Annotated in this window: 48 protein-coding genes and 2 tRNA genes (2 of these 50 cut by a window edge); 17 read left to right on the top strand and 33 right to left on the bottom strand. The window is 69.1% G+C overall.

The window, feature by feature from the left end; genetic code table 11:
• The 3 genes from BKH20_RS04645 to BKH20_RS04635 form a co-directional block, all read right to left on the bottom strand.
• Positions 1–41 carry the 5' end (the start) of an aldo/keto reductase gene (locus BKH20_RS04645; protein ID WP_075390124.1) on the bottom strand. It extends 907 nt beyond the left edge of the window, so 41 of the gene's 948 nt are visible here — the first part of the coding sequence; its start codon is at positions 39–41; its stop codon lies beyond the left edge, outside the window.
• 159 nt (positions 42–200) lie between these two features.
• The gene (locus BKH20_RS04640; RefSeq protein WP_075390123.1) at positions 201–1,043 is read right to left on the bottom strand and encodes a hypothetical protein; all 843 of its coding nucleotides are present in this window, start codon (positions 1,041–1,043) and stop codon (positions 201–203) included.
• A gap of 118 nt (positions 1,044–1,161) precedes the next feature.
• Entirely contained in the window at positions 1,162–1,944 is a 783-nt protein-coding gene (locus tag BKH20_RS04635) for an SDR family NAD(P)-dependent oxidoreductase (protein ID WP_075390122.1), read from the bottom strand.
• A 115-nt stretch (positions 1,945–2,059) separates the two neighbouring features.
• On the opposite strand from BKH20_RS04635, the gene BKH20_RS04630 reads away from it, so the two are divergent.
• The 9 genes from BKH20_RS04630 (at position 2,060) to BKH20_RS04590 (ending at position 12,239) form a co-directional block, all read left to right on the top strand.
• Entirely contained in the window at positions 2,060–3,427 is a 1,368-nt protein-coding gene (locus tag BKH20_RS04630) for a Na+/H+ antiporter family protein (RefSeq protein ID WP_075390121.1), read from the top strand.
• Positions 3,428–3,515: 88 nt separating this feature from the next.
• The gene (proC, locus tag BKH20_RS04625; RefSeq protein ID WP_075390120.1) at positions 3,516–4,340 is read left to right on the top strand and encodes a pyrroline-5-carboxylate reductase; all 825 of its coding nucleotides are present in this window, start codon (positions 3,516–3,518) and stop codon (positions 4,338–4,340) included.
• A gap of 466 nt (positions 4,341–4,806) precedes the next feature.
• Positions 4,807–6,510 (top strand): nitrite/sulfite reductase, encoded by a 1,704-nt coding sequence (locus BKH20_RS04620; RefSeq protein ID WP_075390119.1) that lies wholly within the window; start codon positions 4,807–4,809, stop codon positions 6,508–6,510.
• Positions 6,507–7,298: a phosphoadenylyl-sulfate reductase gene (locus tag BKH20_RS04615; protein ID WP_075390118.1), complete on the top strand. Its 792-nt coding sequence runs from the start codon at positions 6,507–6,509 to the stop codon at positions 7,296–7,298. The genes BKH20_RS04620 and BKH20_RS04615 overlap by 4 nt, the downstream gene beginning before the upstream one ends.
• A complete protein-coding gene (gene cysD / locus BKH20_RS04610; protein ID WP_075390117.1) occupies positions 7,295–8,299 on the top strand; it encodes a sulfate adenylyltransferase subunit CysD in 1,005 nt (334 codons plus the stop codon). The genes BKH20_RS04615 and cysD overlap by 4 nt, the downstream gene beginning before the upstream one ends.
• Positions 8,299–9,657 (top strand): sulfate adenylyltransferase subunit 1, encoded by a 1,359-nt coding sequence (locus BKH20_RS04605; protein WP_075390116.1) that lies wholly within the window; start codon positions 8,299–8,301, stop codon positions 9,655–9,657. Before cysD ends, BKH20_RS04605 begins: the two co-directional genes overlap by 1 nt.
• A gap of 3 nt (positions 9,658–9,660) precedes the next feature.
• Entirely contained in the window at positions 9,661–10,470 is an 810-nt protein-coding gene (gene cobA, locus BKH20_RS04600) for a uroporphyrinogen-III C-methyltransferase (protein WP_075390115.1), read from the top strand.
• Between the two features lie 42 nt (positions 10,471–10,512).
• Entirely contained in the window at positions 10,513–11,556 is a 1,044-nt protein-coding gene (locus tag BKH20_RS04595) for a sulfite exporter TauE/SafE family protein (protein WP_075390114.1), read from the top strand.
• Entirely contained in the window at positions 11,553–12,239 is a 687-nt protein-coding gene (locus BKH20_RS04590) for a sirohydrochlorin chelatase (protein ID WP_075390113.1), read from the top strand. Before BKH20_RS04595 ends, BKH20_RS04590 begins: the two co-directional genes overlap by 4 nt.
• A gap of 104 nt (positions 12,240–12,343) precedes the next feature.
• Here the strand turns inward: BKH20_RS04590 and BKH20_RS04585 are convergent, their stop codons facing one another.
• From BKH20_RS04585 to arc, 14 genes are all read right to left on the bottom strand, one after another.
• Positions 12,344–13,147, bottom strand: coding sequence for a TetR/AcrR family transcriptional regulator (locus BKH20_RS04585; RefSeq protein ID WP_075390112.1), 804 nt, complete (start codon positions 13,145–13,147; stop codon positions 12,344–12,346).
• A gap of 95 nt (positions 13,148–13,242) precedes the next feature.
• Positions 13,243–14,052 (bottom strand): ABC transporter permease, encoded by an 810-nt coding sequence (locus BKH20_RS04580; RefSeq protein ID WP_075390111.1) that lies wholly within the window; start codon positions 14,050–14,052, stop codon positions 13,243–13,245.
• Between the two features lie 117 nt (positions 14,053–14,169).
• Positions 14,170–15,123 carry an ABC transporter ATP-binding protein gene (locus BKH20_RS04575; protein ID WP_075390110.1) on the bottom strand — a complete coding sequence of 318 codons (954 nt, stop codon included), beginning with the start codon at positions 15,121–15,123 and terminating at the stop codon, positions 14,170–14,172.
• Between the two features lie 218 nt (positions 15,124–15,341).
• The gene (locus BKH20_RS04570) at positions 15,342–17,081 is read right to left on the bottom strand and encodes an ABC transporter ATP-binding protein (protein WP_075390109.1); all 1,740 of its coding nucleotides are present in this window, start codon (positions 17,079–17,081) and stop codon (positions 15,342–15,344) included.
• 2 nt (positions 17,082–17,083) lie between these two features.
• Positions 17,084–18,979: an ABC transporter ATP-binding protein gene (locus BKH20_RS04565; RefSeq protein ID WP_075390108.1), complete on the bottom strand. Its 1,896-nt coding sequence runs from the start codon at positions 18,977–18,979 to the stop codon at positions 17,084–17,086.
• A gap of 10 nt (positions 18,980–18,989) precedes the next feature.
• Entirely contained in the window at positions 18,990–21,398 is a 2,409-nt protein-coding gene (locus tag BKH20_RS04560) for an ATP-binding cassette domain-containing protein (protein ID WP_075390136.1), read from the bottom strand.
• A gap of 70 nt (positions 21,399–21,468) precedes the next feature.
• Positions 21,469–22,104 carry an ECF transporter S component gene (locus BKH20_RS04555; protein ID WP_075390107.1) on the bottom strand — a complete coding sequence of 212 codons (636 nt, stop codon included), beginning with the start codon at positions 22,102–22,104 and terminating at the stop codon, positions 21,469–21,471.
• 161 nt (positions 22,105–22,265) lie between these two features.
• Complete coding sequence (locus tag BKH20_RS04550) at positions 22,266–23,741, bottom strand: ABC transporter ATP-binding protein (RefSeq protein WP_075390106.1); 1,476 nt, start codon at positions 23,739–23,741, stop codon at positions 22,266–22,268.
• A gap of 2 nt (positions 23,742–23,743) precedes the next feature.
• Positions 23,744–24,541 carry an energy-coupling factor transporter transmembrane component T gene (locus BKH20_RS04545; protein ID WP_075390105.1) on the bottom strand — a complete coding sequence of 266 codons (798 nt, stop codon included), beginning with the start codon at positions 24,539–24,541 and terminating at the stop codon, positions 23,744–23,746.
• A 41-nt stretch (positions 24,542–24,582) separates the two neighbouring features.
• Complete coding sequence (locus BKH20_RS04540) at positions 24,583–25,233, bottom strand: MptD family putative ECF transporter S component (RefSeq protein ID WP_075390104.1); 651 nt, start codon at positions 25,231–25,233, stop codon at positions 24,583–24,585.
• Between the two features lie 200 nt (positions 25,234–25,433).
• Positions 25,434–26,978 (bottom strand): proteasome accessory factor PafA2 family protein, encoded by a 1,545-nt coding sequence (locus BKH20_RS04535; protein ID WP_075390103.1) that lies wholly within the window; start codon positions 26,976–26,978, stop codon positions 25,434–25,436.
• Positions 26,975–27,163, bottom strand: a complete 189-nt coding sequence (locus tag BKH20_RS04530) for a ubiquitin-like protein Pup (RefSeq protein WP_003786115.1) — start codon at positions 27,161–27,163, stop codon at positions 26,975–26,977. The genes BKH20_RS04535 and BKH20_RS04530 overlap by 4 nt, the downstream gene beginning before the upstream one ends.
• Entirely contained in the window at positions 27,160–28,935 is a 1,776-nt protein-coding gene (locus BKH20_RS04525; protein ID WP_256693033.1) for a proteasome accessory factor PafA2 family protein, read from the bottom strand. The genes BKH20_RS04530 and BKH20_RS04525 overlap by 4 nt, the downstream gene beginning before the upstream one ends.
• Positions 28,936–28,940: 5 nt before the next feature.
• Entirely contained in the window at positions 28,941–30,590 is a 1,650-nt protein-coding gene (gene arc, locus BKH20_RS04520; RefSeq protein ID WP_075390102.1) for a proteasome ATPase, read from the bottom strand.
• Between the two features lie 192 nt (positions 30,591–30,782).
• Between arc and valS the strand changes: the two genes are divergently transcribed.
• Positions 30,783–33,599, top strand: coding sequence for a valine--tRNA ligase (gene valS / locus BKH20_RS04515; protein ID WP_075390101.1), 2,817 nt, complete (start codon positions 30,783–30,785; stop codon positions 33,597–33,599).
• 98 nt (positions 33,600–33,697) lie between these two features.
• On the opposite strand, the gene BKH20_RS04510 is transcribed toward valS, so the two are convergent.
• The 6 genes from BKH20_RS04510 to BKH20_RS04485 all read right to left on the bottom strand — a co-directional run bounded on the left by BKH20_RS04510 (position 33,698) and on the right by BKH20_RS04485 (position 40,966).
• Entirely contained in the window at positions 33,698–34,618 is a 921-nt protein-coding gene (locus BKH20_RS04510; RefSeq protein WP_075390100.1) for a hypothetical protein, read from the bottom strand.
• 79 nt (positions 34,619–34,697) lie between these two features.
• Complete coding sequence (locus BKH20_RS04505; RefSeq protein ID WP_075390099.1) at positions 34,698–35,711, bottom strand: LacI family DNA-binding transcriptional regulator; 1,014 nt, start codon at positions 35,709–35,711, stop codon at positions 34,698–34,700.
• Positions 35,692–37,476: a glycoside hydrolase family 13 protein gene (locus BKH20_RS04500; protein WP_075390098.1), complete on the bottom strand. Its 1,785-nt coding sequence runs from the start codon at positions 37,474–37,476 to the stop codon at positions 35,692–35,694. Before BKH20_RS04500 ends, BKH20_RS04505 begins: the two co-directional genes overlap by 20 nt.
• Before the next feature lie 191 nt (positions 37,477–37,667).
• Entirely contained in the window at positions 37,668–38,534 is an 867-nt protein-coding gene (locus BKH20_RS04495) for a carbohydrate ABC transporter permease (RefSeq protein WP_075390097.1), read from the bottom strand.
• Positions 38,531–39,568 carry a carbohydrate ABC transporter permease gene (locus tag BKH20_RS04490; protein ID WP_075372509.1) on the bottom strand — a complete coding sequence of 346 codons (1,038 nt, stop codon included), beginning with the start codon at positions 39,566–39,568 and terminating at the stop codon, positions 38,531–38,533. Before BKH20_RS04490 ends, BKH20_RS04495 begins: the two co-directional genes overlap by 4 nt.
• 105 nt (positions 39,569–39,673) lie before the next feature.
• Positions 39,674–40,966 (bottom strand): ABC transporter substrate-binding protein, encoded by a 1,293-nt coding sequence (locus BKH20_RS04485; RefSeq protein WP_075390096.1) that lies wholly within the window; start codon positions 40,964–40,966, stop codon positions 39,674–39,676.
• Between the two features lie 372 nt (positions 40,967–41,338).
• Between BKH20_RS04485 and BKH20_RS04480 the strand changes: the two genes are divergently transcribed.
• Together BKH20_RS04480 and BKH20_RS04475 are read left to right on the top strand one after the other, a co-directional pair.
• Positions 41,339–43,168, top strand: coding sequence for an AMP-dependent synthetase/ligase (locus tag BKH20_RS04480; RefSeq protein WP_256693036.1), 1,830 nt, complete (start codon positions 41,339–41,341; stop codon positions 43,166–43,168).
• Between the two features lie 47 nt (positions 43,169–43,215).
• Positions 43,216–45,117 carry an AMP-dependent synthetase/ligase gene (locus tag BKH20_RS04475; protein WP_075390094.1) on the top strand — a complete coding sequence of 634 codons (1,902 nt, stop codon included), beginning with the start codon at positions 43,216–43,218 and terminating at the stop codon, positions 45,115–45,117.
• A gap of 128 nt (positions 45,118–45,245) precedes the next feature.
• Here BKH20_RS04475 and BKH20_RS04470 read toward each other — a convergent pair whose 3' ends face one another.
• The 4 genes from BKH20_RS04470 to BKH20_RS04455 all read right to left on the bottom strand — a co-directional run bounded on the left by BKH20_RS04470 (position 45,246) and on the right by BKH20_RS04455 (position 48,445).
• Positions 45,246–45,578, bottom strand: a complete 333-nt coding sequence (locus BKH20_RS04470; protein ID WP_075390093.1) for a chorismate mutase — start codon at positions 45,576–45,578, stop codon at positions 45,246–45,248.
• Complete coding sequence (clpX, locus tag BKH20_RS04465) at positions 45,575–46,876, bottom strand: ATP-dependent Clp protease ATP-binding subunit ClpX (RefSeq protein ID WP_070659092.1); 1,302 nt, start codon at positions 46,874–46,876, stop codon at positions 45,575–45,577. Before clpX ends, BKH20_RS04470 begins: the two co-directional genes overlap by 4 nt.
• Positions 46,877–47,130: 254 nt before the next feature.
• Entirely contained in the window at positions 47,131–47,805 is a 675-nt protein-coding gene (locus tag BKH20_RS04460; protein ID WP_075390092.1) for an ATP-dependent Clp protease proteolytic subunit, read from the bottom strand.
• Position 47,806: 1 nt separating this feature from the next.
• Positions 47,807–48,445 (bottom strand): ATP-dependent Clp protease proteolytic subunit, encoded by a 639-nt coding sequence (locus tag BKH20_RS04455; protein ID WP_003786603.1) that lies wholly within the window; start codon positions 48,443–48,445, stop codon positions 47,807–47,809.
• A gap of 327 nt (positions 48,446–48,772) precedes the next feature.
• Here BKH20_RS04455 and BKH20_RS04445 point away from each other — a divergent pair, with 327 nt between their 5' ends.
• Positions 48,773–49,141, top strand: a complete 369-nt coding sequence (locus BKH20_RS04445) for a cupin domain-containing protein (protein WP_070659050.1) — start codon at positions 48,773–48,775, stop codon at positions 49,139–49,141.
• 577 nt (positions 49,142–49,718) lie between these two features.
• The gene (locus tag BKH20_RS04440; protein WP_075390090.1) at positions 49,719–50,852 is read left to right on the top strand and encodes a glycosyltransferase family 2 protein; all 1,134 of its coding nucleotides are present in this window, start codon (positions 49,719–49,721) and stop codon (positions 50,850–50,852) included.
• A 175-nt stretch (positions 50,853–51,027) separates the two neighbouring features.
• On the opposite strand, the gene tig is transcribed toward BKH20_RS04440, so the two are convergent.
• The 4 genes from tig to rpmF form a co-directional block, all read right to left on the bottom strand.
• Complete coding sequence (gene tig, locus BKH20_RS04435) at positions 51,028–52,392, bottom strand: trigger factor (protein WP_075390089.1); 1,365 nt, start codon at positions 52,390–52,392, stop codon at positions 51,028–51,030.
• A gap of 280 nt (positions 52,393–52,672) precedes the next feature.
• Positions 52,673–52,746: transfer RNA gene (locus BKH20_RS04430), tRNA-Pro, on the bottom strand.
• Between the two features lie 48 nt (positions 52,747–52,794).
• Positions 52,795–52,865, bottom strand: a tRNA-Gly gene (locus BKH20_RS04425).
• 34 nt (positions 52,866–52,899) lie between these two features.
• On the bottom strand, positions 52,900–53,064 hold the full coding sequence (gene rpmF, locus BKH20_RS04420) for a 50S ribosomal protein L32 (protein ID WP_065362189.1): 165 nt from the start codon (positions 53,062–53,064) through the stop codon (positions 52,900–52,902).
• Positions 53,065–53,219: 155 nt separating this feature from the next.
• Here rpmF and BKH20_RS04415 point away from each other — a divergent pair, with 155 nt between their 5' ends.
• From BKH20_RS04415 to epsC, 3 genes are all read left to right on the top strand, one after another.
• The gene (locus BKH20_RS04415) at positions 53,220–54,008 is read left to right on the top strand and encodes an IMPACT family protein (protein WP_075390088.1); all 789 of its coding nucleotides are present in this window, start codon (positions 53,220–53,222) and stop codon (positions 54,006–54,008) included.
• Between the two features lie 561 nt (positions 54,009–54,569).
• Positions 54,570–55,499, top strand: coding sequence for a cysteine synthase A (cysK, locus tag BKH20_RS04410; RefSeq protein ID WP_075390087.1), 930 nt, complete (start codon positions 54,570–54,572; stop codon positions 55,497–55,499).
• 126 nt (positions 55,500–55,625) lie between these two features.
• Positions 55,626–56,201, top strand: a complete 576-nt coding sequence (epsC, locus tag BKH20_RS04405) for a serine O-acetyltransferase EpsC (protein WP_070659045.1) — start codon at positions 55,626–55,628, stop codon at positions 56,199–56,201.
• A 74-nt stretch (positions 56,202–56,275) separates the two neighbouring features.
• On the opposite strand, the gene BKH20_RS04400 is transcribed toward epsC, so the two are convergent.
• On the bottom strand, positions 56,276–57,574 hold the full coding sequence (locus BKH20_RS04400; protein ID WP_075390086.1) for an alpha/beta fold hydrolase: 1,299 nt from the start codon (positions 57,572–57,574) through the stop codon (positions 56,276–56,278).
• Positions 57,575–57,614: 40 nt separating this feature from the next.
• Positions 57,615–57,671, bottom strand: the 3' end of a protein-coding gene (locus tag BKH20_RS04395) for an Fpg/Nei family DNA glycosylase (protein WP_075390085.1). Its footprint extends 945 nt past the window's final position; the window shows 57 of its 1,002 coding nt (coding positions 946–1,002); the start codon falls outside the window, past its right edge; it ends in the stop codon at positions 57,615–57,617.

Genomic DNA, 57,671 nt, shown 5'->3' with positions numbered 1-57,671 from the left:
TGCATGGTGCCCAGCGCCATGCGGGGACGTGTGTCAGTCATCGGGTTCCTCTCCTCCGTGTCATCAGGGTGCGAAATGCGAGGTGTGCCAGCGACCGTAACCCAAACTGCACACACCGACAAGAACTTCAAAGGCGACACGAATACGCGTCGCCTTTGAAGAAAATGTTGTTCTGTGGGCGGCGGCCGGTGCCGGCGGCCTCAGCTCTGCGTGCTCGGAGAGGCGTCCTGCTGCTGAAGGACGCCCGAGGAGCCAGAGCCGCCCTTCTGGTTGCTATCACCCGAGCCGGAGCCCGACTGCTGGTCGCCGCTCGAGCCGGAGCCGCTGGAGGCGTCGCCGTTGGGGGTGGTTCGGCCGGCTCCACCGGAGCCCCCTCCCGGACCGCCCTGGCCGCCTTGACCGTTCTGGCCACCGGGGCCTCCGCCGGGCATCTGCCCACCGGGCCCGCCCTGACCACCAGGTCCTCCCTGGCCCCCTCCGGGCATGCCCTGACCGTTGCCGGCTCCCTGCTGCTGGGCCTGACCGTGCTGGGAGCCGGAGCTGAGGAGCTCGTTGGCCCCCCACCCGGCCCCGAAGGAGCCCGCCAGCAGCGCCACCCCGGCAGCGCCCACGACGACGCGACGTCGGTACCAGGGCCCACGCGCCTTGGTCCGGGCCTTCTTGGCCGCCGCGGATGTGGAGGGCACTGCGCCAATGGTCGCAGCGTTCTGAGCATCCGGGGACGCCCACGCCCCGCCCAGCCTGGTGTCGGCGGTGCTGCTGGCAGCCGAGCGAGCCGCCCCGGAACCCTTGGCGGAGTCCTGGGTGACGTCCTTGGCAAGAACCTCGGTCCTCGCCGAGCCTGAGTCAGTGGTTCCCGCAGTGTCCTTAAGGTCCTTGACGTCCTTGGTGCCGTCACTGCCAGGGTCGCCCGCGGCGCCCTGCGGCAGGTGCTGCGCTGCGGCGTCGGCGGCATCGGTGGCGTCCCTGGTGGGGAGGCTCTCCGTGGCCGCGTCGCGCGGGGAGGAAGTGGCGTCACCACCGGAGGAGACATGCTTGGTCATGGGTGTCCTTTCAGTCTGTTTCCCGGCCCGGCCGGGGCTGGAAGAGACGTTAGGAACCCGCGCTGTGCCCGGGGCAGGTCACGCCTGTGGACCACCTATGTCTGACAACGCCGCGCCCCTACTGCTCCCGGGCCACCAGCGTGTTGGAGGCCTGGGCCCGCGGCCGCACCACCATGGAGTCGATGTTGACGTGGGCGGGCAGCTCCAACGTCCAGACGATGCAGGCGGCGACGTCGTCGGCGCTGAGCGGCTCGGCGACACCGGCATAGACCTTCGCTGCGGCCTCGGCGTCCCCGTGAAGGCGGTTGAGGGAGAACTCCTCGGTGGCCACCATGCCGGGGGCGATCTCAATGACGCGCACCGGCTCGCCCACCAGCTCCAGGCGCAAGGTGTTGGCAATGATCCGCTCGGCGTGCTTGGCCGCCACGTAACCGCCCCCACCGGGGTAGGTGTCGTGGGCCGCCGTGGAGGTGAGGAAGACCAGGTCCCCGCCCCGCTCCCGCAGCCCCGGCAGGAAGGCCTGGCTCACGCGCAGGGCCGCGAGCACGTTGCGCTCATACATGGTGGCCCACTCCTGGGCGCTGCCCTCGGCGACCGGGTCGACTCCCAGCGCGCCACCGGCATTGTTGACGACGGCGTCAACGACTCCCTCGGCCAGCACCTCGCTGGCCAGGCGCTCGACGTCGCCGGGCTCCTGGAGGTCTGCGGCCACCCACGTACATCCGGTCTCAGCGGCCAGTGCCTCGAGGCGCTCCACCCGCCGCGCGGTGGCGACGACCTCCCACCCGTGGGAGCGCAGGAGCCGAACGGTGGCGGCGCCGATGCCGGTGGAGGCGCCGGTGACCAGGGCGCGGCGGACCGGCGCGGAGTCGACGGTGACGTTCTTCAAGTTCTCGCTCATCGGTCCACGATACGTCCCCGTCACGCTCGCCTGGCACAATCGGGCCCGATTCGCACGGGTCCTCCCAGGCCCGCTTGCGAAGCCCAGCACAGTTCGGCCCCACCGGAAGGCCCCTATGAACGCCATCATCCTCGCCGTCCTGGTCATGCTTATCCTGGCGATGCTGCGCGTCCATGTGGTCCTGTCCCTGTTCGTCGGCGCGCTCGCAGGCGGGTTGAGCGCCGGCATGGGCGTCAGCCGCACCATGGTCGCCTTCCAGGACGGGCTGGCCGACGGCGCCCAGATAGCCCTGTCCTACGCGCTGCTGGGGGCCTTCGCCATGGCGGTGGCGCACTCAGGGCTGCCCCAGCTGCTGGCGAACTGGCTTATCGGCCGCATCGAGAACGACGACGAGTCCGCTTCTCGGAAAGCCGTGCGCACCACCACCATGCTGGTGCTGGGAGGCCTGACCACCATGGCGATCATGAGCGAGAGCCTCATCCCGGTTCACATCGCCTTCATCCCTCTCGTGGTCCCACCGCTGCTCATCGTCATGAGCCGCCTGCAGCTGGACCGCCGCGCCGTGGCCTGCGCCATCACCTTCGGGCTGGTCACGACCTACATGTTTCTACCTCTGGGCTTCGGGCGGGTCTTCCTTTACAACACCCTCTACCGCAACATCAAGGAAGCGGGTCTGGACGTCTCACAGGTCTCTGCCACCCAGGCCATGGGAATCCCGGCGCTGGGCATGGTCGCGGGGCTGCTCATCGCCGTGTTCGTCACTTACCGCAAGCCCCGCGTCTACCAGGTCGACGCCGGCAACGGCGTGGGCTCGGGCGAGGAGGTCTCCGGCCCGGTCGAGGTGGACCGCCACAAGATCCGGGTCGCGCTGGTCGCCGTCGTCGCCTGCTTCGCCGTCCAGACCTTCCTGACCTGGACGAAGTCCGAGGCCGACCCGCTCCTGGTCGGGGCGCTCACGGGTCTGCTGCTGTTCATGGCCACCAGGGTCGTCACCATCGCCGAGGCCGACGACGTCTTCACCGGAGGCATGCGGATGATGGCCCTCATCGGGCTCATCATGATCACGGCGCAGGGCTTCGCCAAGGTCCTCAAGGAGACCAAGCAGATCGAGCCGCTGGTGAAGTCGGCGACCTCCTTGTTCGCGGGCTCCAAGCCCGCCGCCGCCTTCGTCATGCTGCTCGTGGGCCTCATCGTGACAATGGGCATCGGCTCGTCCTTCTCCACCCTGCCGATCATCTCGGCGATCTATGTGCCGCTGTGCGTGTCCCTGGGCTTCTCGCCAGTCGCCACGGTCTGCCTCATCGGGACCGCTGGGGCGCTGGGGGATGCCGGCTCACCGGCGTCGGACTCCACGCTGGGGCCCACGGCGGGGCTCAACGCCGACGGGCAGCACGACCACATGCGCGACTCGGTCATCCCGACCTTCCTGCACTTCAACATCCCCCTGCTCATCGCCGGGTGGATCGCCGCACTGGTGCTCTGAAGGCCACCGGCGCCCCGGAAGTCGCACCGCCTGGCGCGCCGCCGCGGTACGGTGATGGCCTCATGTCGCTCACGAGCAGGAGGCCTTCATGCGTATCGGGTTCATCGGCGCCGGCAACATGGTCAGCGCCATTGTGCGGGGTGCCGTGGCGGCGGGAACACCGGCCGGGCACCTGCTGCTGACCAGCAAGCACGGTTCCGCCGAGCGCCTGGCCGGACAGGTCGGGGCCGTCCACGTGCCCGACGCCGCCGAGCTGGTCTCACGCAGCGACGTCCTCATCCTGGGCCTCAAGCCCTACGTCATCCCCGATGTCCTGCCTCGGTTGTCGGAGGCCATCGCCGCCAGCCGGCCCCTGGTGGTCTCCATCGCGGCCGGAGTGGCCCTGGAGCGCCTGGAGTCGATGCTGCCGGACGGTACCCGGGTGGTGCGCACCATGCCGAACATGGCCGCCTCCGTGGGCGAGTCGATGACGGCGCTGGCACCCGGAAGCAGTGCGAGCCCCCAGGACCTGGAGACGGTACGCACCCTCATGGAGACCATCGGTCGCACCGTGATCCTGGAGGAAAGGGACTTCTCCTCCTTCATCGGTCTGGCGGGCTCCTCCCCCGCCCTGGTGTGCGCCTTTATCGACGCCCTGGCGCGCGCCGGCGTCATGGGTGGTATCCCCAAGGCACAGGCCGTCCAGATCGTGGCTCAGGCGGTGCTGGGGACCGCCCGCACCGTGCAGACCGAGGCTCAGCGCACCGCCGAGGGAGGCCATGGCCGCACCCCGGCCGACCTCATCGACGTGGTCTGCTCCCCCGGCGGCACGACGGTAGCGGGCATGGTGGCCCTGGAGCGGGCCGGTTTCTCCGACGCCGTCGTGCGCGCCTTCGAGGCCATCGCCGAGAGGGACCGCGAGCTGGGCGCCTGAGCGCAGACCTAGGTCCGAGGTCCCATATCCCGTCTATCTGCTGCCGCACGCCACCACCGGTGCAGTGCGCGGCAGTGCGATCTTTTTCCGCGTCCTGACGGGATAAAGCCACCCTCAACAACCCCACCGTGACTCGAAGCACAGATCATTCCTGCTTGTCGCCAGGGTAAAAGCATGGTTAATGTTTCGGCCATGACCTTCCCTCACGCAGCACTCTTCAGCGGTACCTATCCCGCTGATCTTCTGCGTGCCCATGCGGTCATGTGTTGTCGGGCCTGACCAGCGCCTGACACCACGGGGACTTCACCCCGCAACGAGGTATCCGGCGCAATGAAGCGTCCGGAAGGCCCCGTTGAGACGGCTGACGCCAACTGAACGGCACTGCAGGCTCTGCACGCAGCAGCGCACCAGGCCGACCCCGGACGCTCCTCATACGCCAATGACACGCCACCGTCATGGAGGAGCAATGACCACCACCGTCACGCCACCCGCCCGCACCCTGCGCCCACCGCGCAAGGCCCGCTCCAACGGCCAGTGGGCCCTCGACGGGCGCAAGCCGCTCAATGACAACGAGGCCTTCAAGCAGGACGGGGACCCGCTGGCGGTGCGCGACCGGATCATGCGCATCTACGGTCCCGGCGGCTACGAGAGCATCGCACCCGACGATCTCAACGGCCGTTTCCGCTGGTGGGGCCTGTACACCCAGCGCAAGCAGGGGATCGACGGCGGCCGCACCGCCCAGCTGGACGTCTCCGAGCTGTCCGACCGCTACTTCATGCAGCGGGTGCGCCTGGACGGTAGGAGCCTGAGCCGCCAGCAGCTGCGGGTGCTCGGCTCGGTCTCCAACGACTTCGCTCGCGGCACCGCCGACATCACCGACCGGCAGAACATCCAGCTGCACTGGGTGGAGATCGACAATGTCCCAGAGCTGTGGCGGCGCCTGGAGTCGGTGGGGCTGACCACGGTCGAGGGCTGCGGGGACACGCCCCGGGGGTTCCTGGTCTCCCCGGTGGCCGGCGTCGCCAAGGACGAGGTCATCGATCCGACTCCGCTGGCCCGTGCCATCAAGGACACCTACCTGGGTGACCCCGAGCTGGCCAATCTGCCCCGCAAGTTCAAGACGGCCATCACCGGCTCCCCCAGCCTCGACATCCTCCACGAGATCAACGATGTCTCCTTCGTCGGCGTCAACCACCCCGAGCTCGGTCCCGGCTACGACCTGTGGGTGGCCGGAGCCCTGTCCACCGCCCCGCGTCTGGGCCAGCGGCTGGGGGCCTTCGTCACCCCTGAGGACGCCCTGGACGTCTGGTACGGCGTCATCCGCATCTTCCGCGACTACGGCTACCGCCGCCTGCGCAACAAGGCCCGGCTGAAGTTCCTCATGGCCGAGTGGGGGCCGGAAAGGTTCCGGCGAGTCCTCCAGGACGACTACCTGGGACGCGCCCTGCCCGATGGCCCGGCCCCTGAGGAGCCGAGCGGGGACTCCGACCACATCGGCGTCCACGAGCAGAAGGACGGCCGCTTCTGGGTGGGGGCCAAGCCGCCCGTCGGCCGGTTGAGCGGGGACGTCCTGCTGGGCCTGGCAGACCTGGCCGAGCGGGTCGGCTCGGACCGGGTGCGCACCACCCCGCTGCAGAACCTGCTGCTCCTGGACGTACCTGCCGAGAAGGTCGACGACGCCGTCGCGGGTCTGCGCGAGCTGGGGCTCGATCCCGACCCGGGCGCCTTCACCCGCTCGACCCTGGCCTGCACCGGGCTGGAGTTCTGCAAGTTCGCGATCGTGGAGACCAAGAAGCTGGCGGCGCGCGTGTCGGCCGAGCTCGACGCGCGCCTGGCCGACACCGACCTGGATCGGCGCATCACCTTGACCGTCAACGGCTGCCCGAACTCCTGCGCCCGCATCCAGATCGCGGACATCGGCCTCAAGGGCCAGATCATCACGGTCGACGGCGAGCAGATGCCCGGCTTCCAGGTGCACCTGGGCGGTGGCCTGGCCGCCGACGGCCGCGCCGAGGCCGGCCTGGGCCGCACGGTGAGGGGTCTGAAGGTTCCCGCCTCCGGCCTGGTCGACTACGTCGAGCGTTTGGTGCGCCGCTACCTGGACCAGCGCCTCCCTGAGGAGACCTTCGCCCAGTGGGCGCACCGAGCCGATGAGGAGGCCCTGCAGTGAGCGCCGCAACCACTGACAGCGCCCAGGCGTCCCTGAATGTGGCGCACCGTGCTCCTGCCGCCTCGAGGTCGCGCGGCGCAGGCTCGGCCCCGCTGCGGTCCACGGAGGAGCTGCGCGCCCTGGCCGAGGCCGGTGCACGCGAGCTCGGTGACGATGCCGAGGCCCTCGACGTCGCCCAGTGGGCGGCCCAGAACTTCCCCAGCACGCTGGCCGTGGCCTGCTCCATGGCCGACGCCGTTCTGCCGCACGTGGTCTCCCGGGCCCTGCCCGGAGTCGATGTCCTCTTCCTGGACACCGGGTACCACTTCGCCGAGACCGTGGGCACCCGCGACGCGGTGGCCGCCACCATGGACGTCACCGTCGTCGACGTGATGCCCGAGCTGAGCGTGGCCGAGCAGGACGAGCGCTACGGGCCGGATCTGTGGTCGCGGGACCCGGCCGCCTGCTGCCGCCTGCGCAAGGTCGAGCCGCTGGCGAGGGCCCTGAGCGGCTACGAGGCCTGGGCCACCGGGGTGCGCCGTGAGGACGCCCCCACCCGCACCCACACGCCGCTGATCGGCTGGGACGCCACCCACGAGATCGTCAAGATCAATCCCCTGGCCGCCTGGAGCATGGAGGAGCTGACCGGCTACGCCGACCAGCACGGCGTGCTCATCAACCCCCTCCTGTACGACGGCTACCCCTCGATCGGCTGTGCCCCGTGCACGGCGCGAGTCAAGCCCGGAGACGACCCCCGTTCCGGCCGCTGGGCCGGATTCACCAAGACAGAATGCGGAATCCACCTATGAGCATCACCCTGACCCACACCCCTCCGGCCCCCGTCCCCTCCCCCGCGCATGCGCCGGAGCTCGAACCGGCCGGTCTGGCCGACCTCTCCCGGGCCCCCGCCACCTCTGAGGCCCTGGACATCCTTGACGTCCTGGAGGCCGAGGCCATCCTCGTCATCCGGGAGATCGCCGCAGAGTGCCGCCGCCCCGTGCTGCTGTTCTCCGGGGGCAAGGACTCCGTGGTCATGCTGCACCTGGCGCGCAAGGCCTTCTGGCCCGCTCCGATCCCCTTCCCCGTCCTGCACGTGGACACCGGCCACAACTTCCCCGAGGTGCTGGCCTACCGTGACCGGACGGTCGAGGAGCTCGGTCTGCGGCTCGTGGTGGCCCGCGTCCAGGACTACATCGACGACGGCCGTCTGCGCGAGCGCACCGACGGCACCCGCAACCCGCTCCAGACGATCCCGCTCCTCGACGCCATCGAGGAGGGTGGCTTCGACGGCGTCTTCGGCGGCGGGCGCCGCGACGAGGAGAAGGCCCGGGCCAAGGAGCGCATCGTCTCCCTGCGCGACGAGTTCGGCCAGTGGGACCCGCGCAACCAGCGCCCCGAGCTGTGGAACCTGCTCAACCCCCGCCACCGCCCCGGTGAGCACGTGCGGGTCTTCCCGTTGAGCAACTGGACCGAGCTGGACGTGTGGCGCTACATCGAGCGCGAGGACATCGCCCTGCCCGGCCTCTACTACGCCCACGAGCGTGAGGTGTTCCTGCGTGACGGGATGTGGCTGGCGGCCGGAGGCGTCAACCGGTTGCGCGACGGCGAGCAGGTCGTCACCCGCACCGTGCGCTACCGCACCGTGGGCGACATGTCCTGCACGGGCGCCGTCGAGTCCGAGGCCGCCACCAACCACGACATCGTCCTGGAGGTCGCCGCCTCCACCCTGACCGAGCGGGGAGCCACCCGCGCCGATGACCGCCTGAGCGAGGCGGCCATGGAGGACCGCAAGAAGGAGGGCTACTTCTGATGAGCACCCCCACCCTCACCGACATCCCCGCCGAGGCCGAGGCTCGCGCCGCCGCCACCGGCTCACTGCTGCGGCTGGCCACAGCCGGCAGCGTCGACGACGGCAAGTCCACGCTCGTGGGCCGCCTGCTGTTCGACTCCAAGTCCGTGCTGCGCGACCAGCTGGCCGCCGTCGAGCGGGTCAGCCTGGATCGGGGCCTGACCAGTGCCGACCTCGCGCTGCTGACCGACGGGCTGCGGGCCGAGCGCGAGCAGGGCATCACGATCGACGTCGCCTACCGCTACTTCGCCACCCCGCAACGCTCCTTCATCCTGGCGGACTGCCCCGGGCACGTGCAGTACACCCGCAACACGGTCACCGGCTGCTCCACGGCCGACGTCGTCGTGCTGCTGGTGGACGCCCGCAACGGGGTCCTGGAGCAGACGCGCCGCCACCTGGCGGTCGCCGCCCTCCTGCGCGTCCCGCACGTTATCGTCGCGGTCAACAAGATCGACCTGGTGAACTTCTCCGCCGAGGTCTACGCAGCCATCGAGACCGATATCCGCGCCGTGGCCGCCGAGCTGGGCGTGGCCGAGATCCATGTCCTGCCGACCTCCGCGCTCCTGGGGGACAACATCGTCCAGGCCTCGACCAGCACGCCCTTCTACGAGGGGCCGACCCTGCTGGGGCTTCTGGAGTCCCTGCCCACCGCCCGCGACGAGGGCGCCTTCCGCCTGCCGGTCCAGCTGGTCATCCGCCCCCAGGGGGCGGCGCCGGCGCCCGAGCTGCGCGACTACCGGGGCTACGCCGGGCGGATCGCCTCGGGCACGGTACGCGTCGGTGACCCCGTGGTGGTGCTGCCCTCGGGCAGGCACTCACGCGTGGCCGGCATCGACCTGGGCGAGCGCAGCCTGGAGGAGGCCGTTGAGGGCCAGTCGGTGACGGTTCGCCTCACCGACGATATCGACGTGGCCCGCGGTGACACCCTGGCCGCGGCGGGCGACGCGCCCCAGGTGCTCACCGAGGTCGACGCCCGCGTGTCCTGGCTGAGCGAGGAGCCCCTGCGCCCCCGGACGCGAGTGCTGCTCAAGCACGGCGCCCAGACGGTCCAGGCGATCGTGCGCGCCATTGAGGGGCGCCTCGACCTGGACGACCTGACCACGGTGCCGGCTGATGCCCTGGAGCTCAACGACATCGGCCTGGTTCGGCTGCGTCTGGCCTCACCGGTGCCCCTGGCCGACTACTCGGTCTCCCGGTCCGACGGCGCCTTCCTCCTCATCGACGCCCACGAGGGCGGCACGCTCGGGGCGGGCATGGTGCAGCTGGCAGGCGCAGGGCGCGGAGAACCGGCTGCGGCCGCCTCCTCAGGCAGGGGCTGAGGCATGACCCACGACGTCTCTCCCCATGTACCCGACGGCTCCGCTGGCTCTGCGGGTTCCGCGGGCGGCTGGGTGGCACTGGTGGGCGGCGGCCCGGGCAGCAGCGGCCTCATCACCGCCCGCGGCCTGGAGCTGTTGGGCCAGGCGGACGTGGTCGTCGTCGACGCACTGGCGCCCCGGGACCTCCTGGAGGACCTTGACCCCACAACCGAGGTCATCGACGCCTCCAAGCGGCGCGGCCGGCACGTCATGAGCCAGGAGCAGATCGACGCGCTCCTGGTCGACCTGGCCCACCGCGGCAAGGGGGTGGTCCGTCTCAAGGGCGGTGACCCCTACGTGCTCGGGCGCGGCGGGGAGGAGGCGGCCGCCTGCCGCCGGGCCGGTGTCGCCGTCGAGGTCGTCCCGGGGATCACCAGCGCCATCGCCGTGCCCGCGGCGGCGGGGATCCCCGTGACCCACCGGGGGCTGTCGCGTGGCTTCTCGGTCATCACGGCTCATGCGGATCTGGGGGTGCTCCCCCAGCGCCGCGACCACACCCTCATCCTGCTCATGGGGGTCTCCCGGCTGCGGGACTCGGTCGCCTCCCTGCTGGAGGCCGGCAGCGATCCGGCCACTCCGGCGGCGATCATCGAGCGCGGCTACCACCCCGACCAGCGCGTGACCACCACCGAGCTGCGATGTCTGGCCGACGTCGCCGCCCGCTGCGGCGTGACCGCCCCCGCGGTCATCGTCATCGGCGACGTCGTCACCCTGAGCCCGTACTGGGCTGACCGAGTCGTCGAGGAGGCCCGGCCGGCGAGCCCCGCCGCGTGAGTCCTCCTCGGCGCATGCAGACCGAATGTCCTGGAGTCACTGATGCGCAAACTTGTTCTTCTCGCCCTCGTCGGCCTGGCCGCCCAGCTGGTCGACGGCTCCCTCGGGATGGGGTACGGCATGACCTCCTCCTCCCTGCTGCTTCTGGCCGGGCTGAGCCCGGCGCTCGCCTCGGCCTCGGTGCACCTGGCTGAGATCGGCACGACCCTGGCCTCGGGGGCCTCCCACTGGAGGCTGGGCAACACCGATCCTCGCCTGGTGGTCCGGCTGGGGCTGCCCGGCGCGGTGGGGGCCTTCGGCGGCGCCACGGTCCTGTCGCACCTGTCGACCCGCGCGGCGACCCCGGTGACGGCGAGCCTGCTGATCCTGCTGGGGGCCTATGTCCTGGGGCGCTTCTCCCTGCGCCCGCCTAAGGGATCCGGTAGCCGGCGCTCCCCACACGGCAGGCGGCTCCTGGTCCCCCTGGGAGTGGTGGGCGGTTTCGTTGACGCCACCGGCGGTGGCGGCTGGGGACCGGTGGTGACGACGACGCTGCTCACGGGTGGTCGTACGGCACCGCGCACCGTGGTCGGCTCGGTGGGGGCCTCGGAGTTCCTGGTGACGGTGGCGGCCTCGGCCGGCTTCCTCACCGGACTGGGCACCGCGGGCATCAGCCTCGGCATTGTCCTGACCCTGCTGGCCGGCGGGCTGGTGGCCGCACCGATCGCCGCCTGGCTGGTCTCCCGTCTGCCTGGAGCGGTGCTGGGCACCGCCGTCGGCGGGCTGATCCTGGCCACGAACCTGCGGGTGCTCCTGTCCTGGGCCGAGGCCTCGGCCCGAACCGGAGTCGTGTTGTACGGCGCGCTCGGGGTGATCTGGGCGGCCTTCCTGACCCTGGCGGTCCGCAAGGCACGCGCCACCGCCACAGACATTCGGGAGGAGACCGAGCAGGTGCTTGAGGAGGTCCGCACCGATCCTCGGTACGGCCACGCACCTGAGGCTGCTGTGCCGGACGAGACTCTCACTTCGAGTGGTCCGCTCGGGTCGAGGCCGGTCGAGCCGGCTCGTCCTCACGCGCACGCGGTTCTGGTGGTGGAGCCGGTATGAGCACTCGTCCCCTGGTGCTGCTGGCCCACGGCTCGCGACGGCCCGGGCCGTCCTCAGTCCTGTCGCGCACCGCTGAGCGCGTCGGCACGATCCTGCCCGAGGTGGAGGTGCGCACCGGTTACGTCGAGCTCCAGCCCCCGGACCCGGCCACGGCGCTGGAGGGGCTGGTGGATCCGGTGGTGCTGCCCTTCTTCCTGGCCCGCGGCTATCACGTCGTCCATGACGTACCGGCCGCAGTGGAACGACACGGGTCGGGGACGGTCACCGGGCACCTGGGGGTCGAGGCGCACCTGGTGGAGGCCGTGGCGCAGCGGCTTCACGAGGCCTCCGCGCCCCTGGGCGGGCTTGCAGGGCTCGACCATATTGTTCTGGGCGCGGCCGGGTCGCGTCAGGCGGTGGCACTGGAGGAGGTTGAGGCCATCACTCGCCTGCTCGAGGCGCGTCTGGGGCGCGAGGTGACGCCCGCCTACCTGTCGGCTGCGCGCCCCAGTGTCCGTGACGCGGTGAGCACGGCCCGGGCCCGAGGCGCCGGGCGGGTAGGTGTGGCCACCTACCTGCTGGCGGAGGGACGTTTTCACCGGGCCCTGCACTCCACGGGCGCCGACGTCGTAGCCGCGCCCATCGGCGACCACCCGGCGCTCGCCGAGCTGGTGGCCCTCCGCTACCGGGAACAGGTCGCCTGACCGCGAGGCCCTCTCCCTCAACCGAGAAGAACACTGTTCGCGCACGGCAGCCGTGTTTGCCTTACCCCTATGCGAAACAGGTTGCTCTCGGCGGAGGAGGAGCGTCAGTTGCCACCGTCCTCAAGGAGTCGCTCGGACAGGCGCTGGATGATGGGTTCGACCTCCTGCGAGGTGGTGGCTGCGGCGCTCACGCGGCCGAAGATGCCCACCGCCAGGAGTCCGAAGGCCGTCTCCTCATCCTGCTGGCTCGGCTCACGGCGTCCGTGGGAACGGGCCACCATGACAGAGGTCTCTCTCAGCCAGCGTCGCCAGCTGCCTGCTAGCCGGTCCCGGGAGTCCTCGTGACGAATGGCGTAGAGCCAGGTCTCCAGGTGCAGGACAACATCCTCCATGGGAAGCTCCTGGAGCTGCTCTCCCCACTGGTCGGGGCTCGCCATCTGGCGAGCGGCCTCATCCGAACTCTCCTCACCACAGGTGACGACCTCCAGGAACAGGGCCTCCTTGGAGGGGAAGGAGGAGTAGAAGGCGCCCTTGGTGAATCCGGCCGCCGAGGCGATGTCGCTGACCGACGCCCCCTCGTAGCCCTTGGCGGCGAAGACCTCCCTGGCAGCAGCAAGGATCCGCGCCCTGGTCTCCTCGTTCCGACGCCGTCCACCGCCCCGCCTCGGGGCGGCGCCGCTGACTGCGGTGGAGGCGGAGGCCAGCTTCCGGGAGGCGAGGTCCAGGGAGGTCGCCACCGCGATCTCACTACTCCGGCGCGCTTCCTGACCGGCCGCGCCCGCCGCACGGGAGAAGGCGATGATCGCCTCATTGAGGGCGCGAGTCGCCTCCCTGAGGTCATGAGAGGCGGACGCCCCGAAGTCATCACTGTCACTGTTCGGCCCACGGTCGGAGCTCCTGGCGGTCATGCCCCCACTGTAGAGGAGGCCCCTCAGAAAGGGTTTCACGGTCCTTCCCCCACATTCGTCACGTCCTCCACCGGGCTCCGACTATGCGGGCCGGTTCAGGGCCGCTTTCCCAGGGCCCATGACGCTCCGGCGATGGACACCAGGCACCATCCAACCAGCAGGACCCAGGACCGGGTGGGCATGGTGGCGTCGTGGGAGAACAGGCCGGCGCGCACCACCTGCGCCATGGGCTCGAAGGGCAGCCAGCGGTGGAGCTCCTGGGCCCAGTCGGGGAGTCTGTCGGAAGGAAAGCTCATGGGAGAGAACAGCAAGATGCCGAAGGCGAGCACCTGGGAGAGGATCTGAGCCAGGGCCGGAGCCAGGAGCGTGGCGATGGCGTAGCCGATGCAGGCCGCTGTCAGGGCGACCAGCACGGCGCCGGGTACCAGCCACCACTGCGGGGCGAGGTCGACGTCGAAGCGGGCGTTGGCGACGATGACGCCCACGACCAAGCCGGGTAGTGCCAGGGCGGTCCAGATCGCGAGGTCTGCCAGGAGGAAGGCGATCCTGGGGACGGGCAGGGTGCGCATCCAGTCCAGACTGCCCTCGGTGCGGGACTGGGAGACCCACTGGGGTGTCATGATGAGTCCCAGTGAGATGAGCGCGATCGCCGGGCCACCGCCGGCCAGGTAGAGACTCGCCTCGCGGTCTGGGTGTCCCGCGATGAGCCCGTATCCCAGGACCATGGAGACGGACAGCAGCGTCTGGACGATGATGAACAGCGGCAGCATGGGCAGGCTGCGTCGGAACTGCCACTGGATGAGCAGGCCGAGCTGACGCCAGAGCGATGTCGTCTGGGACGTGACCTCGAGGGCAGTGACAGCGGCTGGAGCCGTTTCAGTAGCGGCGCTGGTTGAAGCAGGCATCGGCTTGTCCTTCACTTCCTGTTTCTCTGGGGGCTGGAGTCGTTCCGCGCTGACATGGCGGCACGGGGGCAACGTGGATCCTTGGAACGGGCCGGGCCTCCCGTTGCCTCACTCGGTTCAGGCGGCATGACGATGCGCCTCTTGTCCTGTACTCGCGGTGAGGTGGACGTAGACGTCCTCCAGTGAGATCGGTGCCAGCTCGTAGCGCTCGATCGCGGAGTCCTTGAGGGCGTGAGCAGCCCAGTCCACGGCCTGCGCTGTACGGTCGGAGGACACTGCCACGGATGCGTGCACGGCGTCGTGCTGCGTCAGGCTCATTCCCGCGGGCGGTTCGATCCGTCGGCCGGGAGTCCGACTGATCTCCAGGACGAAGGAGGATCCGTGGCCGGCAACGAGCGCTGCGGGAGTTCCCTCGGCGATGACGTGGCCGTGGTCCAGGACGGCGAGCCGGTCGACAGCCCGTTCAGCCTCCCGCACGTTGTGGGTCACGAGGAGGACTGCGGATCCGGCATCGGCCAGGAGTCGGATCTGGTCCCACAGCAGGCGCCGGCGCACCGGGTCGACGTCGTTGGTGGGCTCATCGAGGATGACCAGGCGCCCGGGAACGACGGCGCACATGGCGAAGGCTGTCAGGCGGGCGATACCGCCGGAGATCTTCTGCGCGGGAGTCCTCGCCCACTCCCCCAGGTCAAGAGCCTCGATGAGCTCCTCGGCGCGTCTGCGTGTCTGACGCGGGCGCCCTCCTCGCATGCGCCCCACGAGGTCGATCGCGGTCAGGGGCGTGAGCCCCGTGATGGGGACGTTGGCCTGTGCCTGGACGTTGGTGAGGCGGCGGGCGAGAGCGGGGTTGGCGACGGCGTCGACACCGTCGAGCCTGATGCTTCCAGAGGTCGGGCGCAAGAGCCCCACCACCTGGTTGACCAGCGTGGTCTTGCCCGCACCGTTGTGGCCGAGGAGCCCGACCACCTCGCCGGCACCCACCCGCATGGTGACGCCGGCGTTGGCTCTCACCGTGTGCGCCCCGCTTCCGAAGTGCTTGTGAAGGTCCTCAATGGCTAGTACGTCGGCCATGAAGCCTCCTCCTTTCGTTCATCTACCTGGATCCGGGAACCCGACCGACCACCAGATCGATCCGTACCGGCCGGTATTGACGATACCACTCAGTATTTCAAGGAGGTTTCATGGAGCCTCACGAGCTCTCATAACAACGGTGACGCTGCCCCATACCGTTCGGTATGAGACAGCGTCAGTCCGTGAATCTGTCGTATCCGAGATGACCTGCCTACGCATCACTCCTGGCGGATGTGCCAGCGCGAGGAGGCCGTGGAGGCCTCGATGAACTCGCGGAAGGGGCCGGGGACGGCAGCCAGCTCCTGGGGCGTACCGCACTGGACCACGCGGGCGCCGGCCTGACTTGGCTCGAGGAAGACGACCTCGTCGGCCTGGCGGACGGTGGACAGGCGGTGGGCCACCACGATGACGGTTCGGCCCTCGGAGAGCTCGCGCACCACCTCGGTGATGGCGGACTCATTCTCCCCGTCCAAGGCCGAGGTGATCTCGTCAAGCAGGAGGATCGGGGCGTCCTTGACGAAGGCGCGGGCGATGGCGACGCGCTGACGCTCCCCACCGGACAGGCTCAGCCCGCCGGGACCGACCTGTGTGTCCCACCCGTGCGGCAGCGCCTCGATGACGCGGTCCAGGCGGGCGCGTCTGGCGGCCTCGGCCAGCTCGGCGTCGGTGGCCTCGAACCGGGCGATGCGCAGGTTCTCCCGGATGGTGGTGTCGAACAGGTAGACGTCCTGGAAGACCATGGAGGTCATGCCCATGATCGTCGAGGCGCGCATGGAGCGCACCGGTGCGCCACCAATGGTGACGGTCCCGCCGTCGACGTCCCAGAACCGGGCGGCCAGGCGCAGGATCGTGGACTTGCCTGCCCCTGAGGGCCCCACCAGGGCGGTCACTCGTCCCTGCGGTGCGCTCAGGCAGACGCCCGCCAGGACGGGACGGCCGGCGTCGTAGGAGAAGGAGACGTCGTTCAGGGCGATCGTGGTCCCCCGGGGCTCGATCTCCTGGCCAGGCTCGGGGTCGGGCAGGGGACGGGCGTTAAGAATGTCCCCCACGACTCGCAGGGCGACCTTCGCGTTGTCGGCCTCGGCGCCGTACATGGCGGCCTTGGTCAGTGGCAGGAGCGTGCGCGCGGTGACAGCCATGATCGCCAGGTATGCGACGACGTCGAGCCGGTGCCCGCTCACACGTGACAGTCCCACCGCCATGACCAGGGCAAAGGCGATGTTGACGATGAGGTTGAAGTACTGCCCGGGCCTGCCCTTGACCCGTAAGCCGTCCAGGGTGGCGGTGGAGTCGACCTCCAGGGCGGTTCGCACCGGCGCCCAGCCCGTCTTGGTGACGCCGGTGGCGCGCAGCACGGGCTGGAGCCGGGCGAACTCCACGAGGCGTCCGGCCGCGGCGCTCGAGGTGCGGTCCTCCATCTCGTTGGCGCGGGTGGTTGCGGCTCCCATGAGCCGCCACGTCAGGACCAGCGGGACGATGGCGGCGGCCATGATGAGCGCCAGGGGCCACTCGACGACGGCGGTGGCCACGACCATGACCAGCGGGACGATGAAGGCGTTGCACAGGTTGGGGATCACCATGGAGGCCAGGTGGGAGAGGGTGTTGACCTCCTTGGAGGTGGCGTTGACGACGGCGGCCTCACGCTCGGCGCTGAACCAACCCAGGGGCAGGGTCAGGACGTGATCGGCGACGCGGTCGATCATCGTGTCGCAGACCTCGAAGACACTGACCCGGTAGGAGCGGTGCATGGCGATGGTGTCGACGACGACGCTCACCACCCCCAGGGCCACGACTGCGATCAGCCAACCGGTCAGGGACTCCGAGCGCGAGTAGAGGGCGCGCAGGAAGGGGATCATGAGGGCCAGGGTGAGGCCCTGAAGGACTGCGGAGGCTACGAACCAGGCGGTGATGGTCCGCATCTCGGCGGCGTTGACGACTCGCGTCAGCAGCTTCCACATGGCTACTCCTCTTCCTGCCCTGCGGTCTCGGCTCCGGGCTGATCGACCTGGGCGGTCAGCGCCGCGGCGTCGGTCTCCTCGCTCAGGTCCTGGCTGCTCCACATGGCGGCGTAGCGGCCGCCTGCGGCCAGCAGCTCCTCATGCGTGCCGCGCTCGGTGATGCGTCCGGCGTCGACGACGAGGATCTGGTCGGCGTCGCGGATCGTGGACAGACGGTGGGCGATGATGATGACGGTCCTTCCGGCCGCCAGCCGGGACAGGGCCTGGTGGATGTCGCGCTCGGAGGCCGGATCGGCCTGGGCTGTGGCCTCGTCCAGGACGAGGACGGGGGCGTCCTGGAGGTAGGCGCGCGCCAGGGTGACGCGCTGGCGCTCCCCTCCGGAGAGGAATCCTCCCGTATCGCCCAGGATCGTGTCGTAGCCATGGGGCAGACGTGTGATGCGCTCGTGGATGCAGGCCACGCGGGCGGCCGCCTCAACCTGTTCCCGGGTCGCGTCGGGGCGTCCCAGGGCGATGTTGTCGTGGACGGACTCGTGGGCCAGGGCCACGTCCTGCAGCACGACCGCCACCCGAGAGAGCAACCAGATGAATGTCACCTCGCGCACGTCGACGCCGCTGATGCGCACGGCACCGGCGTCGACGTCGTAGAAGCGGGCGATGAGGCGGGCCAGGGTCGACTTGCCGCCACCGGAGGGGCCGACGAGCGCCGTCACGCTTCCCGGTTCGGCGGTGAAGGACAGGCCCTGCAGGACCGGGGAGCCGGCCTCGTAGGAGAAAGTGACGTCCTCGACGTCGACGCGCCCGGGGGCGGGTCCCTCGCCGTCGTCATGGGCCCCCTCGGGCATCGGCGGCAAGGAGAGCAGGTCGGCGGTGGCCTGGGCAGCCATCCTGGACTCGTACATGTGCTGCATGAGACCGACGAGGATCATAAGCCCCTCCGGCAGCCCGAGGGCCACCAGGAAGAACGGCAGGGTGGCTGACAGCGGTGTCCACCCCTGGGAGGTGAACAGGACGGCCAGGAGCGCGACCGTGGCGAAGACCGTGGAGGGCCGCAGGACGGCGGTCATGGCGCTGATGGCCTTCCCGGATCTGCTCACCCACTCGTATGACAGCTCGGAGAACTCGGTGCGCGCCCGGCTGAAGCGGGTGCGGGAGGCGTCGGTGGCCTGGAAGCCCTTGATCTCCTTGATGCCCTCGAGCATCTCGACGGTTGCGGCGGCCAGCGCGGTCTGCGCGACGCCGAAGCGCTCGGTGATATCTGACATGCCGGCCAGGGCCAGGGATATGACCCCCAGGGTGAGTACCCACAGCCCCAGCAGCGCGCAGGCCAGGCGCCAGTCGGTCCACAGCAGGTAGGCCGCCCCGGCCGTAGCCATGACGACGGCGTTGGTGGCGTCACCGGGGACGTGGGCGACGAGGGTGTGGATGGAGGTGGTGTCGTCGCAGACCATCTTGCGGATGGTGCCGTGCGGGATCTGCGCCACTCGCCCCAGGGGCAGGCTGCTGATGGCCTCGACGACTTGTCTGCGTAGGTGGTGTCGCAGTCGGGCCTCGGCCAGGTGCGTGATCCCCAGGCCCGCCAGGTAGAGGGCCTGGGAGGCGAACAGGGCGACGGCTGCGATCGCCGCCCAGATCCACAGGCTGCTGCGCCAGCCCTCCGGCGAGGTCTCACCCAGCCAGATGGCCGCCATGTTGCGCAGGGCCTCGAAGGGGAGGATGGACATCAGCGCTCCGAGCGCGGTCAGCAGCCCGGTGACGATCATGGCCGGGCGCGCCGGCCGGATGAGCTCGCCGACGGTGACGCCGGAGCGCCCGGAGTGATCGGGGTGTTCGGCCGGATGCTCGGTGAGGTCTTTGGCTGCCTGGTGAATCGGCTGGTGATTCGGCTGCTTCGGCATAGCTGTCTCCTCAGTGGAGGGTTTTCCAGGTAATGGCGACCAGCACCCAGGTGAGCACGACGACGCTCCAATCGCGCGCCCTCCAGGGGGCATCGGTCATCTCGGTGCGCCGCTTGTGGGCGCCGAAGGCGCGCGAGTCCATGGACAGAGCGACGCGCTCAGCGTGCTGGATGGCCAGGATCATCAGCGGCAGGATCGATCCGGTCCAGCGGACCACGGGGGCGAGCAGCCCCCAACGCCCTCCGACTCCACGCAGTGCCCTGGCGGTGCGCAGGAGGACGAAGTCGTCATGAAAGCGGGTGATGAAGGCGATGGCCGCGGTGCCCGCCGCCCCGAGACGGTAGGGCATGCGGAAGGTGGTGGTCAGGGTGCGGATGAGGGCACCGGGGTCGGTGGAGACGCCCGAGACGAGGACCAGTGCGATGAGCGCGCCGATACCGGTGCCTCCGGTCACCGCGTCGCCCAGGTCGTAGAGGCGCACCGCCGTCTCCTGGTGGTGGACCCCGCTGCTGAAGATCCAGGTCATGAGTGCGGTGACCACCCAGGGGGCGACCACCGAGGCCACGGTGCGTCTCAGGGAGGCTCGCGCGGCGACGATGAGGACCGAGGCGGCCAGCAGGATGCCCAGGTTGAGGTGATGGTTGCGCAGGGCGAAGACCATCACCATGACCGGCAGGACCGAGGCGAAGAGGGTGAAGGGGTTGAGCGAGGTGAACAGGCCTCGCCGTGGCTGGGGCCGGGGCGGTACCGGCATGAGGTCCAAGTCGCCGGCTCGAGGGGTGGCCACCCCAGTCGCGGGCACCCCTGAGGGCTCGTCGGCATCGTCGCCCACCCCGGCCTCCTGCTCTGGGAGCGGAACCGTTCCACCTCGCGGCGCCCCCGGCAGGGCGACGATATGGGTGCAGTGCTCCAGGGCGAGCTCGAGGTCGTGGGTGGCCATGATGACCGTGCGCCCCTGGTCGCGCAGCTGGTCGATGAAGTCCATGAGCTCGCAGGTGTTATCCCAGTCCTGCCCGTAGGTGGGCTCGTCCAGGACGATCACGTCGCGCTCCTCGCTGACCATGGTGGCCACCGAGAGCCTGCGGGCCTGACCGCCCGAGAGGGTCAGGGGATGGTGGCCGCGGTGGGCGGTCAGGTGGAACTGCTCAAGGAGCTCATCGACCCGCTCCAGCGAGGTCCCTCCGACGGCGAGCTCGGCTCCGACGGTGGTGGCCACGAACTGGTGCTCGGGGTTCTGAAAGACGTATCCGACCAGGTGCCTGCCCTTGCCGACGTCCCGGCCACAGACCGTTGCCTTGTCGGCCCTTGAGCGGACGAGTCCGGCCAGGGCGGACAGGATCGAGGACTTGCCCGCGCCGTTGGGCCCGACCAGCGCCACGAACTCGCCACCACCCAGACGCAGGGACACCCGGGGTGCGCGTCCCGGGACCTCGAGGTCGACCAGCTCGACACTGGTTCGAGCCTCGGGCCGAGGGCGGCCGGCGACTACCTCGCGGGTGTCGATGGCCTCAACCCGCTGCCAGCTCTCAGCGGAGTCCCGCACCTGTTTCTCCAGGTAGCGCACCTCGTTGTGGGCGCACAGGTCGGCGAGCCGCGGCACCCGGATTCCGGCCTCGGCACAGGTCAGCGCCACCTCCGGCGCGGCCGCCCCGAGGAAGAGGTCGTCGTCGGCCTCACGCAGGGCTCGGGGCATCCATACTCCAGCGTCGATCAGCTCGCGGCGGTGGCTCATGAAGACCTCGCGCGGCGAGCCGACGGCGATGGTCCGCCCGTCGGCGTTGAGGGCCAGGACCTGGTCGATGATGGGCAGTACTGGGTCGAGGTCGTGGTCGATGACGACGACTGCCGTCCCGGAGGCGGTCAGGGAGGAGATGAGTGCGTAGAAGTCCTCACGGCCGGTGGCATCGATGGCGCTGGTTGGCTCGTCGAGCACGAGGAGCTGTGGGCGCATGGCCAGGGCGACGGCGAGCGCGAGCCGTTGACGCTGTCCGCCTGAGAGCGTCCAGGGGTCGTCCCAGATGCGCTCGATGAGTCCCACTGCCCGCAGAGCCTCCTCGACCCTCGCCGTGATCTCGGACCTGGGCAGGCACAGGTTCTGCAGCGGGAAGGCGACATCATTGTGGACAGTGCGGGTGACGACGGCGGCGTCGGGGCTCTGACCGACGTAGGCGACGGTCTGGGCCAGGGTCTGGACGGTGGCGTCGGCGACCTCGGTGCCGGACAGTCTCAGGCTGCCGGCATACTCCGAGGGCAGGCAGTGCGGGATGAGCCCACACAGTGCGCGCACGAGCGTGGTCTTGCCACAGCCCGAGGGGCCGATGATGGCGGTGACCTGAGCGCGCAGGTGGGTGAGGCTCACCGAGTCCAGGACCCAGCTCTCGCGCCCGAGGTAGTGGACACTGAGGCCCTCGATGCTCACCAGCGCCGGATCGGCCGGCTCCCCCAGAGGCTGCTCCGCCTCGGGAGCAGCCGGTGCGGCGGGCGCTGACTCAGGCACGGCCGGTCGAGCGGTGATCGATGCCGACGCCGGCACGGTTGAGCAGCCGGGTCAGGAGGATGGTGAGGCCGCCGCCGACCAGGGCCGAGACAACGGCAATGATGACGCCGGCGCTCGCCGAGGCGATGCCCGCCGAGGCGCTCATGACGGAGACGTACATGATGCCGTTGAGCAGGCCGAAGGTCATCGCCGAGAGCAGGTAGGACCACCAGGTCCACTTCCGGTAGAGCAGGAGAGCCAGGGGTACCTCGACGAAGGCTTCGCCGATGAAGTTGCCGACGATGGCCGCGGGGCCGGTCGGGGTGGTGAAGACGCACATGATGCCCATGAGAAGGGCCGCGATCATCACGGCGCCGGGGCGGCGCACGACGGTGGCGGGCAGCAAGTACGGCACAAGCCACAGTCCCATGATCGCGCACCCCAGGAGCACGGCGTCTGGGGAGGCTCCCGCCGCCGGAGCCAGGTAGTTCAACGGGACCAGGAGGATCATGGAGACGACCGCCAGGGCGGCGATCGTCATGAGGTTGCGGGTGCCGAGCGCGGAGTCGGCCAGACCCGAGCGCGACGACGTGCGCACGGTGGGTCGCTCCTGCCCAGTCGATGTTGCTGTGCGGTTGGTGGGGCTCATGTCTTCTCCTTGTGTGTTCTCGCAGGTCGTGGTGAACAGTCCGACGTCGTACCGGAGTACCGAGGACGCACCACCTCAGGCGCGCCGCCGCGATGACCGCACATCTACTCGAGCATCGCCATATTTGCAAATCATTATCATTATCTACCTTCGGTGAGATGTCATTCAATCTCGATGACGCGGTCGGCGCACTCATTGAGGAACTCGACGTCGTGGCTGATGACGATGACGACGCGACCCTCGCGCGCCAGGTCCCGCAGCTCGGCGGCGATGGCCACGAGATGACGGTGGTCGACACCGGAGGTGGGCTCGTCCAGGATGAGGACGCGGGCGCCCTGGTCGATCGCGGTGGCGATGACGAGGCGCTGCTTCTGCCCGCCACTGAGCGAGAGCGGGTGACGATCAGCCAGGTCGGCCAGGTCGAGGCGCTCGAGCTGCGGAAGGCCCGCCTCGCGGGAGACCGACTCGGTGAAGAGCTGGCGGTGAACGTCCTGCATGACGAGGAAGGCCTGCCCGGCGGCGAGCTCCTTGCCGCCGTACGTGACGCGCGCGCCCCGCTGGGTGCGTTGCAGGCCGCAGACTGCCCGCGCCAGGGTCGTCTTCCCGATCCCATTGGCCCCCATGACGCCGGTGATCGCACCGGCGGGAAAGGTGAGCTCGGGGATGTCGAGAATGAGGCGACCGCCTCGCTCCACCTTGAGGTTCTCAATGCGCAGCCCGCCCTCCCCCTCCTCTCCGGGCGTCTCGTCAGGATCGGTCTGGACAGCGCCAGCGATTGGTGAGGTACTGCGCTCGACGCCGCCGCTCGTGCCGTCGTCGACCCGCCTGTCCGTATGGCCGGCCAGGGCGGCGATCCGTGCGGGACACAGGTCCAGGCGGGGCCGCCCCAGGGTCCGCAGACCCAGCTGCCTGCGCCGCACATCGTCGATCCGCCACAGCTCCTCCCCCGCCATGCGGTGCACGACGCGCCCCTGCCCCATGATGACGGCCTCGTCGACGAGGCCGCGCAGGAAGTAGACGCGGTGCTCGGCCACCACCAGGGTCCGCCCCGCCGCCTTGAGCCGCCCAATGGTGGCGCGCACGTCGTCGATGGCCCGCGGATCCAGGTTGGAGGTGGGCTCGTCCAGGAGGATGACGGGGGTCTGCTGGGCCAGGGCCTGGGCGCAGGCGACCTTCTGGGTCTGTCCGCCGGACAGGCCGCGCAGATCCCTGTCGGCCAGGTCGGTGATGCCCAGCTGCTCCAAGGCCTCAGTACGACACCTCCGGATCTCCGGGGCGGGTACCTGGTAGTTCTGGGGTGCGAAGGCGAGCTCGTCGGCTACGGTGGTCGTGAAGAACTGGGCGGCGGGATTCTGGAAGACTGTGGCGGTGCGCAGCCCGGAGCGCTCGATCGGGACGGAGGGGACCTCGTCGTCGTCGATGAGGACCCGGCCGGCGAGCTTACCGTCGTGGAAGTGCGGGATGAGGCCGTTGAGCAGCCGCAGGATCGTGGACTTGCCAGACCCCGAGGCCCCGCAGATGAGGGTGAGGCGTCCGGGGGCCACGTCCAGATCGACGTCGTCGAGGACCTGCTGGCCGGTGGGATAGGCGTAGGAGACGCCACGAAGACGAAGGCGAGAATCGTGGGAGGGCGTCATCATCACCTCCCCCAGACGGGTTGCAGCGCCAGGACCACCAGGCCGGCGCTGAGCGCGAGGAGCACGGCATCGGCAGCCCCGAAACACAGGCGGTCGACAACGGTGGGGCGACCACCGCCGCCCAGGCCCCGGATGAGGGCTGCGGCCGAGAGCTCATCGGCACTGCGAGCCGAGGCGGCCAGGACCGGGACGACGAGCTTCTCGATACCGTCCAGCGGGTGGCGCCACAGGTAGGAGCCGCTGTAGCCGCGCAGCCGCATGGCCTCCATGACGCCCCTGGCCTCATCGAGGGCCACCGGCACGAAGCGGAAGAGAACTGCCAACGGGATGGTGAGGAACCGTGGCGCGCGCAGCTGGTTGAGGGCCGCCAGCAGGGTGCTGACGCGGGTGGTGGTGACGAACCAGGCCCCCAGCGACAGTGAGATGGCGAAGCGCAGCAGCCAGTAGGCGACGACCCCGAAGAAGACCGCGACTCCGGAAGGCCACCACAGGGGCAGCTGGGTGAGCCCCCAGAACACTGCGGTGATGGCGGTGTAGCTGATGAGCACGCGCACCGGCTCGTCCAGGGCGATGAGCGCGCCCACCAGAACGGCGATGAGTCCAACGGCTCGGTTGGAGGCCATGCCCATGACCAGCACGTTGCACACGAGCAGCAGGATGAACTTGCTGCGCGGATCGGCGTGGACACGAGGAGCAGCGGCACCCCTGGGGCCGGGACGTCCCCCGAAGGCGGCATCCAGGACAGAGCGGCCCTCTCGAGCAAGCTCCTGCGGTGAGGCCGGGGACTCCTCCACGCCCATCGTAGGAACGTTGGCCCCCCGGGGCCTGGTGCGCCGCATGCTCAGGCGACGCCCGCTCGCTTGAAGTGCTTGCGCAGCACCCTCATTCCCAGCAGGGCGCCGGCGTAGGCGAGGAGCGCGATGAGGAGCATCCACACCAGGAGGAACATCGGGCTGATCAGCACCTGAAGATCACTGGCGTACGTGTCCCCCATGGACTCGCGGATGTGGGCGAAATAAGCCTCTGAGGCCCATATCACTGGCAGGATTGGGCTGGTGGCCCACATGGAGAAGACAGCGAATCCCAGGGCATTGGTGACGGTTCTGTCGTATCCGCCGGCACGGGTGATGGCGTCGGCGGCGAGCCCCAGGACGGTCGCGACCAGCGGCGTGACCCAGGCGTGTCCGGTAACGACCATGAGGATGCCGATGATGAGACCCAGGATGGTGTAGGCACCCATGGCCCGCGTCCGGGACACGTACAGCATGCAGATAATCGCCTCTACGATGACGCCGATGATCCCTCCGACGAAGATCATGATCGGATGGATCGCCCCGAGCATCCCGGTGCCGAACAGGGCGATGAAGTACAGGGCGGTGAAGACTCCCACGTTGATGAGGTTGCGCGGTGAGGTGATGCTCGCCGCCCGACCACCACTGTTGCTGGCCGGGTTGGTCGCTGCTGTTCCGGCCGAACCGGCTGTACTGGCCATACCGAATCCTCGTCCTTTCGTCAGCACACCACCAGCTTTGGTGAGGCACACCTAAGTTTCTACTCCTCCTTAGTGGTTCCTGCAAGGGCCGAACCGGCGCTGAGCGGCACTAGGGCACACAGAACTAACCGCTGAAAAGACAGGAAAACCGGATGGTGGGTTTTGACGATGGTGGAGTCCGGCACGGCGGACGGAGGAGCCTAGCCCGGGGCACCCAGGCCGCCGCGGCCCACGAGGTCGATGCGGTGCATCTCCTCGGGACGCAGGCGCCGCACCCGCCCCGTGAGGGACTCAGCGGCCTCATGGGCCGTCTGCAGCGGGTCCGGCAGGTCCACGGGCGCGGTGGGCGGTGAGTCCAGGCGCAGGCTCTCCCAGGACACGGAGAAGTCGGCCCCCACCTCCAGGCAGGCCGCTACGAAGGCCCCCCGCAGGGCGGCGCGCGTGGCCGGGGGCGCCTGGCGGGCGCGCTCGATCTCCTCCGGATCGCACAGGTTCGCCATGGCCCCCTGGGCGATCAGGCGCGGCACCAGCCCGGTGTCGGCGTTGAGGTCGTGGTAGGCCAGGTCCACCCGCGAGCGCAGGGTCCCCAGGACGTGGCCGCTCAGCTGGGGGTGGCGCTCGCGCTGGGCGCGCATGAGGCGACGCTTGATGGCCCAGTCGATCTCGGTGTCGATGCCGCTGTCGTCGCGGCGGCGCAGCGCGGAGATGACGCGGGGCGCGAGGTCGGTGAGCAGGTGCTCGGCGCCGCGCAGGAAGTCCGGCACTCCGGCGTCGTCCAGGTAGGCGGCCAGTCGCTCCAGGAAGGCCTCCTGGATGTCGACGGCGCTCAGTCTCCGGCCCTGGACGGTGGTGGCGGGCACGTCCCCCCAGGGGCTCTCCCCCAGTGCGGACAGCGTGGCCAGAGGGTCGGCCAGGGCCAGGTCGGTGAAGTCCCAGCCGGCCTCGAGGGCGTCCAGGAGCAGGAGGGTCACGGCGCTGCGCAGCCCCGTTGTCGGCTCGGCCATGGTGGTGTCGGCGCAGGTGACGTGCAGGCGGCGCAGGCGGGTGGCGTCGGCGTGGGGCTCGTCGCGGGTGTTGACCAGGGCGCGCTGCCCGGTGGTGTCGGCCGAGGTCAGGGCCTGCAGGTGGGGAGCGCGCGGCGACAGACCCCAGGCGGCCTCCTCCCCCGCACCGCTGCTGCCGTCGTTCGGCTCCGTCGGACCGCCTGCCAGTGGGCGCCCGGAGCCGACCAGGACGGGGCGCGTGGCCAGGAAGGAGGTGAGGACCGCCATGGTGGTCTCACTGCTGGCGGCCGATGCGTCGTCGGTGGCGTCAAGCAGGCTGCGGGGCACGGAGTAGCTCTCGTGGCAGCCGTAGGTGTGGCCGGCCGAATCGGTGTTGTTGGCCAGGAGGTGGAAACGGACCGCGGCCCCCTCCTGGGCGAGGCCCTCGGCGGCGCGCTGCGCCATGGCGGCCAGGATCGCCCGGCCGGCCTGGTCCTGGGCAACGAGGTCGCGCACACTCACGCACTCCGCGGTGGCGTACTCGGGGTGGGCTCCGATGTCAAGGTAGAGGCGACCGCCGTTGGGCAGGAAGAGGTTGGTGCTGCGGTAGCCGGTCGGCCGGTGACGGAAGATGAGCGCCGCCGCCCGCTCGACGTCCGGCAGGTCCGCCTTCATCTCCTCCGGCGGCCCGGCGGGGGCGCACAGGACGCCGAACTCGGTCTCCAGGCCGGTGACGCGCGGCCCCGGGGCGCTGGTGCTCACTGGCCGCCCTTCTGGACGAAGCCGCGCACGAACTCCTGGGCGTCAACGGCCAGGACGTCATCAATCATATCCAGCACCGAGTCCAGGCCCTGGCCCCGGGCAGGGCCGGCGGGGGCGGGTGTCGGGTCGTCGTCGGGGGCGGGGTCGTCCTGGCGGCTGCGGGACGGCTGGGCGAACTCACTCATGTCTGCTCTCCTGACAGGGTGGCGGATGTGGTCACTGCTTCGGCAGCCCGCCCGGGGTCGCCGGGGCGCTCGCCCGTCAGGCGCGTCAAGACCTCGACGACGTCGGCGGCGTCCTTGAGGGCCGGTGCCGTGGCGGTGCGGGTGAAGGCCAGGGTGTCGGTCAGGGGCAGGCGGCGCTGGGCCCTCTCACCGGTCTCCAGGACCATGGAGTGCCAACCGGCGGCGACCACCTGCCCGGGGAAGTCGCTCACGAGCCTACCTCTGAGCCAGGCCCGGGTCGTGGTGGGCGGCTCGGCGAGGGCCGCCTCCACCGCCTCGTCACGGAGCCCGCCGCGCGCGTCGACGCCGGCGGGCACCCGCTCGGCCAGGCCCCTCCCGGTCGGGGAGAGCTCGGACCAGGCCAGGTCGACGGCGTGGAGGACGTCGTGTCCGCCGGTGCCGGGATGGCGGCGGGCGGTGGCGTCCAGGAGCTGCTTCTTGGCGACCCACTCCAGGTGCCTGGCCGCTCCTTGCGACTCCCCCGGCTCGTGACCGCCGGCGCCCTGGGCCTGCAGCTCGCGCAGTGAGGCCAGTGAGGCTTCCCAGAAGGCGAGGATCGCGCCGGTCTCGGCGCCGTCGGTGTCGGCGCCGTCGGCCAGCGCGGCCAGGTCTGGGCGCAGGGGGTCGCCTTCCGGCGCCGGCGCGGGACGGCAGCGGTCCTTCAGGTGGCTGCGCACCGTCTGCAGGTAGTGCTCCAGGATCTCCAGGGCGCTCAGGCGCCGCCCGTCGGCCAGCTCCAGCGTGCCTTGAAGGCGGGTGTCGCGGGAGACGTCCCGGGCCTGGGCCACGGGGTCGGTCAGGCGCAGGCGGCGCCAGGCGGTGGGGACGCCGTCGGCCAGCACCTGGAGGACGAGGGCGGTCATGCCGAGCTTGAGCCAGGCGATGGTGCCGAAGCAGTTGGCGTCGCCCGCCACGAGGTGGAGACGGCGCCAGCGCCGGGGGTCGGCGTGAGGCTCGTCGCGGGTGTTGACCAGGGGGCGGTCCACGGTGGTGCCCAGGCCGACGATCCTCTCCAGGTAGTCGGCCCGCTGACTGATCTGGAAGTCGGCACCCCGGGCGACGGCACCGGTGCCGACCCGGCCCGAGCCCACCAGGAGCGGGCGGACCACGAGCAGGGGGACCAGGGCCTGGACGAGGTCGTTGAAGTCAAGGGCGCGGGGCACGAGGTAGTTCTCGTGGGTGCCGTAGGTGGCGCCCTTACCGTCGACGTTGTTCTTGAACAGGCGCGCCTTCACGCCGCGCCGGCGCAGCTGCTCGGCGCCCCTGGCCACCAGGAGGTCCCCCGCCCGGTCGGCCAGGACGGCCTGGGCGGCACCGGTGCACTCGGGGGTGGCGTACTCGGGGTGGCCGTGGTCCACGTAGAGGCGCCCGCCGGTGCCCACGCAGGTGGCGGTGCCGCGCTGCCAGGCCTCCTCCTGGGCGGTCAGGCGCACGACGGCGGTGGTACGCACCCGCCCGGGGACGGGGGCCTCGACAGAGGCGGCCCCGGGGATGTCGGTGAGCATGGAGGGGTAGGCCGCTGCGCGGTCCATCTCGAAGCCGCGGGCGTCACGCAGGGGGTACTCCCCGGAGTAGTCCCAGCGCACACCTCGACTGCGCCCCGCCTCACCCTCGGCCTCCAGGCAGGCGGCCACGACGTCCTCGGGCTCGGCCCCGAGGATGCCGTACTCGGTCTCCAGGCCCATGACCGTGACCTCACGGCCGGGGACCCACTGGGTGCTCGCCGGCGCCACGGCTCTCACTCCTCGCGCGAGCGCTGGAGCACGCTCATGGAGACCACGGGGGTGCCGCGCCGCCCGCTGACGCGGGCCCAGTCGTCGGGGTGGACGGTGGCGGGCAGGCCCTCGTTCTCCATGATCTCCTCGATGACGGCGCGGCGCAGGTGCTCTGACGTCAGGCCGCGCCTGCCCTTGGTGACCAGGTCCTTGACGGCCGCCTTCTTGGCTCGGTCGACGATGTTGGCGAGCATGGCGCCGCTGACGAGGTCGGCGACGTGGAGGATCTCGGCCTGCCCGTCGGAGCGGGTGAGCTCGACCATCTCGGTGGCGCGGCGGCGGGTGTAGAGGGCCTCGATCACCTGCTCGATGAGGGCGTCCACCGCCCCCTGCGCGTCGCCGTGTGCGGCCAAGAGCTCTTCGCTGATGGGGAGGTCGGGGGTCAGGTAGGTCGCCAGGATCTCGGCGGCGCCGCGCCGGTCCGGCCGTCCGATGCGGATCTTGACATCCAGGCGGCCCGGGCGCAGGATCGCCGGGTCGATCATGTCCTCACGGTTGGTGGCGCCGATGACCACGACGTTGTCGAGCTCGTCGACGCCGTCGATCTCGGCGAGCATCTGCGGGACCACGGTGGTCTCCACGTCCGAGGAGCGCCCGGACCCGCGGGTGCGGAACAGGGAGTCCATCTCGTCGAAGAAGACGACGACGGGCACGCCGGTGGCCGCCTTCTCACGGGCGCGGGCGAAGATGACGCGGATGCGCCGCTCGGTCTCCCCGACGTACTTGTCCAGCAGCTGGGGGCCCTTGATGTTGAGGAAGTAGGCCTCGCCGCGCCCGCCGGCCCCCAGGGAGGCGGCGACGGCCTTGGCGATGAGGGTCTTGCCGCATCCGGGCGGACCGTAGAGCAGCACTCCGCGCGGCGGGGTGAGCCGGTGCTCGCGGTAGAGGTCGGGGTGGAGGAAGGGCAGCTCGACGGCGTCGCGGATGAGCTCGATCTGCTCGCCCAGTCCCCCGATGTCGCCGTACCCGACGTCGGGCACCTCCTCCAGGACGAGCTCCTCGACCTCGGAGCGCACCACGGGTCGCAGCGCCATGCGCACGGCCAGGTCGGCCACGAGGGCGTCACCGACCCGGGGGCGGTGGTCGCTCAGGGTCTCCGAGAGGCTGAGGACCTGCTCCTCGTCGTGGCGGGCCAGGACCAGGACGGTGCCGTCGTCGTAGGTCTCCTTGACGGTGACGACCTCCCCGAAGCGCGGCGAGGGGCAGGTGGCGGTGATGACGAGGTGCTCGTTGAGGACGACGTCGTCACCCGGGTGGAGGGAGGAGGACACGACGGCGGGTCCCACGCCCACCCGGTGGCGCCGTCCGGCGATGGAGACGTCGGCGGTGCGCGCGCCTGTGTCCACGGCCAGGACGGTGGCGTGCGCCAGGGGCGGGAGCTGGAGAGCCTTGACGTCCTCGTGGAGGGCCGCCAGCTCCTGGCGCGCCGCCCTGAGGGCGTTGGCCAGGTGGGTGTTCTTGCGGCTGAGGACGCCGGCGTGCTCGCTGAGCTCCCGCAGGCGGTCGGTGACGTCCTCTCCGGACTGGCTGCCCCCCTGCGCAGACTGGTCCCTGGAAACGCCCGTCAGCGTCTGCTCCACCGGATCCTTGTGCTCCACCGGTTCCTCATCCATGCGCGTCCTCCTCGACTGCCACCCGGGGCCGCTGCGGGCCCCCTCGACCCGTATTGGTACAAGCGTACCAATCAGCGTCCGTTTCGTAACCCGGATCCATATCTATGAGGCAGGTGGGGCGGCGCCGACGCCCACCGACCTCACACCCGGCCGTGTCGAGGGTCCGGGCCGCACCGTGACAGAATCGACCCCATGTCTGAGATCCCCACGAGCCACGCCGCTCCTCCGTCATCGTCCAGCCGCCTGCTGCCCTCCGAGCCCCACAGCCCGCGAGTGCCGGCCAAGGTGTCGACCGACGGCCTGGAGACCACCTGGGGCGAGCGCTGGGAGTCCGAGGGGACCTACGCCTTCGACCGCAGCGCCGAGCGCGCCGAGGTCTTCTCCATCGACACCCCGCCGCCGACGGTCTCCGGCTCCCTGCACGTGGGGCACGTCTTCTCCTACACCCACACCGACACCGTGGCCCGCTTCCAGCGCATGCGCGGTAAGGCGGTGTTCTACCCCATGGGCTGGGACGACAATGGCCTGCCCACCGAGCGCCGGGTCCAGAACTACTTCGGGGTGCGCTGCGACCCCTCGCTGCCCTATGACCCGGACTTCACTCCTCCGCACACCGGCGGGGAGGGCAAGTCGATCAAGGCCCGCGACCAGGTGCCGGTCTCGCGTCGCAACTTCGTCGAGCTGTGCGAGCGCCTCACGGTGGAGGACGAGAAGCAGTTCGAGGCCCTGTGGCGCAGGCTCGGCCTGGGCGTGGACTGGTCGCACACCTACCAGACCATCGGCGAGCGGGCCCGCAAGGTCGCTCAGACCGCCTTCCTGCACAACCTTGAGCGCGGGGAGGCCTACCAGGCGGCGGCGCCGGGTCTGTGGGACGTCACCTTCCAGACGGCGGTGGCCCAGGCAGAGCTGGAGTCCCGCGAGTACCCCGGCTTCTACCACCGCCTGGCCTTCCACATCGTCGATGAGGCGGCCGCCGCCAAGGCCGAGGCCGCCGGCGCCCCGGTGGAGGGCGGCGTCGACGTGTGCATCGAGACCACTCGCCCCGAGCTGCTGCCGGCCTGCGTGGCCCTGGTGGCCCACCCCGACGACGAGCGCTACCAGCCCCTGTTCGGCACCACCGTGTCCTCCCCCGTCTTCGGCGTCGAGGTGCCGGTCCTGCCGCACCCGGCCGCGGAGAAGGACAAGGGCGCCGGCATCGCCATGTGCTGCACCTTCGGTGACACCACGGACATCGACTGGTGGCGCGACCTGCAGCTGCCGCTGCGTGCGATCCTGCGCAAGGACGGGCGCATCGAGACGGAGATCCCCGAGTGGATCACCTCCGAGGCCGGCCGCGAGATGTACGAGGCCATGGCCGGCAAGACCACCTTCTCGGCCCGCGAGGTCCTCGTTGCCCGCCTGGCCCAGACCGGTGAGATGCGCGGTGAGCCCGTCAAGACGGTGCGTCAGACGAACTTCTTCGAGAAGGGCGACAAGCCCCTGGAGATCGTCACCTCCCGCCAGTGGTATATCCGCAACGGCGGCAAGGAGTGGACGAACCCGGCCTCCGGCACCGACCTGCGTGAGGAGCTGCTCGAGCGCGGCCGCCAGCTGGAGTTCCACCCCGACTTCATGCGCGTGCGCTACGAGAACTGGGTGCGTGGCCTCAACAACGACTGGCTGGTCTCACGTCAGCGCTTCTTCGGCGTCCCCTTCCCGCTGTGGTACAAAGTCGGGGCTGACGGCGAGGTCGACTACGACGCGATCCTGACCCCGGCCGAGTCCGAGCTGCCCGTGGACCCCTCCTCCGACGTCCCAACCGGCTACACCGAGGACCAGCGCGGCAAGCCCGGTGGTTTCGTCGGTGAGCTCGACATCATGGACACCTGGGCCACCTCCTCCCTGTCGCCCCAGCTGGCCTCGGGCTGGCTGAGTGATGAGGACCTCTTCGGCCGGGTCTACCCGATGGACCTGCGCCCGCAGGGGCAGGACATCATCCGCACCTGGCTGTTCACCACGGTGGTGCGCGCGGACCTGGAGTTCGCGGCCCTGCCGTGGACGAATGCCGGCCTGTCGGGCTGGATCCTGGACTCCGACCACAAGAAGATGTCCAAGTCGAAGGGCAATGTCGTCACCCCCATGGGCCTGCTGGAGCAGTACGGCTCCGACGCCGTGCGCTACTGGGCCAGCTCGGCCCGTCTGGGCCTGGACGCGGCCTTCGAGGAGACCCAGATCAAGATCGGCCGGCGCCTGGCCATCAAGGTCCTCAACGCCTCCAAGTTCGCCCTGTCCATGGGGATCCCCTGGGACGCCGACGAGGCCGCCGTGGCCGCGGCCCCCGCCCCCTGCCTGGACGCCTCGGTGGTCAGTGAGCCGATCGACCGTGCGGTCCTGGCGGCTCTGGCCGACGTCGTCGACGCCGCCACGGCGGCCTTCGAGGACTTCGGTCACGCCCGAGCCCTGGAAGTCACCGAGTCCTTCTTCTGGACCTTCTGCGATGACTACATCGAGCTGGTCAAGGACCGGGCCAATGACTTCGACGGCTCTCACGACGCCGCTGCTGTCCGCTCGGCGCGGGCGACGCTGGCGATCGCCGTTGACACCTTCGTGCGCCTGCTGGCCCCCTTCCTGCCGTTCGCCACCGAGGAGGTGTGGAGCTGGTACCGCACCGGCTCGGTGCACCGGGCCGCCTGGCCGCAGTCCGATGGTCTGCGGGAGGCCTCCGCCGGGGCCGACGCCGAGCTGGTGGCCCGCGCCGGGGCCGCTCTGGCGGCGCTGCGCAAGGTGAAGTCGGAGGCCAAGACGAGTCAGAAGACGCCGATCCTCTCGGTGGCGCTGGCCGTTGCGGCAGACCGGCCCGAGTACGCCGAGGCCATCGAGGCGGTGCGTGCGGACCTGACCGAGGCCGCCAAGGTCACCGGCCCCTTCACCGTGGAGCAGGCCGCCCCGGCGGCCGACTCGGCCGAAGGCGCCTCCCCGGTGACCGTGACCGCCGTCGAGCTCGGCCAGGCCCCGGTCAAGAAGAAGTGAGCCGCGAGCACCCGGTCCTGTGACGAACGGTGGCGCGCCCCCTCCGGTCCTGTGACGAACGGTGGCGCGCCCCCTCGGGCGGCGCCACCGTCGTCGTTCTAGGGCCTGCCGGGCAGGTTCACGCGGTCGGTTCTCTGCCGGAGGCTCAGGAGGATCCGGTACTCGATGAGGACGATGACCACGGCGGCCAGCAGGGCCGCAAGCACGTCGATGCGGCTGTGAGTCACGCAGTCGCGGCTGAGGAAGGGAATGAGTCGGGAGTCAAGCGAGGTCAGGCGCTCCCCGAGGCAGCTCATCGTGTCCCCGAGGTCATCCCGAGTGCTGGCGCTGCCGACCGTGTAGCCCCAGGCGACCCCGATCGTCAGTGCGAAGGTGCCGCCGAATGGCAGCCAGGAGAAGCCACGGGGCAGGTGGGCTCGATTCCGCCGGGACAGCACCACCGCGACGACGGCGATGGAGGCGAACACGATGCTCACTCCCAGCCCCATGAGGTCGGTGCGGTGCTGGATACTCGTGGGAGGACTGGGCCGCGCCGGATCAACGACCTCGTCGCTCACCACCGAGTACCCGCGGTCGTCGTTCCCAGTGAGGACGAGACTGTGGCGGTTCGTCTCCACGCTGGTCGTGCTGGAAACGTCTGCGTAGGTCTTGGAGGTGGAGACCTCGGCTATCACATGAACACTGCCGTCACCTTGGTAGGTGGGCCTGATGCGCTTGACCTCGCTCGTCGCGGAGGTCACCGGGATACCGTCCTGGGTCAGCTGTTTGCGCGCATCTCGGATCTTCAGCTCGGCCTGCATAGGTGGGGCGGCTCCGGTGGAGGCCTCGGGATTGGTCCATTCGGCGTCCAGCAGCGTTTGATGCTTCTTGACCGCGGCCAGGACGAGGTCGGGGTCGGGTTCGTCCCGTGCTGCCTCCTGGATCCTGGGAACCAGCCACGGGACAGCGGCGAGAGCCGCCACGGCCAGGATCAGCAGGCCGATGAGAGTGTTGACTATGCGGGTTCTGCTCAGCGTCATCCTTTCTCCTTCAACGTCTCACATTCATCATCGAGTCTGGTAGACATTGCAGCAATCCGGGCGCTTTCACGTCCGCTCCTCAGCTCTGGCAGAGCGCCGTGGAGCCGCGGTCAGTGAGGACGGCGGGCATGAGCCCGCGGTGCTGGGACGGGTCCGGTTCTCCTCTGAGGCGCCTCAGCAGGAGTGAGCCCGCCTCGGCCCCCATGGTCTCACGGTTGACGCTGAGCTCGCTGAAGGCTTCCCCTCGGCGGACGCTGTCCTGCGTGATCCCGAGGGTGAGCACGGACAGGTCGGCGGGAACGGACAGCCCGTGGGCCTGCGCCGCGCAGGCAAGTCCCACCACGGCGGCGGGGTTGTTGGACAGGACTGCGCTGCACCCCTCGATGAGGCCGCCGGATCGCACGATGTCGGCGCCGGCCAGCGCCGCCTCCGGGACCTGGCGCACTAGGACCTCCACCCTCAGCTTCTGCGCGGCGCGCAGGAGCTCGTGGGTGTGGTCCTGGCGGGCGTGAGCGTCGTCGGAGGCGGTCTCCCGCATGAGTGCGATGATGCGGCGGTGCCCGAGCCCGGTCAGGTGCTCGACGCCGGCGTGCGCCATCTGAGCGAAGTCCGCGTCGATGCCGGGCGCCCCACCGGCGCGATCGGAGGAGCCGATGAGGACGGTGGGGACCTTCTCCTCCAGCAGCATCGCCTCGCGCTCATCGCCGTCGGCCACATCCATGAGAACCACCCCGCCCAGGGCGCCGGAGCGCACGAGCGAGCGCAGCTCGATCAGCGGCGTCGAAGAGGTCATGACCGGGATGACGACCTGGATTCCGCTGGGCGCCAGTGCGCGGCACACCCCATCGACGTAGTCCAGGTCATTGGCGTCAATGGTGGAGTGCTGGCGCCGGAACAGGACCCCCACGGTGCGCAGCACCGGCGAGGCCAGTGAGCGCGCGGCGGTGTTGGGGTGGTAGTCGAGCTCGCGCACGGCCCGCATGACCCGCTCCCGGGTGCTCGAGCGCGTCGAGCGCTGGCCGCTCAGGACGTAGGTGACGGTCGAGGGCGACACCCCCGCCGCCCGGGCCACGTCAGCGCGGGTCGCCGCCATCGGTTCCTCCGGCGGAAAGATCCAGCCAGCAGGCACCGTTGGGTGGTACGACGACGGCGTCCGCGGCATCCACGGTATCCGTCGAATCCGCCCCGTCCACCTCGCTTCGGTGCCAGGAGGTGATGAGGGGCCTGCCGGCTGCCTTGATCGCCACCGGCTGCTCGGTGGTGTTGAGGACGATCCCTGTGGTGCCGTTGCGCAGGAGCAGGATCCCGGGTTCACTGTCCAGCCACTCCACCGAGCCGCGCCCGAGTCGGAGCTCGCGGCGCAGGGCGATGGCCCGCCGGTACAGGCTGAGGGTGGAGCCCTCGCGCCCCTTCTGGACCTGAGGCGAGTACTCGCCCCACCCCTCGGGTTGGGGCAGCCAGGTGCGGCCGGTGGCGTTGTAGCCGTAGGAGGCTCCGTCCCGCGTCCAGGGCAGGGGGACCCGGCAGCCGTCGCGCCCCGGTACGAGGTGGTCGGTGCGCTCCCACAGGGGGTCCTGGCGGGCCTCGTCCTCCATGGTGGTGTGCTCGGGCAGTCCCAGCTCCTCACCCTGGTAGAGGTAGGCGCTGCCGGGCAGGCCCAGCATGAATAGGGTGGCGGCGCGCGCCCGGGCCAGGCCGAGCTCGGCGTCGGGCTGGGGATCCTTGGGGCCGATCCCGGGGTTGGTGTCCATGTCAGCGGGGTAGGCCAGGCGGGAGGCGTGGCGCACGACGTCGTGGTTGGACAGCACCCAGGTGGCCGGAGCCCCGACGGCACCGTACTCGCTCAGGGAGACGTCGATGACGCGGCGCAACCCATCCGCGTCCCAGCCTGCGGTCAGGAAGGGGAAGTTGAAGGCCTGGCTCATCTCGTCGGCACGCACGTACAGGGCGACATCGGCCTCCGTGGGCACCCAGGCCTCGGCAACCAGGAGGATGTCCTCGCCGACCTCGTCCAGGACACGGTGCCACTCACGGTAGATGTCGTGGACCCCGGGCTGGTTGAAGGCCGGCCCAACGTCGGGCAGCTTCTCGCGGGCGGCGGCAGCGTCCTCGCCTTCTACGGCGACGACATTCCACCGGTCCGGACCGAGATCGTCGTCGGGCAGCCCCTCGGCCTTGACCAGCCCGTGGGCGACGTCGACGCGGAACCCGTCGATGCCGCGCTCCACCCAGAAGCGCAGGAAGGCGCGAAAGTGCTCGTGAACGTCCTCGTTGGACCAGTTGAAGTCGGGTTGCTCGGCTGCGAACAGGTGAAGGTAGTACCAGTCCCGGTCCTCGCTGCGGCCGGTAAGCGGCTCGACCGGCTGCCAGGCGGGTCCTCCGAAGAGCGAGCCCCAGTTGTTCGGGGCGCCGTCGGTGCTGTGGCGGAAGATATAGCGGTCGCGCTCGGGCGAACCGGGCCCGGCCTCCAGAGCGGCGCGGAACCACTTGTGCTGGTCGGAGGAGTGGTTGGGGACCAGGTCGATGATGACGCGGATGCCGGCCTCGTGAAGGTCGGCGATGAGGGCATCGAGGTCCTGCAGGGAACCGTACTCGGGGGCCAGGTCGAAGTAGTCCGAGACGTCGTAGCCGGCGTCGACCTGGGGCGAGGGGTAGAAGGGCGAGAGCCACACGGCATCCACGCCGAGTGCCACCAGGTGGTCGATGTGCTCCCGGATCCCCTGAATATCGCCGATGCCGTCACCGTTGGCATCGGCGAAGGAGCGGGGGTAGATCTGGTAGATGACGGCATCGCGCCACCAGGCGTCGGTGTCGGTGCGCGATACGAGGCCCTGCGGGCGGGCACTGGTCAAGGTCATGGACGGGTCCTATGTCAGGCCGCTGCGCTGCGGCCAGGTGAATGAAGACGAGGGATGAGGGATGGGGGCGGAGGCAACCAGCGTCATCCCGAACGATCTCTGTGGGGCGGCGCGGTGGTGCCGCCCCACAGAGACGAACGGGTGATGGGCGGGCGGGCTCTCCAGGGAGCCGGGCCCGGGCTTGCGTCGGTCTACTGCTTGAGTCCTCCTGCGGCCAGTCCGGCCACGATCCGCCGCTGGAAGAGCAGCACCATGATGACCAGCGGCAGCGTCATGATGACACCGGCCGCCATCTGGGAGCCGAAGGGCGTGTTGAACTGGGAGTCCCCGGTGAACTTCGACAGCAGCACCGTGGCCGGCTGCATCGAGGGGTTGATGATCATCGTGACGGCCACGAGGAACTCGTTCCAGGCGCCGATGAAGATGATGATGGCGGTGGTGAAGATTCCCGGCGCGGCCAGCGGGAGGATGACCTTGCGGAAGGCCTGGCCGGGGGTGCATCCGTCGACCATGGCGGACTGCTCGAGCTCCTGGGGCATCTGCCGGAAGAAGCTCGTCAGGTTCCACACCGCCAGCGGCAGTGAGAAGGACAGGTCCGGGACGATCATCGCCTGGTAGGTGTCCGTCCAGCCCCAGGCGGCGAAGTTCTTCAGCAGGGGCACGATGATGGCCACGAGTGGGAACATCGAGGTGGCGATGATGAGGAGCATCAGCAGGCCCTTGCCCCGGAAGTCGAGGCGCGCCAGGGCGTAGGCGGTGAAGGTCGCCACCGCCAGCGCCACGACCGTCACGACGATCGAGACGACCAGGGAGTTGATGAGGCCGTTGGCGAAGTCGTTCTTCTCGGAGAAGACCGCCTTGTAGTTCTCGAAGGAGGGGTGGCGGGGCCACCAGCTGTTCTCGAAGATCTCACTGTCGGGGCGCAGTGAGGAGACCAGCATCCAGTAGAAGGGCGCCAGGCAGTAGATGACGATGAGGACGATTCCGACGGTGGAGAAGAGGCTTCCCCAGTCCCTCTTGGTTTTGCGGACAGGTGCGGCGGCGGCGGAGGTGCTCATGCCTGCTGGCTCCTTTCAGTAGCCGTCTGGGAGGCCGGGGTGGAGGAGCCGGAGCGCTTGAAGAAGGCGCTGACCGGCAGCTTGCGCTCATTGCGCTTGCGTCGGGCCTCGTCGTTACCACTGATGTCGGTGTTGGTGATCTTCAAGAACGCGACGGCGAAGACGAAGACGTAGAGGAACAGGATGAGGGCGTAGGCCGCGGCACTGCCGTAGCGGGAGTTGGAGCTCTCGTCCTGGACCAGCATGGAGAGGGTCTCCACGCTGCCCTTCCTGGGGCCGATGAGGATGTAGGGCAGGTCGAACATGCGCAGGGCGTCCAGGGCTCGGAAAACCACGGCCACGACGAGCGCGGGCTTGACCAGCGGCAAGGTGATGGAGGTGAAGCGCTTCCAGGCGCTGGCGCCGTCGATCTTGGCGGCCTCGTAGACCTCATCGGGGATGAGCTGGAGCCCGGCCAGGGTAAGCAGCCCGATGTAGGGCGCCGTCTTCCACACGTCGGCGATAATGATGGCCGCCTTGGCGCTCAGGTCCCCTGAAGCCCACATGACGTGCCGGCCCAGAATGGCGTTGGCGACACCGTTCTGGTTGAAGATCCAGCCCCACAGGATGGCGGAGACCGCGGTGGGGATCGCCCAGGGCACGAGGATCGAGGCGCGCACGATGCCGCGTCCCTTCATCGCCTTGTGCATGATGAGCGCCATGGCAACGCCCAGGATGGTCTCCAGGACCACGGTGACCACGCCGAAGAGGGTCGTGTTGTAGAAGGCCACCCAGAACCTCTCCCCGGCGCTGGAGAAGATGTCGGTGTAGTTCTTCAGACCCACGAAGGGCTCAGTGGTGGAGAAGAAGCCGTTGTCCTCCAGGCTGGGCCGCCCGAAGAGCGACTGGTAGAGGGACTGGGCGATGGGGATGAGGATGACGATCGTCAGTACCAGCACCGTGGGCGAGATGAGCAGCCAGGCCAGACGGGCCTGGGCCTTGGAGCTCTTGGACTGGCGGTTGACGACTTGTTCGGAGTGCGTCGTTGTACTCATGACTGTCCTTTGACCGTCCTTTTGACTGTCCTTGCTGACTGTCCTAGATGACATGACCGGGTTCACGAGGGGCTCCGCCATAAGGCGGTCACCGTATCGAGGCTCTTAGCCCTCCAGCTTCTTCAGGCTGCTGCTCAGGCCGGCGATAACGTCCTTGGCTGTCCTGCTCCCCGGCTGCTGGATCGCGGGATAGATGCTGTCCTGGATCTTGGCGGTGACGTCACCGTAGTAGACGGCCTGAGGACGGCTCTTGGCGTTCTCAAGACTCTGCTTGAGAATCGGCAGGTAGGGGAAGTCCTTGAGAAACTCGGGGTCGTTGTAGAGGGATCCGAGGATCGGGGCGAGCGTCTGGGTCTTGAGCTGATAACGCTGGGAGTCCTCGTTGATCCACCACTTGACGAACTTCAAGGCAGTGGCCTTGTTCTTCGATCCCTTGGTGATGGCGCAGTTGTGCCCACCCAGGGTCGGCACGAATGACTTGCCATCGATGCTCGGCAGGGCGGCGACGTCGAACTTGTCCGTCCCCAGGGACTCCTTGTTATTGGCGTACTGATAGGGCCACTGACGGAGGAACAGGAGGTCGCCCGCCTCGAAGGCGTTACGCCCGTCCTCCTCCTTCCACTCCAGGGACTCCTTGGGGATGTAGTTCTTGGAGAAGCCGTCAATGAGCCACTGCAGACCGGTAACCGACTCGGCGGAGTCGACGATGACCTGGGCATCGTCGTCGTAGAAGCCGCCGCCTGCGGTGTGGATGAACTCCGAGGCGCAGCAGGTCAGGCCCTCGTACTTGGCGAACTGACCGCCGAACCCTCCGATGTTCTCGTGGCCGGGCAGAGCCCGCACCTTGTCGATGGCGGCCTTGACCTCGTCCCAGGTCTTGGGAACCGCGACGCCGGCCTTCGCCAGGAAGTCCTTGCGGTAGAACATCATCGGGGCGTCAGTGACGAAGGGGACCGCGAAGAGCTTGTCCTTGTAGAGGCCCGTCTTCCACACGGGTTCGAGGATGTCGTCGTTCTTGAGCTCGTCCTGGGGCAGCTCGACCACCCACCGGTTGGCGGCGAACTCGGAGACCCAGACGTTGTCCAGGGAGACGACGTCGTAGGCCTTGGAGTTGATTCTGGCGGCGTTGATGAGGGAGGTGCGCTGCTGGTCGGCCTCGGCTGAGAGCTCGATGAGCTTGACCTCCTCGCCAGGGTGGGCCTTGTTCCACTCATCGATCCGGGCCTGGACCTTGCCGCCCGAGTTGTCCTTGCCCTGGACCCAGGTGATTGGTCCGGTGCCTTCAAAGGTGACGGGGCCGTCGTCGTCTCCGCGGGACGTGGAGCAGGCCGCCATTGAGGCCAGCGCCGCCGCCAGGGCCGAGCCCTGGATGAACTGACGACGGGGTAGGGGTGTCATGCGTGTTTCCTCCTTGAAACTGTTGCGGAGCCCACCAGCTCCGTTCCGGAAGGACCCACATTGTCGACGCGCGTCGACTAGGGCTGAGAGGCACGTTACACATATGCAACCAAGCGGTCAAACCTATCGCTCTCGTTTCCTCAGGCACCTTGAGAGGAACCTCCGAGCCGCACACTCCCCTCCCATCACCCACATCCCGTGATCTCCATGAGACCACTGCGCACCACCTGTGAAAACCTCCACAGCGTCGCTCTCCTTCTCTCACCTCAACGGTGCGCCGCCCTGACCACCGCCTGACACAATGAGGCCGTGAGCTCTCACCACTCCTCGCCCCAGGCCACCAGCACCAGGCCACCACGCTATCCCGGCCATATGACCGACGGGGTCTCCAGCACCGAGATCCCCTTCCAGCCCGAGGAGCACTGGTCGGTTCCGTGGCTGCTCGCCGACCGCATCGCCCGCAGCGGTGACCGGCCACTCGTGGCCCGCAAGTCGCCCCTGTCGGGGGAATGGCAGGAGGTCTCGGCCCGAGCCTTCGGCGAGGAGGTGGCCCACGTGGCCGCGGGTCTCATCGGCATGGGGCTCGAGGCCGGCGCCACCGTCGGCATCATGGCGCACACCTCCTACGACTGGTTCCTCCTGGACATGGCCATCGCCCGCGCAGGCCTCATCTCCGTGCCCATCTACGAGACGAGCTCAGCCGAGCAGGTCGAGTGGATCGTCACCGACTCCGACGTGCGGGTGGTCATCACCGAGAGCGGCACGCTGGCCGAGCTCGTACGCGGCACCGTCGCCGGTATCAGGCACACGGTGAGGGTCCTCGCCCTGGACTCCGACGCCATCACCACCATCGTCCAGGCGGGCTCGGGCGTCAGCCCCTCCCAGGTCGACCAGCGCACCAACGCCCTCACGGTCGACGACGTCTACTCCATCATCTACACCTCCGGCACCACGGGCCGCCCCAAGGGCGTCGAGCTCACCCACCGCAACGCCGTCGGCATCCCCTATCACGGGGTGCGCTATCTGCCCGGCGTCCTGTGGGGCGACAACGTGCGCCTGCTGCTGTTCCTGCCGCTGGCCCACGTCTACGCCCGCTGCCTCCAGCTGCTGTCCCTGGCCGGCGAGGGTGTGCTGGGCCACACCCCCGACGCCAGGACCCTTCTGCCCGACCTGCAGTCCTTCGCCCCCTCCTACATCCTGGCCGTCCCGCGCGTCCTGGAGAAGATCTACAACGCCGCCGACGCCAAGGCCGGCAGCGGCGCCAAGCTCAAGCTGTTCCGTTGGGCCGCCAAGGTCGCCATCGCCTACTCCCGCGCCCTGGACACCCCTCAAGGCCCCTCCGGGGGCCTCCGTCGGGCGCACGCCGTGGCCGACCGTCTCGTCTTCCGCAAGATCCGGGGACTCATGGGCCCCAACGCCCGCTTCATCATCTCCGGCGGGGGGCCGTTGGGACAGCGTCTGGGCCACTTCTACCGCGGGCTGGGACTGGTCATCCTGGAGGGCTACGGCCTGACCGAGACCATCGGCCCGGTCAGCGTCAACACCGACTGGCTCAACAAGATCGGCACTGTCGGCCCGCCCGTCTGCGGCAACGAGATCCGCATCGGTGAGGACGACGAGATCCAGGTCCGCGGCCTGGGCGTCTTCTCCACCTACCACAACAACCCCTCGGCCACCGCCGAGGCCTTCACCGCCGACGGCTGGTTTTTCACCGGAGACATCGGCGCCCTTGATGACGACGGCTACCTGCGCATCACCGGACGCAAGAAGGAGCTCATCGTCACCGCCGGCGGCAAGAACGTCGCCCCCGCCCAGCTCGAGGACCGCCTGCGCGGCCACCCGCTCATCAGCCAGGTGCTCGTCATCGGGGACGGGGAGCCCTTCATCTCCGCACTCATCACGCTGGACAAGGACATGCTCCCCCAGTGGCTGCGCAACCACGGGCTGCCGGCCATGGACGTGGTCGAGGCCTCCTCCCACCCGCAGGTGCTCGCCGCCCTGGACCGGGCCGTGGCGCGCACGAACCGCGCGGTCTCCCGGGCCGAGTCGATCCGCACCTTCCGGGTGCTGGCCACAGACTTCACCGAGGCCAACGGCCTGCTCACTCCGTCGCTGAAGGTCAAGCGCGGCCCGGTCATGGAGGCCCACGCCGACGTCATCGCGGACATCTACGGCTCCACCCGCAAAGGACCACAGGAGTAAACGGGGGCAAACGTCGCCGGCGGCCTCGGGCGGGCATACTTGCCACCATGACCGACGCCTCCGCCCGACCGGCCGACTCCGGCCCCTCCGCCTCGTTAGAGGAGCACGTCACCGAGCTCCTGGTCCCGGTTCACAACGGCATGACGACGCCCTGGGCGCTGGCCGAGCGTGTGCGCCGCAATCCCGACGGCGGGCTCATCGCTCGCAAGTCCCCCTTGGGGCGGCGCTGGCGGGAGATGAGCGCCAGCGCCTTCCGCACCCAGGTGCGTGAGGTGGCCGCGGGCCTGGTGGCCCGAGGACTTCAGCCCGGAGATGCCGTCGGCATCATGTCGCACACGTCGTACGAGTGGACGCTTCTGGACTTCGCCGCCTGGGAGGCGGGCCTCGTCGTCGTCCCCGTCTATGAGACCTCCTCGGCCGAGCAGGCCCAGTGGATCCTCACCGACGCCAGTGTGAAGCTCATCGTCGTGGAGAACGAGGCCATGGCCTCCATGGTGGGTGCACTGGCCTCCACCGTGCCCGAGCTGGAGAGTCTGCAGGTGATGTGCGTCGAGCGCGAGGACGTCCTGGGGCTCATCAGGGCAGGTCGAGGCATGGACGCCGGCGAGCTTGACCGGCGCAGCGCGGCCCTGACCTCACAGTCCCTGGCCACCATCGTCTACACCTCCGGCACCACCGGCCGTCCCAAGGGCGTCGAGCTCAGCCACGGCAACCTCGTGCACCTGTGCGTCAACGTCTGCCCGCACGTGCCCGAGGTCCTGGGCGGGGCCGAGGTCCGTTTCCTGCTGTTCCTGCCCCTGGCCCACGTGCTCGGCCGGTTCATGGAGATCGCGGTCGTCTGCTCGCGCGCGGGCGTGCTGGGGCACGTGCCCGACGTGCGGAATCTCCTCAACGACCTGGGTTCCTTCCGGCCCACGGCGGTCCTGGCCGTCCCCCGCGTCTTCGAGAAGATCTACAATGCCGCGGATGCCAAGGCGACCGGTGCCAAGCAGAAGGTCTTCCGCCTGGCGGCCAAGACCGCGATCGCCTACTCACGCGCCCTGGACACCCCGCAGGGCCCGTCGCGCCGCCTCAAGGCTCAGCGCGCCGCCTTCGACAAGCTCGTCTTCTCCACCCTGCGCTCCGTGCTGGGCGGGCAGGTCACCCACGTGATCTCCGGGGGCGGGCCTCTGGGCGAGCGCCTGGGGCACTTCTTCCGCGGTGCCGGAGTCACCGTCCTGGAGGGCTACGGTCTGACCGAGACCATGGGGCCGTGCAGCGTCAACCTGCCCCGGGCCACCCGGATCGGGACCGTCGGCACCCCGCTGCCCGGCTGCTCGCTCCGTTTGGACGACGACGGGGAGATCCTGGTCCGGGGCATCGGCACCTTCACCGGCTACCACAACAACCCCGAGGCCACGGCCGAGGCCTTCACCGCCGACGGCTGGCTGCGCACCGGGGACATCGGCTCCTTCGAGGGCGCTGAGGGCTTCCTGAGGATCACCGGGCGTAAGAAGGAGCTCATCGTCACCGCCGGAGGCAAGAACGTCGCCCCCGCCCCTCTGGAGGACCGCCTGCGGGGTCATCCGTTGGTCAGCCAGGTGCTCGTCGTCGGTGAGAACCGCCCCTGCATCGGTGCGCTCCTCACCCTGGATGCCGAGATGCTGCCGCTGTGGCTGTCCGCCCACGGGCTGGAGGAGATGACGGTCGTCGACGCCGCCCGGGACCCGCGGGTGCGCGCCGCCCTGGAGCGGGCCGTGGCCCGGGCCAATGAAGCGGTCTCACGGGCGGAGTCGATCCGTACCTTCGAGGTGCTGCCCACGGACTTCACCGTGGCCAACGGCCTGCTGACCCCCTCGCTCAAGGTGCGCCGCGCTGAGGCGGAGAGGCGTTTCTCGGCCGAGATCGAGGCTCTCTACACGCGCACGCCACTCGTCCCCAACGCCACTGTCTCGCCGTCGCAGGACTGAAGGCCGCCGCGAGAGCCCACCGGGCTCGGCCCGCCGGCTGCTCCGGGACCATCCTTCTGGCTCGCCTCAACGGCTCGTGTCGCTGCGAGTCACCGAGAGCTCACCTGACCGTATGCCTCCGGTGGTTCCTACGGCTCGGTCTGCTTGGCCCGCTCGGCCTCGTGGTCGTCGCGGATCTCCTCGTGGTGCTGGATGACCTCGGCGACGATGAAGGCGAAGAACTTCTCGGCGAAGACCGGGTCCAGGCCGGACTCCTCGGCCAGTGCCCGCAGACGCGCCACCTGCTGCCGCTCGCGCCCTGGGTCGGCCGGCGGCAGGTCCAGCCTGGCCTTGAGCAGGCCCACCTGCTGGGTGCAGCGGAAGCGCTCTGCCAGGAGATGGACGAGGGCGGCGTCGAGGTTGTCGATGGTGTCCCGGTAAACGGCCAGCTGCGGGGGAATTCCCGCCTGCCCCTCGCTCATGCGGTCCGGCTCCGCTCCCCCACCTTGTTCGTCGAGCGCAGCGTGCCCGACCCGGACTGATAGCGGGGCTTCCCGGTGCCCCTGACGGCATCGGCGTCGACAACGACGCGCCCGACCTCAGGCAGCGAGGGAACCTCGAACATGGCCTGTCCCAGGACCTCCTCGACGATGGAGGTCAGCCCCCGGGCTCCGGTCTTGCGCTCCAGGGCGAGGGAGGCCACCGCCTCGATGGCCGCGTCGGTCAGCTCGAGCTCGACGCCGTCGAGACTGAAGAGGTACTGGTACTGGGAGACCAGGGCGTTCTTGGGCTCGGTCATGACGCGCACGAGCTCGCGCACCCCCAGGTCCTGGACCGTGGCGATGACGGGCAGGCGGCCGATGAACTCGGGGATCAGACCGAACTTGTGAAGGTCCTCGGGGCGCACCGGTGAGGTGAAGACGTCCTTCGCCCCCGTGCTGCCGGTCAGCTGCGCCCCGAAACCCACCATCTGGGCTCCGGACTCCTTGCGCTGACGCTGGCGCACGATCTCCTCGATACCGGCGAAGGCGCCTGCGGCGATGAAGAGAATATTGGTGGTGTCGATCTCCAGGAACTCCTGGTGCGGGTGCTTGCGCCCGCCGCCGGGCGGCACGGAGGCCGTTGTCCCCTCGATGATCTTGAGCAGTGCCTGCTGCACGCCCTCACCCGAGACGTCACGGGTGATTGAGGGGTTCTCCGCCTTGCGGCCGATCTTGTCGATCTCATCGATGTAGATGATGCCCTTCTCAGCGCGCTTGACGTCGCCGTCGGCGGCCTGGATGAGCTTGAGAAGGATGTTCTCCACGTCCTCGCCGACGTATCCCGCCTCGGTCAGCGCCGTGGCGTCGACGATGGCGAAGGGGACGTCGAGGAGGCGAGCCAGGGTTCGGGCCAGGTGAGTCTTACCGGTTCCGGTGGGCCCCAGCAGGAGGATGTTGGACTTGCCCAGCTCCAGGCCGTCCCCCTCGGCCACGGAGCGCTCCTTGACCTGGACACGCTTGTAGTGGTTGTAGACCGCCACGCTCATGGCGCGCTTGGCGGCCTCCTGACCGATGACGTACTGGTTGAGGAAGTCGAAGATCTCCTGGGGCTTGGGCAGCTCAAGAGGTACGCCGGCACCGGAGTCGCTCAGCTCCTCGTCGACGATCTCGTTGCACAGCTCGATGCACTCGTCACAGATGTAGACACCGGGCCCGGCGATGAGCTTCTTGACCTGCTTCTGGCTCTTGCCGCAGAAGGAGCACTTCAGCAGATCCACACTCTCGGCGTTACGTGCCACAGTTTCCTCCAGGTTCGTCATCGGCCCCCGAGCCCGGGCGGTCCTGCGTCAGCCTACGGGCTGAGACGGCAGGTGCGCCGAGGGCATGGCGGCGTGTCCAGTCCGCAATATGCCACGTTGTGCACCATGCTGCCAGCGTTTGCGGGTCTGATTTCCACCGGCTGCACGTGCAGTGCTCCAGCCGGTTGCTGGAAGGAGCACTGCACGCAGCGTCAGCACGGCGTCGGCGACCCGGTCGGCATCCCAGCGTCTCCTCAGGAGGAGTGCGGGGAGGCCGGCGCCTTGCGAGAAGTGAGCACCTGGTCCACGATCCCGTACTCCTTGGCGGCTGCGGCCGTGAGAATCTTGTCGCGCTCGAGGTCGGCGTGGATCTTCTCGCGATCCTGGCCGGTGTGCGCGGCCAGGGTGTCCTCCAGCCAGGAGCGCATGCGGTCGATCTCGTTGGCGACGATCTCGATGTCGCTGGCCTGCCCCTGCATCCCCTCCATGGCGGGCTGGTGGATGAGGACGCGCGCATTGGGCAGGGCCAGGCGCTTGCCCTCGCTACCGGCGGCCAGGAGCACGGCTGCGGCGGAGGCCGCCTGCCCCAGGCAGACGGTCTGCACCTGCGGCTTGATGTACTGCATGGTGTCGTAGATGGCCGTCAGCGCCGTGAAGGATCCGCCGGGGCTGTTGACGTACATGGTGATGAGGCCGTCGGGGTCCTGGGACTCCAGGACCAGGAGCTGGGCCATGATGTCGTCGGCGGAGGCGTCGTCGACCTGGACGCCCATGAAGACGATGCGGTCCTCGAAGAGCTTGGCGTAGGGGTCCTGACGCTTGAAGCCGTAGGCGGTGCGCTCCTCGAACTGGGGCAGCACGTAGCGGGCCTGCGGCATGGCACCGGCCTGGCGGGCGACGGCCTCGAAGTAGGGACGGGTCGAGGACATGTCAGTTGTCTCCGTTCTGCTTGCCGATCTCCCGACTGGAGCGCACGATGTGATCGACGAATCCGTACTCCAGGGCCTCCTGGGCCGAGAACCAGTGGTCGCGGTCGGAGTCGGCGATGATCTCCTCCACGGTGTGTCCGGTGTTGGCCGCGGTGATCTCCGCGAGCTCCTGCTTCATCTTGATGATGAGGTCGGCGTTGATACGGATGTCGGTGGCCGAGCCCCCTGCGCCGCCGGAGGGCTGGTGCATGAGCACGCGGGCGTGAGGCGTGAGGTAGCGCTTGCCCTTGGCGCCGGCCGACAGCAGGTGCTGCCCCATGGAGGCGGCCAGGCCCGTGGCCACGGTGGCGACATCGGGCTGGACGTACTGCATGGTGTCGTAGATGGCCATGCCAGCGGTCACCGAGCCGCCGGGGCTGTTGATGTAGAGGTAGATGTCCCGCTCGGGATCCTCGGCGGCCAGCAGCAGCATCTGGGCGCAGATGGCGTTGGCGTTGTCGTCACGCACCTCGGAGCCGAGCCAGATGATGCGCTCCTTGAGGAGGCGGTTGTAGATGGAGTCGGTCAACCCCAGACCCGCGCCTGCTGCGTCGGCTGCCTGGGGAGGGGCGACCGCAGCGGGTGTATAGAGCTCGCTCACGTCAGTCCTCTCATGGTCGGTGTCGCCAACGCTAACGCGATGCCCCCGGCCACCATGCCCGCCGTCGCACCCTTTTCGCCCACGGCGCAGGTGCGACGACCAGAGCCGTGGCCTACGTCGAGCATCCTCGCAATCACGACACCTTCCTCGACGCTCAGCGCCCCGGCAGATCGCACCCCACCGACCTCATCGCCAGTACTGTCTGCCCTGACGGCACCATCCGGCGCTCGACGTACCCACGCCTCTTGGCACGGTCGGCCCGGCCCTTGCAGCCCCGTAATCTTCACAGCCCTCACCACCAACACCATAGGAACCACAGGAGAACACATGTCCCCCTCATCCAGCACCCCCTCCACCGAGTCCCTGTTCCGGCTCGGCCTCAACGCCGCCCTCCCCATCTCCGAGGAGGCGACCACCTCACGGGTCGTCGTCAACAACGACATCCTGCGCACGGTCGTCTTCACCTTCGACGCCGGCCAGGTCCTCACCGAGCACTCCTCCCCCCGGGCAGTGATCGTCACGCTCCTGGAGGGCGAGATGGACTTCTCCATCGGCGAGCGCACCGAGAGGATGGGCGCCGGGGACGTCATCTACCTGGCACCCGGCGACCGTCACGCACTGACGGCCGTGACGCCGTGCCGCATGCAGCTGGTCATGGTCGACGTCGACAAGGCCAGGGCGGCGAACGAGAAGTAGCCCCGGGCAACGGGCAACCGACACCTGTCGGCAGCCGGCCGGCGGACGACCACCACCGCGTGGGGTGGGGCGCGAAGCGCTGAGGCCTTCGCCCTCACCCCACTTCCTTGTGAGTTCCACTAAACCAAGCGCCTCCTCCACGTACGCAGCAGAACCCGGGCGACCAGACGTCACCTGAGGTATCGGGCGCGGTGTTGCGGCTCACTCGAATCCCAAGGCATGAAGCCTCGGTAAGCCAACTCACGCCCCCTTGTAGGAAACCTAAACCTTCCACGGATTAGATTGTGGGCGCCCGAGATCTTGACGTGACCCGCTCCCCACACCGTGGCATCGACGAGGACGGCGTGGCACCATCGATTTTATCCAACCGATAACATTGGAGTGCCCGCCTGCCTGACGACACCAAAGCCCTCCAGCCCGAGCTTCTCACCACCGTCAGCCGGCCACATCCTTTTACGGTTCAATAACTCCGTCCCCGCTCGAACAGCACGTCTTTCCCGCCTGCCGCACCACCCAGTAAGGGGCCACCCGTGTTCAGCACGCTCGCACAACTCCATGAACCAGAGAGGACCTCCGCATGATCGTCATTACCCTGCTGGTGGGAATCCTGTTCTGGATCGGAATTGATATCTGGGCCGGCATTACCTCAAAGTGGTATAAAGCCGTGGAGCTGAATCCGAGCATCACCTCAGACGACTTCAGCGTCCTGGTACCGATCTACGGCAATGTCAAGTACTTGCAGAACGCGGATTACCTGCACCCTTATGGAGATCGAGTAGTCCTGTGCACCACCTCGGGTGAGTCCCAGGAGTTCTACCGCGACCTTGAGGACATCGCCATTCGCTACGGGTTCAGAATCTTCCGCAGCAACTACGTCCCGCGCAAGGTGGGTCGCAAGCGCAGCACCTCGGGAATCACCCGGGACACGGTTGTCCGCGACGCGCTGCTGGCCGCCCCCCTCAACTCCTACATCGTCTGCTTAGACGCCGACACCACGGCGCAGGAGCCACTGACCCACATCATCGGCGCCCTGGTGGCCAACAAGGCCGACTTCGCCTCGGTCACCATCGTGCCCCAGAAGAAGGGCCCCTTCATCGTCCAGATGCAGCGCCACGAGTACGTGGTCTCAATGCGAGCCCGCAGAATCATGCCGTGGCTGCTCAGCGGCGCCCTTCACATTGGCAAGACCGACGTCATGCGCCAGATCATGGCCCGCCACTCGCTGTTCTTCCAGGGCAATGACATCGAGTCCGGGATTATCGGAGACGCGCTGGGCTACAAAGCCGTTCACATTCTTGCCCACGTCAACACCAACGCACCCGACACCCTCTACTCCTGGTGGCGCCAGCGGATCGCCTGGAGCGGCGGTTCCTTCAGACTTTTCATCATCAACTTCAGATTCGTCTTCCAGCACCCATTCTTGTGGCTGTACAGCGGCATTGTGGTTATCAGCATGTTCGTGCTCAGGTGGATAGCCGTCGTGAATCCCGGATGGACACTTCTGCTGGCACTGTTCATCTACTACGCCGCTATCGTGTGGCTTCACTGGGACCACGGCAACAAGTGGCTGATCTTCCAACCCTTCTACTGCCTCTTCGTCAGTCTCATCGTAGTTCCCATCGGTGTCGCCTACTATTTCAAGATGGCCATTCCTGAGCGTAACTTCGGGGTCATTCGTCCCAAGCGCAAGGAGCTTGTCACAGCGGGCTGATCCTCGACCGGGACGCGTCGTCCGGCCAACGCGGGCGCTCCCGTCCCAGCGGACTCCCGCACAGCACAGCGGGCCCACCTTCTCCTGGAAGGTGGGCCCGCTTGCCTGACGCGGGGCATCCCGCTTGCGCGGGCGGGAGCCTATGTCAGCTCATTGCGCCTCAGCGGCCGTGAGCTCACTCGGCGTCCTCGTCCTCAGCGGAGTCGGTGTCCTGCTCAGCGGCAACGGCTGCGGCCTGAGCTGCCGCGGCGGCGGCGTCCTCGTCGGAACCGATGAAGGCGGACAGGTCCACGGTCTCACCCTTGGAATCAACCACCGCGACCTGACGCAGCGCCATGGCCAGCGACTTGTTACGGGCGACCTCGGAGACGAAGGCGGGGATCTGGCCGGCCTGCTGAGCGCCCTGGAGGAACTGGGCGGGCTCCATGCCGTACTGCTGAGCGGTCTGGAAGAGGAACTCCAGCAGCTCGTCCTGCGCCACACCGACCTTGAGGTCCTCGGCCAGGACATCGAGGATGATCTGGTCGCGCACACCGGCGACGATGTCCTCGCGGATCTCCTTGGCGTGCTCCTCGTCGCCGTCCTTGCCCTCGGCCTGCAGGTGCTGGGCGACCTCGGCCTCGACGACGGCCTCGGGGACATCGAAGGAGACCTCGCCGCGCAGGTGCTCGAGAAGGGCGTCGCGGGCGGCGACGGCCTGCTCACCGGTCTTGCGCTCGGTGACCTGCTTGACGAGGTCCTCGCGCAGCTCCTCGACGGTGTCGAACTCGGAGGCGATCTGGGCGAACTCGTCATCGACCGTGGGCAGCTCACGCTGCTTGACGGCAGTGGCGGTCACCGTGACCTCGGCCTGCTCACCGGCGTGCTCCCCGCCGGCCAGCTCGGTGGTGAAGGTGGCGGACTCGTCGGTCTTCAGACCGCGCAGGGCGGTGTCCAGGCCCTTGAGCATGTTGCCCTTGCCGATCTCGTAGGAGACGCCGGAGATGGAGTCGACCTCCTCGCCGTCGATGACGGCCTTGAGGTCGATGGTGACGAAGTCACCGGTCTTGGCCTTGCGGCCCACGGACTTCAGGGAGCCGAAGCGGGCACGCAGGTTGTCCAGCTCGGTGTCGACGTCCTCATCGGTGACCTCGACGGCGCCCACGGTCAGCTTGGCCTTGCTCAGGTCCGGCAGCTCGATAACGGGGCGAACAGTGACCTCAGCGGTGAAGGCCAGCTGACCGCCGTTCTCTCCGGTGGCGTTGGGCAGCTCGACGACGTCAACCTCGGGCTGGAGCATGGGGACCCGCTCGGCCTCGGTGATGGCGTCCCGGTAGAAGTCGGAGAGCTTGTTGTTGACGGCCTCCTGAATGGCGGCCCCGCGGCCGACGCGCTGGTCGATGACCCGGTTGGGGACGTGACCGCGACGGAAGCCGGGGACCTGGATCTGGGAGCCGATCTCCTTGTAGGCGGCATCCAGGCTGGGCTTGAGCTCCTCATAGGGGACCTCAACGGTCAGCTTGATGCGACTGGGGTCAAGATTCTCGACAGTGGTCTTCACGGGGGTTGCTCCCAAGGTCTGAGTTCTGCGGTAACACCGACGCGCTCGAAGGCGCTCGGCGGACGCGCGTCTGTGGCGTCAATCCGTGCCATCTTAGGGCAAACGGACAGTGGGATCGACGCTGCGTCCGTCCCTGGCACATGAGCCTGGACACAGGAGGAGGCGCCGTACAGGGTGCGTCATCGCTATCGGACGCACCGGCATATTCACGGGCCACGCATCCGGCGTTGACGCGCTCCTGATGCGGCCTGCTCGTGGGTCGCGCCCACAGGACGAGGAGTCGGGCTGGCGGGATTTGAACCCGCGGCCCCCTGCTCCCAAAGCAGGTGCGCTACCAAACTGCGCCACAGCCCGTGACGTGACGAAAGGGACCGCCGAGGAGCGGCCCCTTTCGGCTCACAGAGCGGGTGACGGGAATCGAACCCGCGCAATCTGCTTGGAAGGCAGAGGCTCTACCATTGAGCTACACCCGCGTGGATGAAGGGTTTCACCCCTCCACCAGCGGCCTCACTGCTCGATGAGGCCTTCCTTGTAGGCCCGCGCCAGACGGCGAGGCACGGAGATCTCGCGGCCCTGGACGCGGATGGTGGTGAGCTCGGTGAGCTTGGCCTTCCACTGTGAGCGGCGGTTGCGGGTGTTGCTGCGGGACATCTTCCGCTTCGGCACTGCCATGGGCCCGCTCCTCTCTCATGAACCTGGGGATCGGACGACCCCTCGAAACTGGACCGAGGGACACCATAACGACATCGCCGGGACTGCTTCCAGTCCAAGACCGCCTCAAGGCGTGTGACATCGGTCCCGCACCTGCCCCGTGCGAGGATCCCGCCATGGCCTCGCACGCCCCTCGCACACCATCGCACCAGCCGTCCCAGGAGCACGGATCCCCCGGGCTCATCACGCTGACCCACGGCGAGCAGCCCGAGATCGACCTGGAGATCAGGAAGTCCCACTTCCTGGCACGCGCCTGCCGCACGGACTCCATGGACGAGGCCCGCAGCTTCATCGCGAGCGTGCGCTCCACCTACCCCGACGCGCGTCACCACTGCTCGGCGCTGACGCTCACCGACCTCTCCGAGGAGCACACCCTGGCCGCCCCTCCCCCACCCACCGAGCGCTCCAACGACGACGGCGAGCCCTCCGGTACGGCCGGCCAGCCCATGCTCGACGTGCTGCGGGGAACGGGGCTGGCCAACACGACCGTCGTCGTCACCCGCTACTTCGGCGGAACGCTGCTGGGAACCGGCGGACTGGTACGCGCCTACTCCGAGGCGACCGCTCAGGCGCTTCAGGCGGCCACGCGTGTCACCCTGACCCGGCTTCATCTGTGGGACCTGCGCGTTCCGGTGGCTCAGGCAGGCAGGATCGAGGCGGAGCTGCGCTCCCGCAATCCCACCGCGACATCGGGGCCGACCGCGGAGGGCGGCGCGGTCGCCGCCGCCCCGATCATTCACGTCGAGGAGACGATCTGGGGGCCGACCCACGCCGTCCTCGTGCTGGCCACGTCCTGCGCCGACCCTGAGCTCCTGCACGCCCCACTGGCAGCCCTGACTCGGGGCGAGGGGGTGGCCGAGCCCGCCGGCAGCCGACTGGTTGAGATCCCTGCGCTTTCGGCCTGATACCCGAGGCCAGCATTGTGACCCTCCGGCGCGGCGGCCACCCGACACGCACGGGATCAGCCGCGTTCGCGACCACGATGCGAACAGATGCCGGACGGATGTGGCGATCACCGTCGGAGGCGGGGTAGGGTTTCACCAGCAGCGGGCACCACGCCCCAGATGAGCTGATAAGCAGTTCACGCCCGGGCAGGCGCATTTCAGTCGCCATGAGGAACAGAGGAGGACCCATGATGGTTAAGGCCGTCATGTGCACCGTGTCCGCCATGTCCTCCGTGGCCTCCATGCCCATTGCGCCCATGTGCTGCTGCCGGTGTCGATAGAGCGCCAGGCCACGACATCTGTGCGCGTACCGCTGCGCGCATGCCCGGCGCTCCCGAAGCAGGCGGTCACCCCTGCTGTTTGAGCCACTCCCTACGACGTGGCCACCCCTGACGGACGCGGACCGTCCCCACTTCACTTTTCTTTCACGAGCTCTTGCGGGCCCGACGTCGCCACATCACGCGGCTCCGCCGGTCGCCGTCACCACAGAGCTCACCCAACCCACATCCGAAGGACATCACTATGACGTACGCACCCGACGCAACCGCCCTGGTCGGCAACACTCCCCTGGTCCGCATCAACCGCGTCACCGACGGCGCCCCCGCCACCGTCCTGGCCAAGGTGGAGGCCTTCGAGCCGGCCGCCTCGGTCAAGGACCGCATCGCCCTGTCCATCGTGCGCGCCGCGGAGGCCTCCGGTGACCTCAAGCCCGGCGGCACCATCGTGGAGGCGACCTCCGGGAACACCGGAGTCGGCCTGGCCATGGTGGGAGCGGCCCTGGGCTACAAGGTCATCATCACCATGCCCGAGACGATGTCCAAGGAGCGCCGGGCGATCATGCGCGCCTTCGGTGCGCAGCTGGTGCTGACCACCGAGGGCGGCGTGGCCGGAGCGGTCAAGCGGGCCGAGGAGATCCAGGCCGCCACCCCCAACTCGATCCTCGCCTCCCAGTTCACCAACCCCGCCAACCCCAAGATCCATCGCGAGACGACGGCCCGGGAGATCCTGGAGCAGACCGGGGGCGACATCGACGTCTTCGTGGCCGGTATCGGCACCGGGGGCACGCTGACCGGCGTGGGCCAGGTACTGCGTCAGGAGAAGCCCGGGGTGCGGATCTACGGCGTCGAGCCCTCCGAGTCCCCGCTGCTGAGTGAGGGCCAGGCCGCCCCCCACAAGATCCAGGGCCTGGGTCCCAACGTCGTTCCTGAGATTCTCGACCAGGGCATCTGGGACGAGCTGCTCCACATCGAGTCCGACGTCGCCATCACCTACGCGCGTCGCACCGCGGCCGAGGAGGGCCTCCTGGTGGGGATCTCCTCGGGCGCCGCTCTGGCCGCCGCCAGCGAGCTGGCCAGGCGCCCTGAGTTTGAGGGCAAGACCATCGTCACCGTCCTGCCCGACACCGGTGAGCGCTACCTGTCCACGCCTTTGTTCAAGGACTTCCTCGACTGACACTCCCCGACGGCGGCGAACCTGGGAACAGGCGAGCCGCCGTCGGTGTTGTCACCGGCGCAGCGGGTGAGGTGAAGGCTCACATGCCGACCTGGGCCGCACCGTCACCCATCAGAGGAGCACACCATGCACAACTCCAAACGGTCTCTTCTGGATCTGGCCCGTGAGGACCTGGCCACGGCGCGCAGACGCGACCCCGCCGCCCGCTCCAGCTTGGAGGTGGCCCTCCTCTACCCGGGTGTCCACGCCCTGTGGGCGCACCGGGCGGCTCACAAGCTGTGGCACAAGGGGCACCGCTTCGCGGCGCGCGCCCTGTCTCAGGCGGCCCGCAACTTCACCGGTATCGAGATCCACCCGGCCGCGAAGATCGGTGAGCGCTTCTTCATCGACCACGGCATGGGCGTGGTCATCGGTGAGACCGCGGAGGTCGGCGACGACGTCCTGCTGTTTCACGGAGTGACTCTGGGCGGGGTGTCGATGAGTCCGGGCAAGCGTCACCCCACCATCGGCAACAACGTGCAGATCGGAGCCGGCGCCAAGGTCCTGGGACCGGTCACTGTCGAGGACGGGGCCAAGGTGGGGGCCAACGCGGTCCTGGTGAAGAACCTCCCGCAGGGTCATGTCGCCGTGGGCGTGCCCAGCCGGGCCCGCGACCCCCGCACCGACCCCGAGCTCATGATGGACCCGACCATCTATATCTGAGCCGTCTCACGGCATCCCAGCGAGCGCCTCACGGACCACCTCACGTCGCCCGATGAAGCCACCCGCGCACGCGGTCAGCGGGCGATCACTCCGGCGGCCAGGTCGCGCAGGCGCTTGAAGACCCGGCCGCCGGAGGCGCGTGAGCCGTCGTGCTCGTACTCGCTGGTGATCCAGGTGCGCAGGCCGGGGATGAGCGCGGCCGTCTCCAGGGAGGTGGTCATCGGCACGAACACGTCGCGGGCGTAGACGGCGGCCGCACCGGGAGTCGTCGTGGACCTGAGGCGGGCCGGGTCGTAGAGCGCCGGCCACTCGTGCGCGGCCAGGAGGTCGGCCACCTCCAGCCAGGGGCGCAGACCGGTGTCCTCGACGAAGACCTCACGGCGCACGTGCTCACCTGTCAGCAGGGTGGGATCGTCGTCGAAGACCGCGGGGCGCACCCGCTGGGCGGCCCAGTCGGTGGTGCCGGTGTCGGCCCAGCAGGACTCGTGGATGACCGCGTAGAGCGGGAACCTGCCGCCGAAGGGCAGGCACTGCCCCAGGTCGTAGCGGAAGGCCCAGGAGTCGGGGTCGCGCTCCAGGAGGTAGTGGATCGTGTCCGCTCCCCCGGCCCCGCCCAGCAGGGCACCGAGCGAGCGCAGGCGCTCAGGTCCGACGAGGTCCCCTCCTGCCGTCCTCAGCTCACCCCGACCGGCCTTCTCGGCCAGGGACGCCATGCGGTCGCGGTCCTGGGGGAAGCGGGCGTAGTACTCCTCGCTCTTGAGGCGCATCGCCTCGTAGCTGAGGGCGTAGACCTCGTCAATGCTGTGCCCGACGGCGGGCAGGCCACCGGTGATGTAGACCTTCTCCAGGCTCTGGGCGTGCTCGGAGAGGTACCGGGTGACGCAGAACCCTCCGAAGGACTGGCCCAGCAGGCTCCAGCGCTCCAGGCCCAGGGCGCGGCGCAGGTCCTCACAGTCATCGACGATCTCGTCGGCGCGCAGGTGAGTGAGCAGCCGGGCGGTGTCCGCGGGAGCGCCGGCGGCATCGGGCCGGTCCACCGGGCTGGAGGCGCCGGTGCCGCGCTGGTCGACAAGGATGAGTCGGTGGTGCTCCAGGATCGCACCGATCCAGCCGAGCCCGGAGTCGGCGCTGGGGCGCGGCGCCTCGCAGCCCGGCCCGCCCTGGAGGAAGACCAGCGGGGGCCTGGAGAGCGGGTCGATGCCGGCGACTGAGATCTCACGGGCGTAGACGGTGATGGACTCCGTCCCGTCGGAGGCTGAGTCTCCCTGCCCGCTGCGGTCCAGGGGAACGGTCAGGTGGTGGTCGCGGGTCAGCAGCCCGGCAGTCGAGGAGGACCAGCTCGAGGAGTGCAGGGCGGGCGAGGCGTTCGACATGCCGCCACCTTAATGGTGATCGGCGGGACTCCAGCCGGTTTCAGCGGGCCTGGCAGGTCGGGCACCAGAAGAGCCGGCGGGACGCTACCTCCCGCTC

The sequence above is a fragment of the Actinomyces oris genome, assembly GCF_001937445.1.
Lineage (GTDB): Bacteria > Actinomycetota > Actinomycetes > Actinomycetales > Actinomycetaceae > Actinomyces > Actinomyces acetigenes.
The sequence above is the reverse complement of the archived record's forward strand: the minus strand, read 5'-3'. Positions and strand labels throughout refer to the sequence as shown.

Bases quoted from the DNA above. Each gene is read 5' to 3' on its own strand.
- BKH20_RS04640 (WP_075390123.1), bottom strand. From the start codon at position 1,043: ATGACCAAGCATGTCTCCTCCGGTGGTGACGCCACTTCCTCCCCGCGC.
- BKH20_RS04635 (WP_075390122.1), bottom strand. From the start codon at position 1,944: ATGAGCGAGAACTTGAAGAACGTCACCGTCGACTCCGCGCCGGTCCGC.
- BKH20_RS04630 (WP_075390121.1), top strand. From the start codon at position 2,060: ATGAACGCCATCATCCTCGCCGTCCTGGTCATGCTTATCCTGGCGATG.
- proC (WP_075390120.1), top strand. From the start codon at position 3,516: ATGCGTATCGGGTTCATCGGCGCCGGCAACATGGTCAGCGCCATTGTG.
- BKH20_RS04620 (WP_075390119.1), top strand. From the start codon at position 4,807: ATGACCACCACCGTCACGCCACCCGCCCGCACCCTGCGCCCACCGCGC.
- cysD (WP_075390117.1), top strand. From the start codon at position 7,295: ATGAGCATCACCCTGACCCACACCCCTCCGGCCCCCGTCCCCTCCCCC.
- BKH20_RS04605 (WP_075390116.1), top strand. From the start codon at position 8,299: ATGAGCACCCCCACCCTCACCGACATCCCCGCCGAGGCCGAGGCTCGC.
- cobA (WP_075390115.1), top strand. From the start codon at position 9,661: ATGACCCACGACGTCTCTCCCCATGTACCCGACGGCTCCGCTGGCTCT.
- BKH20_RS04595 (WP_075390114.1), top strand. From the start codon at position 10,513: ATGCGCAAACTTGTTCTTCTCGCCCTCGTCGGCCTGGCCGCCCAGCTG.
- BKH20_RS04590 (WP_075390113.1), top strand. From the start codon at position 11,553: ATGAGCACTCGTCCCCTGGTGCTGCTGGCCCACGGCTCGCGACGGCCC.
- BKH20_RS04585 (WP_075390112.1), bottom strand. From the start codon at position 13,147: ATGACCGCCAGGAGCTCCGACCGTGGGCCGAACAGTGACAGTGATGAC.
- BKH20_RS04580 (WP_075390111.1), bottom strand. From the start codon at position 14,052: ATGCCTGCTTCAACCAGCGCCGCTACTGAAACGGCTCCAGCCGCTGTC.
- BKH20_RS04575 (WP_075390110.1), bottom strand. From the start codon at position 15,123: ATGGCCGACGTACTAGCCATTGAGGACCTTCACAAGCACTTCGGAAGC.
- BKH20_RS04570 (WP_075390109.1), bottom strand. From the start codon at position 17,081: ATGTGGAAGCTGCTGACGCGAGTCGTCAACGCCGCCGAGATGCGGACC.
- BKH20_RS04565 (WP_075390108.1), bottom strand. From the start codon at position 18,979: ATGCCGAAGCAGCCGAATCACCAGCCGATTCACCAGGCAGCCAAAGAC.
- BKH20_RS04555 (WP_075390107.1), bottom strand. From the start codon at position 22,104: ATGAGCCCCACCAACCGCACAGCAACATCGACTGGGCAGGAGCGACCC.
- BKH20_RS04550 (WP_075390106.1), bottom strand. From the start codon at position 23,741: ATGACGCCCTCCCACGATTCTCGCCTTCGTCTTCGTGGCGTCTCCTAC.
- BKH20_RS04545 (WP_075390105.1), bottom strand. From the start codon at position 24,541: ATGGGCGTGGAGGAGTCCCCGGCCTCACCGCAGGAGCTTGCTCGAGAG.
- BKH20_RS04540 (WP_075390104.1), bottom strand. From the start codon at position 25,233: ATGGCCAGTACAGCCGGTTCGGCCGGAACAGCAGCGACCAACCCGGCC.
- BKH20_RS04530 (WP_003786115.1), bottom strand. From the start codon at position 27,163: ATGAGTGAGTTCGCCCAGCCGTCCCGCAGCCGCCAGGACGACCCCGCC.
- arc (WP_075390102.1), bottom strand. From the start codon at position 30,590: ATGGATGAGGAACCGGTGGAGCACAAGGATCCGGTGGAGCAGACGCTG.
- valS (WP_075390101.1), top strand. From the start codon at position 30,783: ATGTCTGAGATCCCCACGAGCCACGCCGCTCCTCCGTCATCGTCCAGC.
- BKH20_RS04510 (WP_075390100.1), bottom strand. From the start codon at position 34,618: ATGACGCTGAGCAGAACCCGCATAGTCAACACTCTCATCGGCCTGCTG.
- BKH20_RS04505 (WP_075390099.1), bottom strand. From the start codon at position 35,711: ATGGCGGCGACCCGCGCTGACGTGGCCCGGGCGGCGGGGGTGTCGCCC.
- BKH20_RS04500 (WP_075390098.1), bottom strand. From the start codon at position 37,476: ATGACCTTGACCAGTGCCCGCCCGCAGGGCCTCGTATCGCGCACCGAC.
- BKH20_RS04495 (WP_075390097.1), bottom strand. From the start codon at position 38,534: ATGAGCACCTCCGCCGCCGCCGCACCTGTCCGCAAAACCAAGAGGGAC.
- BKH20_RS04490 (WP_075372509.1), bottom strand. From the start codon at position 39,568: ATGAGTACAACGACGCACTCCGAACAAGTCGTCAACCGCCAGTCCAAG.
- BKH20_RS04485 (WP_075390096.1), bottom strand. From the start codon at position 40,966: ATGACACCCCTACCCCGTCGTCAGTTCATCCAGGGCTCGGCCCTGGCG.
- BKH20_RS04480 (WP_256693036.1), top strand. From the start codon at position 41,339: ATGACCGACGGGGTCTCCAGCACCGAGATCCCCTTCCAGCCCGAGGAG.
- BKH20_RS04475 (WP_075390094.1), top strand. From the start codon at position 43,216: ATGACCGACGCCTCCGCCCGACCGGCCGACTCCGGCCCCTCCGCCTCG.
- BKH20_RS04470 (WP_075390093.1), bottom strand. From the start codon at position 45,578: ATGAGCGAGGGGCAGGCGGGAATTCCCCCGCAGCTGGCCGTTTACCGG.
- BKH20_RS04460 (WP_075390092.1), bottom strand. From the start codon at position 47,805: ATGTCCTCGACCCGTCCCTACTTCGAGGCCGTCGCCCGCCAGGCCGGT.
- BKH20_RS04445 (WP_070659050.1), top strand. From the start codon at position 48,773: ATGTCCCCCTCATCCAGCACCCCCTCCACCGAGTCCCTGTTCCGGCTC.
- BKH20_RS04440 (WP_075390090.1), top strand. From the start codon at position 49,719: ATGATCGTCATTACCCTGCTGGTGGGAATCCTGTTCTGGATCGGAATT.
- rpmF (WP_065362189.1), bottom strand. From the start codon at position 53,064: ATGGCAGTGCCGAAGCGGAAGATGTCCCGCAGCAACACCCGCAACCGC.
- BKH20_RS04415 (WP_075390088.1), top strand. From the start codon at position 53,220: ATGGCCTCGCACGCCCCTCGCACACCATCGCACCAGCCGTCCCAGGAG.
- cysK (WP_075390087.1), top strand. From the start codon at position 54,570: ATGACGTACGCACCCGACGCAACCGCCCTGGTCGGCAACACTCCCCTG.
- epsC (WP_070659045.1), top strand. From the start codon at position 55,626: ATGCACAACTCCAAACGGTCTCTTCTGGATCTGGCCCGTGAGGACCTG.
- BKH20_RS04400 (WP_075390086.1), bottom strand. From the start codon at position 57,574: ATGTCGAACGCCTCGCCCGCCCTGCACTCCTCGAGCTGGTCCTCCTCG.